The organism is Halanaerobium salsuginis (assembly GCF_900114545.1).
GTDB lineage: Bacteria > Bacillota > Halanaerobiia > Halanaerobiales > Halanaerobiaceae > Halanaerobium > Halanaerobium salsuginis.
In genome coordinates, this window is sequence record NZ_FOTI01000005.1 from 1 (window position 1) to 57671 (window position 57671).

53 protein-coding genes, 1 tRNA gene, 1 riboswitch and 1 other annotated feature are annotated in these 57671 nt (G+C 33.3%); of the genes, 53 read left to right on the top strand and 1 reads right to left on the bottom strand.

The window, feature by feature from the left end:
• The 22 genes from BMZ74_RS02975 to holA all read left to right on the top strand — a co-directional run.
• On the top strand, positions 1–540 hold a 540-nt coding region (locus tag BMZ74_RS02975; protein ID WP_143070139.1), incomplete at its 5' end, for a transposase.
• 288 nt (positions 541–828) lie between these two features.
• A riboswitch (SAM riboswitch) is annotated at positions 829–933 on the top strand.
• 88 nt (positions 934–1021) lie between these two features.
• Positions 1022–1942: a methylenetetrahydrofolate reductase [NAD(P)H] gene (metF, locus tag BMZ74_RS02980; RefSeq protein ID WP_089859483.1), complete on the top strand. Its 921-nt coding sequence runs from the start codon at positions 1022–1024 to the stop codon at positions 1940–1942.
• Between the two features lies 1 nt (position 1943).
• Positions 1944–2705 carry a Vitamin B12 dependent methionine synthase activation subunit gene (locus BMZ74_RS02985; RefSeq protein WP_089859486.1) on the top strand — a complete coding sequence of 254 codons (762 nt, stop codon included), beginning with the start codon at positions 1944–1946 and terminating at the stop codon, positions 2703–2705.
• A complete protein-coding gene (locus BMZ74_RS02990) occupies positions 2689–5085 on the top strand; it encodes a homocysteine S-methyltransferase family protein (RefSeq protein WP_089859489.1) in 2397 nt (798 codons plus the stop codon). Before BMZ74_RS02985 ends, BMZ74_RS02990 begins: the two co-directional genes overlap by 17 nt.
• Before the next feature lie 85 nt (positions 5086–5170).
• Positions 5171–5773, top strand: a complete 603-nt coding sequence (gene nadD / locus BMZ74_RS02995) for a nicotinate-nucleotide adenylyltransferase (protein ID WP_089859492.1) — start codon at positions 5171–5173, stop codon at positions 5771–5773.
• An 83-nt stretch (positions 5774–5856) separates the two neighbouring features.
• A complete protein-coding gene (gene yqeK / locus BMZ74_RS03000) occupies positions 5857–6444 on the top strand; it encodes a bis(5'-nucleosyl)-tetraphosphatase (symmetrical) YqeK (RefSeq protein WP_245750798.1) in 588 nt (195 codons plus the stop codon).
• Positions 6445–6451: 7 nt separating this feature from the next.
• Positions 6452–7612, top strand: coding sequence for an LCP family protein (locus BMZ74_RS03005; protein WP_089859494.1), 1161 nt, complete (start codon positions 6452–6454; stop codon positions 7610–7612).
• Positions 7613–7636: 24 nt separating this feature from the next.
• On the top strand, positions 7637–8002 hold the full coding sequence (rsfS, locus tag BMZ74_RS03010) for a ribosome silencing factor (protein ID WP_089859497.1): 366 nt from the start codon (positions 7637–7639) through the stop codon (positions 8000–8002).
• Between the two features lie 44 nt (positions 8003–8046).
• A complete protein-coding gene (gene leuS, locus BMZ74_RS03015; RefSeq protein ID WP_089859500.1) occupies positions 8047–10542 on the top strand; it encodes a leucine--tRNA ligase in 2496 nt (831 codons plus the stop codon).
• Between the two features lie 173 nt (positions 10543–10715).
• Positions 10716–10946: a FeoA family protein gene (locus BMZ74_RS03020; protein ID WP_089859503.1), complete on the top strand. Its 231-nt coding sequence runs from the start codon at positions 10716–10718 to the stop codon at positions 10944–10946.
• Entirely contained in the window at positions 10943–12808 is a 1866-nt protein-coding gene (gene feoB / locus BMZ74_RS03025) for a ferrous iron transport protein B (protein ID WP_089859505.1), read from the top strand. Before BMZ74_RS03020 ends, feoB begins: the two co-directional genes overlap by 4 nt.
• Positions 12809–12836: 28 nt before the next feature.
• On the top strand, positions 12837–12995 hold the full coding sequence (locus BMZ74_RS14460; protein WP_177181348.1) for a hypothetical protein: 159 nt from the start codon (positions 12837–12839) through the stop codon (positions 12993–12995).
• 111 nt (positions 12996–13106) lie between these two features.
• Positions 13107–13562, top strand: a complete 456-nt coding sequence (locus BMZ74_RS03030; RefSeq protein ID WP_089859508.1) for a SoxR reducing system RseC family protein — start codon at positions 13107–13109, stop codon at positions 13560–13562.
• Between the two features lie 39 nt (positions 13563–13601).
• Positions 13602–14963, top strand: coding sequence for an MATE family efflux transporter (locus BMZ74_RS03035; RefSeq protein ID WP_089859511.1), 1362 nt, complete (start codon positions 13602–13604; stop codon positions 14961–14963).
• 78 nt (positions 14964–15041) lie between these two features.
• Positions 15042–15271: a binding site (T-box leader), on the top strand.
• 194 nt (positions 15272–15465) lie between these two features.
• Positions 15466–16455, top strand: a complete 990-nt coding sequence (gene argF / locus BMZ74_RS03040; RefSeq protein ID WP_089859514.1) for an ornithine carbamoyltransferase — start codon at positions 15466–15468, stop codon at positions 16453–16455.
• Positions 16456–16472: 17 nt separating this feature from the next.
• Positions 16473–16970, top strand: coding sequence for a GNAT family N-acetyltransferase (locus tag BMZ74_RS03045; RefSeq protein WP_245750799.1), 498 nt, complete (start codon positions 16473–16475; stop codon positions 16968–16970).
• A gap of 404 nt (positions 16971–17374) precedes the next feature.
• A complete protein-coding gene (locus BMZ74_RS03050; protein WP_089859519.1) occupies positions 17375–18598 on the top strand; it encodes a patatin-like phospholipase family protein in 1224 nt (407 codons plus the stop codon).
• On the top strand, positions 18591–18806 hold the full coding sequence (locus tag BMZ74_RS03055) for a hypothetical protein (protein WP_089859522.1): 216 nt from the start codon (positions 18591–18593) through the stop codon (positions 18804–18806). The genes BMZ74_RS03050 and BMZ74_RS03055 overlap by 8 nt, the downstream gene beginning before the upstream one ends.
• A gap of 29 nt (positions 18807–18835) precedes the next feature.
• Positions 18836–19447 carry a uridine kinase gene (gene udk / locus BMZ74_RS03060; RefSeq protein WP_089859525.1) on the top strand — a complete coding sequence of 204 codons (612 nt, stop codon included), beginning with the start codon at positions 18836–18838 and terminating at the stop codon, positions 19445–19447.
• Positions 19448–19573: 126 nt separating this feature from the next.
• Complete coding sequence (locus BMZ74_RS03065) at positions 19574–20200, top strand: helix-hairpin-helix domain-containing protein (protein WP_177181349.1); 627 nt, start codon at positions 19574–19576, stop codon at positions 20198–20200.
• 207 nt (positions 20201–20407) lie between these two features.
• The gene (locus tag BMZ74_RS03070; RefSeq protein WP_177181350.1) at positions 20408–22693 is read left to right on the top strand and encodes a DNA internalization-related competence protein ComEC/Rec2; all 2286 of its coding nucleotides are present in this window, start codon (positions 20408–20410) and stop codon (positions 22691–22693) included.
• Between the two features lie 89 nt (positions 22694–22782).
• Positions 22783–23790 carry a DNA polymerase III subunit delta gene (gene holA / locus BMZ74_RS03075; RefSeq protein WP_089859534.1) on the top strand — a complete coding sequence of 336 codons (1008 nt, stop codon included), beginning with the start codon at positions 22783–22785 and terminating at the stop codon, positions 23788–23790.
• A 111-nt stretch (positions 23791–23901) separates the two neighbouring features.
• On the opposite strand, the gene rpsT is transcribed toward holA, so the two are convergent.
• Positions 23902–24162, bottom strand: a complete 261-nt coding sequence (gene rpsT / locus BMZ74_RS03080; RefSeq protein ID WP_089859538.1) for a 30S ribosomal protein S20 — start codon at positions 24160–24162, stop codon at positions 23902–23904.
• A 240-nt stretch (positions 24163–24402) separates the two neighbouring features.
• Here rpsT and lepA point away from each other — a divergent pair, with 240 nt between their 5' ends.
• The 31 genes from lepA to BMZ74_RS03235 all read left to right on the top strand — a co-directional run bounded on the left by lepA (position 24403) and on the right by BMZ74_RS03235 (position 57622).
• The gene (gene lepA, locus BMZ74_RS03085) at positions 24403–26190 is read left to right on the top strand and encodes a translation elongation factor 4 (protein ID WP_089859541.1); all 1788 of its coding nucleotides are present in this window, start codon (positions 24403–24405) and stop codon (positions 26188–26190) included.
• Positions 26183–27391 carry a radical SAM family heme chaperone HemW gene (gene hemW, locus BMZ74_RS03090; RefSeq protein ID WP_089859545.1) on the top strand — a complete coding sequence of 403 codons (1209 nt, stop codon included), beginning with the start codon at positions 26183–26185 and terminating at the stop codon, positions 27389–27391. The genes lepA and hemW overlap by 8 nt, the downstream gene beginning before the upstream one ends.
• 73 nt (positions 27392–27464) lie before the next feature.
• Complete coding sequence (hrcA, locus tag BMZ74_RS03095; protein WP_245750801.1) at positions 27465–28538, top strand: heat-inducible transcriptional repressor HrcA; 1074 nt, start codon at positions 27465–27467, stop codon at positions 28536–28538.
• Positions 28539–28543: 5 nt separating this feature from the next.
• Positions 28544–29167, top strand: coding sequence for a nucleotide exchange factor GrpE (grpE, locus tag BMZ74_RS03100; protein ID WP_089859552.1), 624 nt, complete (start codon positions 28544–28546; stop codon positions 29165–29167).
• A gap of 94 nt (positions 29168–29261) precedes the next feature.
• Positions 29262–31133, top strand: coding sequence for a molecular chaperone DnaK (dnaK, locus tag BMZ74_RS03105; protein ID WP_089859555.1), 1872 nt, complete (start codon positions 29262–29264; stop codon positions 31131–31133).
• An 86-nt stretch (positions 31134–31219) separates the two neighbouring features.
• Positions 31220–32341: a molecular chaperone DnaJ gene (gene dnaJ / locus BMZ74_RS03110; RefSeq protein WP_089859558.1), complete on the top strand. Its 1122-nt coding sequence runs from the start codon at positions 31220–31222 to the stop codon at positions 32339–32341.
• A gap of 26 nt (positions 32342–32367) precedes the next feature.
• On the top strand, positions 32368–33129 hold the full coding sequence (locus tag BMZ74_RS03115; RefSeq protein WP_089859560.1) for a 16S rRNA (uracil(1498)-N(3))-methyltransferase: 762 nt from the start codon (positions 32368–32370) through the stop codon (positions 33127–33129).
• Complete coding sequence (gene mtaB / locus BMZ74_RS03120) at positions 33122–34429, top strand: tRNA (N(6)-L-threonylcarbamoyladenosine(37)-C(2))-methylthiotransferase MtaB (protein ID WP_089859563.1); 1308 nt, start codon at positions 33122–33124, stop codon at positions 34427–34429. The genes BMZ74_RS03115 and mtaB overlap by 8 nt, the downstream gene beginning before the upstream one ends.
• A 61-nt stretch (positions 34430–34490) precedes the next feature.
• Positions 34491–34835 (top strand): histidine triad nucleotide-binding protein, encoded by a 345-nt coding sequence (locus BMZ74_RS03125; protein ID WP_089859566.1) that lies wholly within the window; start codon positions 34491–34493, stop codon positions 34833–34835.
• A 104-nt stretch (positions 34836–34939) separates the two neighbouring features.
• Positions 34940–35389: a GatB/YqeY domain-containing protein gene (locus BMZ74_RS03130; protein ID WP_089859569.1), complete on the top strand. Its 450-nt coding sequence runs from the start codon at positions 34940–34942 to the stop codon at positions 35387–35389.
• Positions 35390–35454: 65 nt separating this feature from the next.
• Positions 35455–36741: an NfeD family protein gene (locus tag BMZ74_RS03135; protein WP_089859572.1), complete on the top strand. Its 1287-nt coding sequence runs from the start codon at positions 35455–35457 to the stop codon at positions 36739–36741.
• A gap of 4 nt (positions 36742–36745) precedes the next feature.
• On the top strand, positions 36746–37732 hold the full coding sequence (gene floA / locus BMZ74_RS03140; RefSeq protein ID WP_089859574.1) for a flotillin-like protein FloA: 987 nt from the start codon (positions 36746–36748) through the stop codon (positions 37730–37732).
• Positions 37733–37759: 27 nt separating this feature from the next.
• Positions 37760–38368 (top strand): hypothetical protein, encoded by a 609-nt coding sequence (locus tag BMZ74_RS03145; protein ID WP_089859577.1) that lies wholly within the window; start codon positions 37760–37762, stop codon positions 38366–38368.
• A gap of 152 nt (positions 38369–38520) precedes the next feature.
• Entirely contained in the window at positions 38521–39462 is a 942-nt protein-coding gene (locus tag BMZ74_RS03150) for a PhoH family protein (RefSeq protein ID WP_089859704.1), read from the top strand.
• Positions 39463–39464: 2 nt separating this feature from the next.
• Complete coding sequence (locus tag BMZ74_RS03155) at positions 39465–41708, top strand: HD family phosphohydrolase (RefSeq protein ID WP_089859581.1); 2244 nt, start codon at positions 39465–39467, stop codon at positions 41706–41708.
• Positions 41709–41710: 2 nt separating this feature from the next.
• Complete coding sequence (gene ybeY / locus BMZ74_RS03160) at positions 41711–42139, top strand: rRNA maturation RNase YbeY (RefSeq protein WP_177181351.1); 429 nt, start codon at positions 41711–41713, stop codon at positions 42137–42139.
• Positions 42140–42145: 6 nt separating this feature from the next.
• Positions 42146–42850 carry a diacylglycerol kinase gene (locus BMZ74_RS03165; protein WP_089859583.1) on the top strand — a complete coding sequence of 235 codons (705 nt, stop codon included), beginning with the start codon at positions 42146–42148 and terminating at the stop codon, positions 42848–42850.
• A 30-nt stretch (positions 42851–42880) separates the two neighbouring features.
• On the top strand, positions 42881–44131 hold the full coding sequence (locus BMZ74_RS03170) for a hemolysin family protein (protein WP_089859586.1): 1251 nt from the start codon (positions 42881–42883) through the stop codon (positions 44129–44131).
• Between the two features lie 14 nt (positions 44132–44145).
• Positions 44146–45246 carry a DUF3048 domain-containing protein gene (locus tag BMZ74_RS03175; protein ID WP_089859589.1) on the top strand — a complete coding sequence of 367 codons (1101 nt, stop codon included), beginning with the start codon at positions 44146–44148 and terminating at the stop codon, positions 45244–45246.
• 32 nt (positions 45247–45278) lie between these two features.
• Positions 45279–45719, top strand: coding sequence for a cytidine deaminase (locus tag BMZ74_RS03180; RefSeq protein ID WP_281244069.1), 441 nt, complete (start codon positions 45279–45281; stop codon positions 45717–45719).
• Positions 45709–46590: a GTPase Era gene (era, locus tag BMZ74_RS03185; RefSeq protein WP_089859594.1), complete on the top strand. Its 882-nt coding sequence runs from the start codon at positions 45709–45711 to the stop codon at positions 46588–46590. Before BMZ74_RS03180 ends, era begins: the two co-directional genes overlap by 11 nt.
• Before the next feature lie 140 nt (positions 46591–46730).
• Positions 46731–47414, top strand: a complete 684-nt coding sequence (gene deoC, locus BMZ74_RS03190) for a deoxyribose-phosphate aldolase (protein WP_089859597.1) — start codon at positions 46731–46733, stop codon at positions 47412–47414.
• A 17-nt stretch (positions 47415–47431) separates the two neighbouring features.
• Positions 47432–48214, top strand: coding sequence for a DNA repair protein RecO (recO, locus tag BMZ74_RS03195; protein WP_089859600.1), 783 nt, complete (start codon positions 47432–47434; stop codon positions 48212–48214).
• Between the two features lie 86 nt (positions 48215–48300).
• Positions 48301–49149, top strand: coding sequence for a glycine--tRNA ligase subunit alpha (locus tag BMZ74_RS03200; protein ID WP_089859603.1), 849 nt, complete (start codon positions 48301–48303; stop codon positions 49147–49149).
• Between the two features lie 5 nt (positions 49150–49154).
• Positions 49155–51218: a glycine--tRNA ligase subunit beta gene (gene glyS, locus BMZ74_RS03205; RefSeq protein ID WP_089859606.1), complete on the top strand. Its 2064-nt coding sequence runs from the start codon at positions 49155–49157 to the stop codon at positions 51216–51218.
• A gap of 24 nt (positions 51219–51242) precedes the next feature.
• Positions 51243–52049: a pyruvate, water dikinase regulatory protein gene (locus tag BMZ74_RS03210; RefSeq protein ID WP_089859609.1), complete on the top strand. Its 807-nt coding sequence runs from the start codon at positions 51243–51245 to the stop codon at positions 52047–52049.
• Between the two features lie 11 nt (positions 52050–52060).
• On the top strand, positions 52061–53074 hold the full coding sequence (locus BMZ74_RS03215; protein ID WP_089859612.1) for a deoxyguanosinetriphosphate triphosphohydrolase: 1014 nt from the start codon (positions 52061–52063) through the stop codon (positions 53072–53074).
• A gap of 208 nt (positions 53075–53282) precedes the next feature.
• On the top strand, positions 53283–55076 hold the full coding sequence (dnaG, locus tag BMZ74_RS03220; protein ID WP_089859615.1) for a DNA primase: 1794 nt from the start codon (positions 53283–53285) through the stop codon (positions 55074–55076).
• A gap of 1 nt (position 55077) precedes the next feature.
• Positions 55078–56172, top strand: coding sequence for an RNA polymerase sigma factor RpoD (gene rpoD, locus BMZ74_RS03225; RefSeq protein ID WP_089859617.1), 1095 nt, complete (start codon positions 55078–55080; stop codon positions 56170–56172).
• Positions 56173–56320: 148 nt separating this feature from the next.
• A tRNA-Ile gene (locus tag BMZ74_RS03230) sits at positions 56321–56397 on the top strand.
• Positions 56398–56500: 103 nt separating this feature from the next.
• A complete protein-coding gene (locus BMZ74_RS03235; RefSeq protein WP_089859620.1) occupies positions 56501–57622 on the top strand; it encodes a Nif3-like dinuclear metal center hexameric protein in 1122 nt (373 codons plus the stop codon).
• The last annotated feature ends 49 nt before the right edge of the window (positions 57623–57671 follow it).

Here is a 57671-nt window from a genome sequence, read left to right on the forward strand (position 1 = left end):
TACCGTTATAGAAATCAGAACAACAAAGAGCGAAAGCTAAAATTCAGCTATGCTCCAATTAAATTACCTGCTTTAAAAGATACTGAATTAACTATGGTAATTGTCAGAGGACATGGTATTAATCCAACTATGATTATAACAAACTTAAATCCTAATTCTAAGCGACTTACTCTGGCAGTTTTAAAAGCGTATATTAAAAGATGGAGAATTGAAGAATATTTTAGGTTTAAAAAACAAAAATTTGACTTTGAAAACTTTAGAGTTAGATCATTAAAGAAAATCAGAAATTTAGATTTAATTTTATCAATAGCCATAGGATTTTTAGCTCTTTTTTCCAATCAGAAAAAGACTAAGCTTAGAGTGTTTGTTAAGAAAGTTTCAGAAAGAATATTTAATATACCAGACTTTGAATACTATGCTTTGGCTGATGGAATCAGAGAAATACTGGCTAAATCTTATACTGGAATAGCTTCTTTTTTAAAGAGTTATTACAAAAAACGACGATCACAAAAGAGATTAAGGCTCTCTTTACCATTATGACGGTAAGGCTAGTTTTTGCTATTTTAAAAAATGGGGAAACTCATTTCAATAAGTAAAAGAAAATTAATTATTTAATTGTTAACTGATGATTTGATAGTTATTAATTTAAGTTAATTAAAATTTTTTCTGTAAATTGTTTTCAAGCAGATAAAGAATTGAAAATGCCTGATATTAAGCTAAGAACCTTGACAGCTGGGGATTAATATGGTAAAGTTATTAAAAATACAAATTACATTAAATTTAATAGATTAGACTAGCTATTTAAATCTAATTCAATAATTTAAATATTTCTTATCAAGAGTGGTGGAGGGATCTGGCCCTGTGAAACCCAGCAACCAGCAGTTTTGCTGCCCGGTGCTAAATCCAGCAGGATTATAACCTGAGAGATAAGTAGTCGTGCTGACCACTTCTACTTAGAAGTGGTTTTTTTAATTTAAACCTATTATTTAGGCAGAGAACTTGAGTAGATAAGGAGGATGTAATGCGAATTAAAGATATTTTTGAGACTAAGCAAGTTGTTTTTTCGCTCGAGGTGTTTCCACCGAGTCCTGAGGTAGCAATAGAAAATATTTATCAGACTTTAGCAGAACTAAAAGATATTGATCCAGATTATATTAGTGTTACTTATGGTGCAGGAGGGGCAATTAAAAAAAATAGGACAGTTGAGTTATCTACTTTATTAAAAGAAAAGTATGATATAGAAGCTCTGGCTCATTTAACATGTATTAACTCATCACCCCAGAATATAGATCGGATTATGACAGAACTAAAGAATAATAAAATTGAAAATATTTTAGCTTTAAGAGGTGACAAACCTATTTCAGGGGAAATTCAGGGAGATTATACTCATGCCTGGCAGCTAATAGAACAAATTAAGCAAAGTAATGACTTTGGAGTTGCTGCTGCTTGTTATCCAGAAGGACATCTAGAAGCCCAGAATATGCAGGAAGATCTTAATCATCTCAAATATAAAGTTGAAGCTGGGGTTGATTACTTAATAACTCAAATGTTTTTTGACAACTCTCTTTTTTATAGGTTTAGAGAGCAAGCAAACAATTATGGGATTAAGATTCCTATAGAAGCAGGAATAATGCCAGTTATAAATAAAAAACAGGTTGGGAAAATAATAGAACTTTCTGGTGCTTATTTTCCAGAAAAGTTCAAAAGAATTATGCTGAAATACCAAGATAATCCAGTAGCACTGCAAGATGCCGGTATTGCCTATGCAATTGAACAAATTGTTGATCTTATTTCTAGTGAAGTTGATGGTATTCATTTATATACGATGAATAATCCTTATGTAGCTAAAAGAATTAAGTCAGCAGTTGGCTCACTAATTTCTCACATTAACGGGTTGAAAAATAGGCAGAAAAATTCGCCCTCTCTAGATAAGGAGCACTAAGATGGAAATTCAATTTAAAAGATCAGATATTTTACATTATCTGCAGGCAGATGAAAAGTTAAAAGATGCCAATATTGAACGTTTGATTTTAGAATCTATTACAGAAATTAAAGAGCTGATTAGATTTAGATATTTATATCAAAAATTTCCTCTGGTTTTAAAAGATAATAAACTCAAAGTGCTTGGGACAACTCTTATTTTAAAAGGAAATAGTATTTTAAAGCATTTAGCAGGAGCAGCGGAAGTTTATTTGATGGCAGCTACTCTGGGGCCATTAATTGATAAAAAAATAGCCTATTATGAAAAAATTTCAGTTACTAAATCACTTGTTTTTGATGCCTGTGCGACTACTGCAATCGAATATGGTTGTGATCAAATAGAAAAAGAAATTAAACAGAATTTGAGCTCCAATTCAGATCAAAAAGAGGAAAAGCAATTAACTTTTCGCTATAGTCCTGGTTATGGAGATCTTGATATTTCTATTCAGTCAGAATTTTTACAAGTTTTAAAAGCTCCCAAAAAAATAGGTTTAACTGCTTCCAAGTATAATATATTATTACCAGCTAAATCAGTTACAGCGATAATAGGAGTTGTTTCTACTGAGCAAAGTTCTAAAACGGTTAATAATAATCAATCTAAACGAAAATTTGATTCAAAAAAAATAGCGCTTCAGCAATTTGAAGCACAAAATTGCCAACATTGTCTTTTAGCAGGAGAGTGTGATTTAAGGAAGAGAGGTATTTATTGTGGACTTAAAAGCTAAACTTGGTCAGCAGATAATTATTTTTGATGGAGCAATGGGAACTGTTTTACAACAGCGTGGTTTAAAAGCAGGTGATATTCCTGAAAAATTAAATCTAGAAGAAAAAAATGAAATTATTGATATTCATAAAAGTTATTTAAAAGCTGGAGCAGAAATTATAACAGCTAATACTTTTGGAGCAAACTCTTTAAAATTAGCTGATACTGGATATACCGCAGCAGAATTGATTACAGCTGGAATTAAGAATGCTCAGCAGGCGAGAGAAGAAATAAATCGCGATGCTTTAGTTGCTCTGGATTTAGGCCCTCTGGGAGAACTTCTTGAACCAATGGGGAGTCTTAAGTTTGATGAAGCTTATCAGCTTTATAAAGAACAGCTTATAGCTGGTAAAAAGGCTGGGGCTGATCTAGTTATAATTGAAACAATTGCTGATCTTTATGAGGCAAGAGCTGCAGTTTTAGCAGTTAAAGAAAACTCAGATCTACCTATTTTTTGCACTCTAACCTTTGAAGAAGATGGCCGTACATTTACAGGAGGCAGTATTGAAGCCATGGTTGCTGTTCTAGAAGGGTTGGGAGTAGATGCCCTGGGGTTAAATTGCTCACTTGGACCGACTAAATTAGAACCACTTGTCACTAAAATCCTTCGTCAAACAGAACTGCCAGTTATTTTACAGGCCAATGCTGGTCTGCCTGTTGTAGAAGCAGGCCAGACAGTTTTTAAAATAACTCCAACTGAATATTTACAGCCTTTGCTGAGGCTTTATCAGCAGGGACTTGCTGTTATAGGTGGCTGTTGTGGTACTACTCCCGAATTTATTAAATTAATTGCAGCAGAGATGAAACAACAAAAAGTTAAAACAAGACAAATTACAAGCAGAAGTATTGTTTGTTCACCTTCACAAGTAGTTAATCTGGCTGGAGTTAATGTAGTGGGGGAAAGAATTAATCCAACAGGTAAAGAACAATTTAAACAGGAATTAAGAAATGGCAGCTTTGATTATTTGCTCACTACTGCAGCAGTACAGGTTGAAGCTGGAGCAGCAATTCTTGATCTTAATCTTGGCCTGCCTGATATTGATGAAAAAGCAGTGATGCTTAAAAGCATTCTGGAACTGCAGTCAATACTTGATGTTCCATTGCAGATTGATTCTAGTCAGCCAGAAGTTATTGCAGCTGCTCTTCGTTATTATAATGGAATAGCAATTGTTAATTCAGTTAATGGAGAAGCAGAAGTAATGCAAGCTGTTTTGCCAGCAGTCAAAAAATATGGTGCAGCTGTTATTGGTCTGACAATGGATGAAAATGGTATCCCAGCTACAGCTGAAGGAAGATTTGCAATTGCCAAAAGAATTATAGAAACAGCCGCTGAATATGGAATTAAAAGAGAAAAAATTATTATTGATTGTTTAACGCTAACCGCTTCTGCTCAGCAGGCAGGAGTTAAAGAGACACTTAAAGCCTTAAAAATGGTTAAAAATGATTTAGGTGTAAAAACTACTCTGGGAGTTTCAAATGTTTCTTTCGGTTTACCAGAAAGATCACTTTTAAATAGAAATTTTTTAACAATGGCGCTTTTTCAAGGTCTTAATTTACCAATTATTGATCCTAATGATCAAGAAATGATGCTTAATATTAAAGCAGCTGCTGTGCTTAATAATCAGGATCAGGGTGCGAGTAAATATATAGAATTTATGACTGCTCAACAAAATAAACAAGCTAATTCAAATCAGCAGCCAGCAAAACTAGAAATTGAACAGCAGAATTTAAAAACAGCAATTATTAAAGGACTTAAACAGCAGTCGGCTAATTTAACTGGAGATTTACTCAAGCAGTATGATGCACTTACAATAGTTAATCAATATTTAATTCCAGCCCTGGATATTGTTGGTGAACGCTATGACCAGGGAAAAATATTTTTGCCTCAGCTTGTTCAATCTGCTGAGACAGTTAAAGCGGCTTTTACTGTTTTGAAAACCCAACTGGCAAAACAGGGAACAGCTGATATTTCAAAAGGAAAAATTGTTATGGCAACTGTTAAAGGTGATGTTCATGATATTGGTAAAAATATTGTCAAAACCGTCCTGGAAAATTATGGCTATCAAGTTATAGATTTAGGACGCAATGTTGGCAGCACAGAAATTGTTAAAGCTGTTCTGGAATCAAAAGTTAAACTGCTTGGTTTGAGTGCTTTAATGACAACTACAGTAAAAAATATGGAACAGGCCATTGCTGCAGTCAAACAGGCAGCACCAGAATGCAAAATAATGGTTGGGGGAGCAGTCTTGACTGCTGACTATGCTGAACTAATAGCAGCTGATTTTTATGCAAGAGATGCTCGAGCAGCTGTAGAAATTGCTAGACAAGTCTTACCTGACTAGCAAAATTGTTTAATTCCAGCTTTAACTTGCAAGCTGTCAATAAATAATTTATAATTAAAGATGTATGAAATTAGAGGTGAATGAGATGAAAAATAAACGGGTGGCTATTTTTGGAGGTACTTTTGATCCTCCTCATTTAGGTCATTTTATTCTAGCAGAACAGATTAAAAATAAATTTAATTTAGAAAAAATAATTTTTATGCCTGCTGGTAGGCCCCCACATAAAAAAAGTAGCCCAATTTCATCAGCTTTGCATCGGTTTAAAATGTTAGAACTGGAGATTGTCACTAATGATAACTTTGAACTTTCTGATTGGGAATTAAAACAGCCGGGTTATTCTTATACAGCTTTAACTCTTAAAAAATTTGTTCCTCAACTTGCAGCAGAGGAAGTTTTTTTTATTATTGGAGCTGATTCGCTGGCTGATATATTTAAGTGGAAAAAAACTGAATATCTTTTAACTAATGGTAAATTTATTGTTTTTAATCGCCCAGGTTATTCTCTGCAGGATATTTTACAGGATAAACGTTATCAACCTTTTTTGGCTAATATTTTGCTTCATCAGGGAATTAATGTTGAGATTTCTTCTTCTTTTATTCGGCAGGAATTAGCAGCTCAACGTTCTATTCGTTATTTAACACCAGCCAAAATATACAGGTATATAATTAGTAATTCTTTATATAGATAATTAGGCTTATAAATAAGCAAAAGTATCGATAAAGTTAATTGTTAGTTAGTAAAATGCTTGATTATTTTAAGAAGGTGAGGATTGTGGAAAATAAGGAAATAAATTTAGAAATGATTCCTTTTAGTATTGAAGATTTAAAAAATGAACTGGGTGAAGAAAGATTTCGTCATACCCAGGCAGTTTTAGAGGCTGCGATTTCTTTATCAGAACAATTAAGTATAGATCTTAAAAAAGCTAAAGCGGCTGCTTTGCTACATGATATTGCTAAAAATAAAACAGCTGCAGAAATGAAGGCTTTAATTGCTGATTCAGACTGGCAGGTTGATCAGCTTGAGTTAAGTATATTGCCAGTTTTACATGCTCCAGCAGGAGCAGTGATTGCTGAAAAAAAGTATAAGATTAAAGATAGAGAAATCCTGGAAGCAATTCGCTTTCATACCCTTGGTCATCCACAAATGGGTAAATTGGCCCAGCTGATTTATACAGCTGACTTTATTGCTGAAGGACGTGATTTTGAGGGGATAGATCAGCTGCGAGAAGCTGTAAAACTTGATTTTAAAAGGGGATTATATTTAATTGTAAGTCGAGTTATTGAATATCAGCTTAAGCAGGATAATTTTATTCACCCATATTCAAACAATCTCCGCAATAAATTAATAAAAGAGAAGTGATTTGTAGATGCTAGAAAAATTAACTGACTGGAAATATATAGCTTTAATTATTTTTCTGGTCATAATTGGTATTTCAATACCCTTTGTTTTAAATGATGATTTAAGTAAAATTTCTAAAGGTCCTTTTACTGATAATAAAATTAATATTTTAGCGGTTGGTTATGATTCGAGTGTTAATGGTAGTCCCCGGGCTGATACTATGATTTTGATTAGTCTTGATGTGGACAGAAATAAAGCGGGAATTGTGTTTTTGCCGCGAGATACATATGTCGATTTACCTGATAAAAAATTTACTAAACTTAATTCTTCTCATGTTTATGGTGGTATTAAGCTTACCCAGGCAACTGTTGAGGAATTATTAGATATCAAAGTAGATTATTTTGTGGAAACAAATTTTAGAGGTTTTGAAAAAATAATTGATCGCCTGGGTGGAATTGAGCTTGATATAGCTCATGATCTTCATTATGTAGATAAGGCCGGTGGTCTTTATATTAATCTGCAGCAGGGCAAACAGACCCTAAATGGGAAACAGGCTCTTCAATATGTGCGTTATCGTGACTTGAGTGGTGATATTGGTCGGATAAAACGGCAGCAGAAATTTATTGATGCTGTCATGGCTAAAGCACTTTCTCCAACAATAATTCCTAAAATTCCTGGGATTTTAAAAGAAGTAAAAGAAGCAGTAAATACCAATGTTCCACTGACTGATATTACTCCTTTTCTGAATACAGCAAAAGATATTAACATGTCCGATGTGGAGATTAAAATGCTGCCAGGTGAACCTAAATATATTAATGGAATTAGTTATTGGGTACCTGATAAAAGATCAACTCGAATTATGGTAGATAATTTGATTAGAAATAAATCATATCTAAATAACGAAAATTATAATTTAATAGTTTTAAATGGTGCTGGCCAGGCAGGAGTTGCTGGTAATACAGCCAGTTTATTGAGCAAATATGGCTTTTCAATTGCTGAAGTTGGCAATGCTGCTGAATTTGACTATCAACAATCAGTAGTTACTTATTACCACCATGAAGATAAAGAAACAGCTGCTAAACTGAGCGAATTATTAAAAGGAAAATTGGTTTTTCTTGATAACCCAGCTCAACAATCTAGTGGAACAATTAAGGTTATTGTAGGAAAGAATTATAGTGAAATTGAGTAAGTTGCTAAAGGAGGTTAATTATTAATGGCAAATTTAACAATTAAAGAAACTGCTTTGCTTGCTGCTGAAGCAGCTGATGATAAAAAAGCATTTGAGATAGAAGTACTTGATGTGCAGGGGTTAACTGTAATTGCTGATTATTTTGTTATTTGTAGCGCTAATTCTGATAAACAAGTAAGAGCTGTGGCTCATGCTATTGAAGATAAATTGTCAGAAGCAGGCATTGAGCCGCGTCGGGTAGCTGGCATGAATGAGGCCCGCTGGGTACTGCTTGACTATGCTGATATTATAGTCCATGTTTTTCAAAAAAGAGAACGAGAATATTATGATCTAGAACGTCTCTGGGCAGATGCAGAAAGTATTTTGGCCCGGGAAGAAGAAAGTAATTAAGTTCAAGTAGATTAAATTTTAATAAATGAGGAGAGTGAAGATCTTTGCAAGACTATTATCCATTTCAAGAAGTAGAAAAAAAATGGCTTGCAGAATGGGAGGATTCAAATTTACATAAAACAGGGGTTGATCCTGAGAAAGAAAATTATTATGTACTGGAAATGTTTCCTTATCCATCTGGTAATCTGCATATGGGTCATGTTAGAGTATATTCAATTGGTGATGTAATAGCTCGTTATAAAAGAATGAAGGGTTATAATGTGCTTCATCCGATGGGCTGGGATTCATTTGGTCTACCAGCTGAAAATGCAGCGATTAAAAATGGAAATATTCATCCCAAGGAATGGACCTGGGATAATATTGCTAATATGAAAAAGCAGATGCAGGCTCTTGGGCTGAGTTATGACTGGGATAGGGAGGTTACAACTGCAGCAGAAGATTATTATAAATGGACTCAATGGTTTTTTGTTCAGATGTTTAAAAATAAACTCGCTTATAAAAAAGAATCAACAGTTAATTGGTGTCCCAGTTGCGAGACAGTTCTGGCTAATGAACAGGTAGTTAATGGTGCCTGTGAACGTTGTGGAACTGAAGTTGACCAGCGAGACTTAGAGCAATGGTTCTTTAAAATTACTGATTATGCAGAAAGATTATTAGATGATCATCAGCTGCTGGAAAATTGGCCTGAAAAAGTTAAAATAATGCAGAAAAATTGGATCGGGCGTAGTGAAGGAGCCCGGGTAACTTTTCAAGTTCCAGATCTAGAAAAAGAGTTAGAAGTATTTACTACTAGACCAGATACTCTTTTTGGAGCAACTTATATGGTTCTGGCACCAGAACATCCTTATGTAGCGGAATTAACTGCTGGAACAGAAAAAGAAGCCGAAGTAGCTGAATTTGTTAAAAAAGCTCGTAAACAAAAAGAGATGGAAAGAACCTCTGCTGATTCGGAAAAATTAGGTTTGTTTACAGGTGCTTATGCTGTTAATCCAGTCAATGGAGAAAAGATTCCTATTTATATCGCTAATTATGTTTTAATGAGCTATGGAACTGGAGCAATTATGGCTGTTCCGGCTCATGATCAGCGTGATTTTGATTTTGCACGTAAATATGGCATAGAAATTAAAGCTGTTATTCAGCCAGAAGATCAGGAGCAAGAACTGCAGGGAGCAGAAATGGAAACTGCTTATAGCGGTTCAGGTAAGTTGATTAATTCTGGAAAATATAATGGTTTGAATGTTAAAGAGGCTTTTCAGGCTATGACAGCTGATTTCTCTGAAGCCGGCTTTGTCAAAGTAGAAACAAATTATCGACTGCGTGATTGGTTAATTTCTCGGCAGCGTTATTGGGGAGCTCCAATTCCAATTGTTTATTGTAAAAAGTGTGGTACTGTTGCTGTTCCGGAAGAAGAATTACCGGTTGAATTACCTCATGATGTAGAATTTTCGCCAACTGGAGAATCACCACTAAAAAAAGTGGAGAGTTTTGTTAATACAACCTGTCCTCATTGCGGTGGCCCAGCGACTAGAGAAACTGATACTATGGATACATTTGTTGATTCTTCCTGGTATTTTATGCGTTATGCTGATGCAAATAATGAAAGTTCACCTTTTGCTAAAGATAAAGTAGATAACTGGTTTCCAGTTGATCAATATATAGGTGGAATTGAACATGCCATTTTACATTTACTATATGCTCGCTTTTTTACTAAGGTTGTGCATGATATGGGAATGACAGACGCAATTGAACCATTTACTAACTGGCTGGCTCAGGGCATGGTTTTAAAAGATGGGGCTAAAATGTCTAAATCGAAAGGGAATGTAGTTGATCCTAAAGAAATTCTGGCTCAATATGGTGCTGATACAGCTCGACTATTTATTCTGTTTGCAGCTCCCCCAGAGAAAGATTTAGAGTGGAGTGATCAGGGAGTAGAAGGAGCAGAACGTTTCTTGAATAGGGTCTGGCGTTTTGTAACTGAGAATCTAGAAATAATTAAAACAGCTCCTGCTGAGTTAAATCAAGCTGAATTTGATCAACCTGCCCAAAAATTATATCGCACTTTACATGCTAGTATCAAAAAAGTAACTGAAGATATTAGTGAAAGACTTAATTTTAATACAGCAATTAGTGCGATTATGGAGTTGACAAATGAGGTTTATTCTTATCTAAACCAGCGTAGTAAAGCTGATACTAACCAGGCTTTAATTAAAGAGGTAGCCGAAAAGATGATTTTATTATTATCACCTTTTGCCCCTTTTATAACAGAGGAGCTCTGGCATATTTTAGCTTACCAAAACAGTATTCATACTCAACAGTGGCCTGATTTTGATCCCCAGGCACTGCAAAAAGATGAATTAACTATTGTAATTCAGATTAATGGTAAGGTAAGAGATAAAATTACTGTGCCAGCAGATATCAGTGAAGAGGAAGTAAAAGCTAAAGTAATGGCAGCAGAAAAAATAAAATCTTATTTAGCTGAAGGCAAACTGGTAAAAACAATTTATATTCCTGGTAAGTTAGTTAATTTAGTAGTAAAATAGCTAAAAAAAGGTGGCTTCATTTGAGGCCGCCTTCTATATTTATTTTTTTAAAATCTTACTAGTGTTTTTAAACTAATATTTTTGAAAAATAAAGATTGACTTTGAATATCGTTTTCAATATAATTAGTTTAGTAAAAACAAGTATAAATCCAATTAGCAGGAGGCATGAAGAAATGACTCTAGTTGATATAAAGGCCGGCACTAAATTTATCATTGCTAAAATAGAAAATAAAAAGGTGCGCTTGCAGGCTCTTCGCTTCGGTATTAGTGAAGGAGCAGAAATTGAATGTGCAGGTTTGATTCCTGGCGGTCCTGTTATTTTAAAGAAAAATTTACAGGAAATTGCAATTGGAAGAAGAACAGCAGAAAAAATTATAGTAAAAGAAAAAGGAATGGTTCAATGAGTCACTGCGGTCAAGTAGAAATAGATGTTGAACTGCAGACAAAGCAAAAGATTGTCTTAGCTGGTAATCCTAATGTAGGTAAGTCAATCTTTTTTAATTATTTAACCGGAATTTATGTTAGTGTTTCAAATTATCCCGGTACTACTCTCGATATTAGCAGTGGTAAAATGGATGAAGCTGCTGTATTTGATACTCCTGGAGTCTATGGAGTTGGTTCTTTAAATGATGAGGAAAGAGTAGCCAGGGATTTTATTATGTCTGCAGATTTGATTATTAATGTTGTTGATGCTAGTCATCTGGAGCGAGATCTTTTTTTAACCCAACAATTAATTGATCTAGATAAAAAAATGATTATTGCTCTTAATATGATGGATGAAGTTGCTAAAAATAAAATTGAAATTGATTTAGATCTTTTAGAAGAAGAACTTGGAGTACCAGTTATACCTACAACAGCTGCTGAAAGAACTGGTTTAGCAGCTGTTAAGTCATCTTTAAATAAGGCTGCTAAAGGGAAAAAGACTTTTGCGTTTAATTCAAAACTGGCTGCTGAGTTAATTAAAGTTGATGATTTTTGCCAAAATACAGCTGATGCAGTAATGATTTTAGAAGAAGATGAAAATATTCGCTGTCAATATAAAACTGCTGCAGCTAAGTTTAAAGATTTACGGGAAGAAATTTATACTGCGCGTCGGCAGCGGGTTGATCAGATAGTTGATTCTGTACTTACTTACCAGACAAATTCTAGTCAAATAGCTCGTCAAGTTGGTTATTATCTTTTAAAACCACTAACAGCAATACCTGCTCTTATAATTTTATTATATTTTATTTATCAATTTATCGGTGTTTTTGTAGCTCAGACAGTAGTTAATTTTACAGAAGGTTATTTGTTTAGTGGGATATATGAGCCTTTTATGCAGCAGCTAATAGTTAATACAATTGGGTTAAATAATTTTATTGGCGAACTTTTGGCGGGAGAATTTGGAATTTTAACTATGGCAGTGACTTATATTTTTGGACTTTTGTTACCATTAGTGGCAGCATTCTATTTCTTACTTTCTTTACTGGAGGATTCTGGATATTTACCCAGGATAGCAGTATTAACTGATCGACTTCTGCAAAAGATTGGACTTAATGGGCGGGCAATTATTCCAATGCTGCTTGGTTTTGGCTGTGTTACAATGGCCACTATTACTACGCGTTTACTTGGTACTAAGCGTGAGAGAATAATTTCTATTTTTTTACTTGGGCTGGCGATTCCCTGTTCAGCTCAGTTGGGAGTAATTGCTGGTTTGATTGCTCAGCTTGAACCTTTTTATATAATAGTTTATTTAATGACAATCTTTGTTGTCTATGTATTAGCTGGTACCTTTTTAAATAAAGTTTTACCAGGTGAATCTAGTGATTTAATTATTGATCTACCACCAATGAGAGTACCAGAGTTAAAAAATGTATTTAGCAAAACATATCAGCAAACAATAGCTTTTATAAAAGAAGCTGGTCCTATTTTTGTTTTAGGGGCTGCTTTAATAACTATTTTAAAAAAGAGTGGATTATTAGATTTTATCACTAAACTTGCAGCTCCAGTAACAGTTAATTTGTTGGGACTGCCTGCTCAAACAGCAACTGCTTTTGTGATGGGAGTTATTAGACGAGATTTTGGTGCAGCTGGTTTAACTGCTATTACTCTGTCTCCTGCTCAAGTTACTGTTTCTTTAATTACTTTAACTTTATTTGTTCCCTGTATTGCAGCAATGATGATTATGGTCAAAGAAAGAAATTTAAAAGAGGCTATTTATATTTGGTTTGGCAGTTGGCTGATTGCTTTTATAGCTGGTGGAATAGTTAATTTCTTAATTTTTTAATTAATTTAAACAGAAAAGAGGTCTGACCGTGGAAAATTGTAATTTAACTGAAACTATTTTTTCTAAAAAAATAGTTTGTACTGTATGTGGTTATGAAATGCAAAAAATTATTTCATTTAAATGCCCTCGCTGTCAGAGCTTTTTATTTAATAAATGCAGCAGTTGTAATAAATGTGCTTTATTTTAAATAATTTTTTTGTTAAAATATATATTGTTAAATGGTTTAATTATAAATTAAATTCAAGTAATTATTAACTACTCAAATTTATAAAATTATTTTAAGCGAGGAAGTGTTAATGTGAGAGAAAGAGCCAGAGTAGTAAAAAAAGAATCTGGTCAGAGTTTGGTTAAGGTTATTAAAACTTCAGCTTGTAGTCATTGTGATAAAAAGTGTATGTTGGCTCAAGATTCTCATGAAGTTGAGGAAATGGAAGTTTTAGTTAATGATCCAATTGGAGCAGAGGTTGGCAGTTTAGTTGAACTTGAAATGGGTTCTAAACCAGTCTTATTTTCTGCTTTTGTAGTTTATCTACTACCTTTAATAGCTATTATAGCTGGTTATTTTGCCGGCAATATTTTATTTAATTCTGTAGTTGCAAATTCTGAGGTTGCAGGTATAATTGGTTCAGCAATTGCCTTTCTTTTATCTTTTCTGATGTTAAGATTTTTTGATCATCAGGCAGGAGCAAGAAGTTATTTTCATCCTGAAATAACTCGAGTTGTGAGCAACAATGGTTTCTATTATGAAGATTAAAATCTAGCTTATTATTTTTTTAGGGTTGAAGGTGATGAAGTGACCATAGATAATAATGTTTTATTAGATGAAAATAGTTCTACTAAAAAAATAATCTTAAAACTTGCCTGGCCAGTAATCGCAGAACAATCTCTGGCTACTATCACTCAAATTGTTGATCTGATGATGGTTGGCAGGTTAGGAGCTTCCGCCGTGGCTGCAATTGGTTTGACAATGCAGCCAGTCTTTTTTTCTACAGCTTTAGCATCTGCTTTAGGAGTAGGAACTACAGCATTAGTTTCCCGTTTTACAGGAGCAAAAGAAAATAAAAAGGCAGCAGCAGTTTTACAGCAATCTTTATTGCTTTCTTTTTTATTTTCTTTAAGTTTTGCTGCTTTATTCTATATTTTTGCACCATCACTTTTGCGCTTAATGGGAGGTAGTGGAGAAGTAATTAAACTAGGAACCTCCTATTTAAGGATTATTACACCAGGTTTTGTCCTGATGGTAGTTGGTTTTATTGTTACAGCAGCTTTGAGAGGTGCTGGAGAAACAAAAACTCCTCTCAAAGTGAATTTACTAGTTAATTTGCTTAATTTAGTTGGAAATTATATTTTTATATTTGGTAACTTTGGTTTTCCAGCTCTTGGAGTTAGTGGTGCAGCTTTATCAACAACTCTGGCTCGCTCGATTGGAGGATTAATCTTATTTTTAATTACTTTTTCTAATTATAGTGTCTTGAAGATGAAAATCACTGGATTTTTTCATCCAGAAATTAGTTTGATTAAAAGAATTTTGAAAATCGGTCTGCCAACTGCTTTAGAAGAATCGGTCAGGAGATTGGCCCAACTGCTTTTTGTCAGAGTAATTGCTGCTTTAGGAACCACTGCTTTTGCAGCACATCAAATATCTTTAAATGCAGAATCAATTTCTTATATGCCTGGATTTGGAATTGCTGTTGCTGCTACTACAATTGTTGGACAAAATTTGGGAGCAAATAATTCAGCTGGTTCAGAAAGAGGAACTTTTGAAGCCTGGAAAATTGGTTTAACAATTATGGGATTTATGGCAGCAATATTTTTAGTTTTTCCGGAACAATTAATTCGACTTTATACTTCTGATCCGGCAATAGTAAGTAAAGCAGCTTTAAATTTAAGAATAATTGCTTTTTCTCAGCTGCCAATGGGGACTCATTTTATTTTTGCTGGTGCCTTACGGGGGGCTGGTGACACAAAAGCAGTTTTTTATTCTACAGCTATATCAACCTGGATTTTCAGATTGTTATTAGGTTATTTGTTAGTACATCCTCTGGGACTTGGCCTGGTAGGAGCCTGGATTGCAATGGTTGTTGATTGGTCAGTAAGGGGCAGCTATGTTTTATATAGATTTAAACAGGGAAAATGGAAATTGATTAACGTTTAAGTTTATTCAGAATATTTTTACTTTTTAATAATGCTTGCATTATAGTTAAAGGCAGGGTATAATAATAAAAAATAAATTTTAAATTCTACGAGCAGGAGATTAAGTATATATTTTCTTTAGAGCAAACTGGAACAGCTGTGAGTCCAGTAAGAAAAATATACTGAAGCGCACCTGGGAGAAGGACTTCTGAAATTAGTAAGAAGTTTCGTTAAACGCGTTAAGTTTTCGAGCGGCTATTAATAATATCTTTTAAGTGAGTTTTTAATGGCAACTAGAGTGGCAACACGGGTAGAATCCTCGTCTCTTTTTTGAAGAGAACGAGGTTTTTTTGCTTTCTGGGGTTAAGTTAGTTTAAATTAGTTAAAAAACTTTACTTTGTTTACTTAAAATTTTATTAATAGTAATATTTTTAACCCTATAATTTATTGATTTAAATTGATAAAGTAATAAAACATAATTGAGTTATATTTAAGTAGGCTGGAGAATTTAAGGAGGAAGTAGAATGGGCCAAAATTTAAAAGGGAGAAGCTTTTTAGCGCTTAAAGATTTTACTAAGTTAGAAATTGATTATCTTCTACAATTAGCAGATAATTTAAAGGCTAAAAAACGAGCTGGAATTCGAGGAGAATTGTTGGTTGGCAAAAATATTGCGCTTATCTTTGAAAAAACATCGACTAGAACAAGATGTGCTTTTACTGTAGCTGCTAATGATGAAGGTGGTTTTCCAGAATTTTTAGGTAAAAATGATATTCAACTTGGCAAAAAAGAGTCAGTTGCTGATACAGCACGTGTTTTAGGCAGAATGTTTGATGGAATTCAATTCCGAGGTTTTAGCCACAAGACAGTAGAAGTTCTGGCTAAATATGCAGGTGTACCTGTCTGGAATGGTCTAACAGACTTATATCATCCTACACAAATTCTGGCTGATTTCTTAACTTTACAAGAAAATTTTGGATGCTTAACTGGTTTAAAACTAGTTTATGTAGGTGATGGCCGTAATAATATGGCTAATTCATTAATGATTGGATCCGCTATTATGGGAATTAATCTTACTATAGCTGCTCCAGAACAACTCTGGCCAGCCAGAGAAATAAAAAAACTAGCTCAAAAAAAAGCAGTAGAATCTGGAGCAAAAATTACAATAACAGCTGATCCAGCAGCAGGGGTCCAAAATGCTGATGCAATTTATACTGATGTCTGGGTGTCGATGGGAGAAGAAGCTCAATTTGCAGAAAGAATAAAGTTATTAAAACCCTATCAGGTAAATAAAAAACTGGTTGAACAGGCAAACAATCCAGAACTTATTTTTCTCCATTGTCTACCAGCTTATCATAACTTAGAAACTAAAACTTCTAAAATGATTGCTGAAAAATATGGATTAACTGCAATGGAAGTAACAGATGAAGTATTTGAGAGTGATTATTCAAAAGTATTTGAACAGGCTGAAAACAGAATGCATACAATTAAAGCTGTAATGACAGCTACTTTATAATAGGAGTGATCTAAGTGATGGCAGCAGTTAGTAGTGAGAAGAAGTATCCATGTAGATCAGGATCCCGGGCAGATGCAGCAGCAATTAAAAATCTAATGCAGCAGGCATTTGCTAATTATGGTAAAATAGATAGTCAGAATAAAAAAATTGTTAATTCAGCTTTAGCAGAAGACTTGACTGATATTATTAATGATCTTGCAAATAATATAGTACTTGTTTTATTAGCTGATGAAAAAATAGTTGCTTCTTTAAGGCTAGAAGAAATAAGTCAGCAAAGATTTTTATTAAAGCGTTTTGCTGTTCATCCTGATTATCAAAATCAGGGTCTGGGTACAATGTTATTTACCAAAGCAATAGCAAGATTAAAATCAGAGAATGCTCATTATTTGCAACTTTATTCTTCACTTGAAAATAAAAAATTAATTAATTTTTATCGGGGGCTTGGCTTTAACTGTCTGGAAGTTGATTCTAAAAAAGGTTATAAAAGAGGTCTCTGGGTAAAAACAATTAAATAAATTTTGTCGAAATTCCCTCGACATATATTCTAGATAAATTAGTCTAGAATAGAAAAGGCCTCCTATTTAGGAGGTCTTTTTTTCTATAAATTTTATCTTAAATTTAATTTTGCAAAATAATATTATAACAGCTTTGTTTTAAAAACTAAACTTTAGCTCTGGCTTGAATCTCTAAATAATTAGTGATAAAATTATTTTATGTAAATGAAAAACAGAATAATTAGTAAAATATAGCTATTTTTATTATATTTTGATTGTAAAATTAAGGTTATTTTCAGGAATTACTGCAGTTATTAAAGCTGTGGTTATTTTTTTCTAATTTTGAGATCTTTTGTTTTAAAACTATTTATTATAATAACTAACTATGGTATAATAAGAAAGCTTTAATCTGGGAGGTAATGCTTTTGTATGGATTAGTACTCGAAGGGGGAGGAGCCAAAGGAGCTTATCATATAGGAGCCTTAAAAGCTTTAACAGAGCTTAAAATAAAAGTGTCTGCTGTGGCAGGTACTTCTATTGGGGCGATGAATGGGGCAATGTACGTACAGGGTAAATTAGATTTAGCTTACGAATACTGGAATAATATCTCTACTGAAAAAGTACTTAATATTGATGATCAACAATTAACAGACTTATTTAATCTAAGTGTTAACCAGAATAATCTTTTTTATTTTATTAATAAAGTTAAACAGGTATTTAAAAATAAAGGGCTTGATAATTCATTTTTTCAGGAAATATTACTTGATAATATTGATGAAGATTTATTAAGAGCTTCTTCACTTGATTTTGCAATCATAACATTATCTTTGAGTGAATTGAAACCATTAGAACTTTTTTTAGATGATATTCCAGCTGGTAAAGTAAGAGACTATATAATGGCAAGCGCCTATCTGCCTGCTTTTAAATTACAGCGTATAGATGGTCAGCTTTTAATTGATGGTGGTTTTTATGAGAACTTGCCAATTAAGACACTTTTAAAACGAGGTTATAATAAAATAATTGCAATTAGAACTTATGGCCTGGGTAAAATAGAGAAAAAAGTTGATTCAGAAAAAGAAATTATTTTTATAAATCCTTCTGAAAATTTAGGGAGGATGCTTAATTTTAGTCAGGCAAATGCGCGTAAGAATATAAAGATGGGCTACTATGATACTTTAAAATATTTTAAGCATTTACAGGGAAATAAATATTATCTAAAGTTAAATCAAAATGAAGATTATTTTCTTGATTTTTTACTAAAAATTAATCCAGATATAAAAATTAATTTATTAAAAAAGTTTTCTTATCCAGAAGCTCCTCTGCAGAGATCATTTCTGGAAAACTTGATTCCTAAACTAGCAGAAATATTAGACTTTGATTATCCAGCATCTTATAGTGAAATAGTAATTGCTTTGCTGGAAAAGCTTGCTGCTGCGGAAAAAATTGATCGTTTTCAAATTTATACTTTTGCCGAATTATTGGATTTAGTCTGTCAAAAGAATAAACCAGCTGAGAGTATTCTTTATAATAAATTACCTTCATTTATAAAAACCAGTAATTTTTTGCCAAAGCAGCTGCAAGATGATTTATTGCTTGATATCGCAGAAAAGATATTTATTAAAACAGGGGGAAGAAATGCTGATGAGTGATAAAAATATTGATTCTGGAAGTGAAAAGTTAAATGCAGAATTAGCAATGATTAGAGAGCTTAAAGAAAGAATTTATGGAAAACAAGATTTAACAGATTCTGAACTTGATAGTGTTAAAAAATGTGCTTTTTGTGATGGTACTAAAGAATTAATTCTATATAAAAATAATTATATTTGTCAAGAATGTCTGACAGATATAAGATCTTGAATTTAAAAATTAATGAAGGGGATAAATAAATGAGTTCACTTTTGATAGGAGTAGCAGGTGGAACTGCTTCTGGTAAGACAACTCTTGCTAGAATTTTAAAAGAATCTTTTCAAGATAATGTAACTATCTTGAAACATGACTATTATTATCATGATCGCAGTCATTTTAAAGTTGCAGATCATAAAATAAATTTTGATCATCCCGACTCTTTTGAGACAGAGCTATTAGTTAAACATTTAGAGGAATTAAAGAACGGCAGAAGTATAAAACGGCCACTTTATTCTTATAAGACTAACGAAAGATTAAAACAAACTAAGTTAGTTAAACCAGCTCCAATTGTTATTGTAGAAGGGATACTTATTTTTCATTATCAAAGTTTAAAAGACTTGCTTGATTTAAAAATATATGTTGATACAGATGCTGATATTAGGCTTTTAAGGAGAATTAGCCGTGATATTAAAGAAAGAGATCGTACTTTTGAATCGGTTAAAGCCCAATATTTAAGAACAGTTAAGCCAATGCATCAAAAATTTGTTGAACCAACTAAGTATCAGGCAGATATCATTATTCCACATGGTGGATTAAATGAGATAGCAAATGACTTGATAATAAAGAAAATTAAAGATCATTTAGATCAATAATTTATAAATTTATAATTTTTTATGAAGCCAGTTTATTACAACTGGCTATATTTTTTGTAATAAATGTAAAAAAATAGCAGGAATTTATAAAAATATCCATAATATATTTATTAGGAGGTGGATATTTTGTTAAAAAATAATTACAAAAAAGTTATTCTAATAATTTTACTATTGTTGGGAGTAGCTTATCAAAACAATTGGCTGCATGAGACAGCTACATCAGAAATTAATTTAAATGAAAGTGAAAATCAACAGCTGCAATTAATTTCTCCGTCTCATAAGTCAGCAAAAAAGGCTAAAAAACCAATAATTGTTCATTTAGCAGGAGCAGTAAACAAACCAGGAGTGTATAGTCTGCCGGCTGAGGCCAGATTAGTTGATTTAATTGAGTTAGCAGGTGGTATGACAGCTCAGGCAGATTTAGCACAGGTTAATTTGGCACAAGATTTAAGAGATAGTGAAAAAGTAATTATCCCTGTTTTACCTCAGTTGGATCTTGATACAGGTAGAAAAGAGGTTGCTTTAATTGCTGCCAATCCAGATCAAACTAGCACTAACCAACCTCTAATTAATATTAACCAGGCTTCACAAGCTGAACTAGAAAAACTAAGTGGCATTGGGCCCAGTAAAGCAGCAGCTATCTTAAAATATAGAAAGCAACAGGGAAAATTTTCAGATAAAAATGATCTCCTAAATATTAGTGGAATTGGTGAAAAGACCCTGGCAAATATTATTGATGAGATCTGTCTCTAATGAAAATCAAATTATGGCAGCAATGGCGTTATAAACCAGCTCTTTATATTTTGTTTTTTCTAATTAGTGGAATTCTATTTAGTAAGTTTTTGTTAGCTATAAATCAATTTGGTTTGCCCCCAAAAAGACTAAATAAATTTCATTAATAACCAAATAATAACAATAAGTTTTTCTTTTATCAACAGCTGAAAATTACTTAATTTAATTTTGACTGTTCAGTTATTAGCAGTTCTGATTTATTTTTTGTTTTATTTAAAAATAAGTCGAAATTCTGTGTTTATCTTCTTGCTCTTACTGGCATTTTTTCTAGGCAGTTTTTCTTTTGTCGCAGATAACTATCGTTATTATGCACCTCAATCAATTAGCAATTTTCAATCTCAAGCTAAAGTTCTAGTCAAGGCCAGATTAGAGATTGATCCAGGAGATTTAAGTGGAAGTAATTACTATCTTAAGGTAAAGGAACTTAACAAACATAATTTTCGTTACGGTAAAATAATTGTTTCAAAACGTTGTTTTGATAATTATCATAGTGGTGATCTGCTCAGCTTATATCTTAAGCTTAGCCTGCCTCAGAAGCAATTAAATCCTGGTGGATTTTCTTATCGTAATTTCTTAAAACAAAAGCAAATTTATTTGCAGGGTTGGCAGCCTACCAATATTAAATTTTTAGCTGCTAGTTTTGATTATAGAAAATTAATTATAAAACTGAAATCAAAGTTTCTAGATAAAGTTGATTTGCTTTTTCAAGATAAAAACCAGGCTTTAATTAAAGCTGTCGTTTTTGGAGAAAGATCTGCTCTAGCCAAAAAAGAAAAATCTCTGCTTAGAGGGGCAGGTGCTAGCCATTTATTGGCAATTTCTGGTCTTCATATTGGAATTTTAGTTTTTGCTTTACAACAATTTATTTTAAAGTTTTTTAAACAGAGTAAAAAGACACTTTTTTCTTTAAGCTTATGTCTAGTTATCTATATTTTAATGATAGGAGCTTCAGCAGCTGTTATTAGGGCGGCATCTTTAGCATTATTATATTTATGGTCAGTAGAGTTAAAGCGTGATACTGATTTTCTTAATTTACTTGCTGTAACTTTAATTATTAATCTGATTTTTGATCCAGCAGCTATCTTTAAAGTATCATTACAATTATCTTATTTGCTTGTACTGGGACTTTACCTATTAACACCATTTTTAAATAAGTTTTTACCAGCACTGCTTGCAGTTTCAGCAGCAGCTCAATTAGCAGCTTTTGCAATTACAATTTATTATTTTAACCAATATAACTATATAGCTTTTTTAACTAATATTTGGTTAATTCCTCTTTTTTCATTTTTACTTCCATTTTTATTTATAATAATTTTAATTTCTTTTTTAAATATAACTCTGGCTTCTTTAGGAGCTATTTTCGCTGCTAAATTACTTAATATTACATTTGCTCTGTTAACTTTAATGGTTAAGCTGCAGGGAAAGCCGCTGCTTTTTAAAACCCCACCTTTATTTTTAGTAGTTATTTATTATTGTCTGTTGTTTTATTTACCTTTGACTTTTCGTCATTATCAGATAAATTTTTCTTTAAAAACCCAGCAGCTAAAGCAGATTACAGTATTAACTGCTTTTATTATTAGTTTATTAATCTTTAGTTATCAAAATAATTCACAGTTACTTAAAGTAACTTATCTGGCTGTAGGTCAGGGTGATGGTATATATGTTGAATTTCCTAATGGAGAAAAAATGATAATTGATACAGGTCCACCTGGTAAGGATAATATGGGAATTGCTTATACAATTATTCCTTATCTTGACCATTTTGGTATAAAAAATATTGATTATTTAGTAATTAGTCATTTTGATGCAGACCATGTCGGAGGGATGCCCTATTTATTAAAAAACAAACAGATAAACAATATTTTTATTCCACCTTTTAAAAAACCAGCTAAGTATCATGTCTGGCTTAATAATTATCTGAGCACTCATCAGCAGCCAAAACTTTATAAATTAACAGCAGGCCAGCAGTTGCAAGTTGGCCAGTGCCAGCTGAGTATTTTGAATCCGCTGATTAATAAAATTAGTTCTGATAGAAATGCTAATTCTATTGTGATTTTAGTTAATTATAAAAATAATAGCTTTTTATTTACTGGTGATTTACCAGCAAGTCAGGAAAAGAGGATTATTAGGGAATATAAGTTAAAAAAAATTAATATTTTAAAGGCAGGCCATCATGGCAGCAATACTTCCAGCTGTGCTGAATTATTAAAAAATCTTAGACCAGATTTAACAGTTATTTCAGTCGGAAGAAATAATTTTGGTCATCCAGCTCCAGAAGTATTATCCCGGCTTAATAAATATAACTTGAAATATTTGAGAACTGATCAAAATGGAGCAATAACTGTATTAAGTAATGGCAGCCAGCTTAAAATTAAAACTTTTTTAAGAGAAGAAAAAAAATCTAAGCTGATTGGTCAGGCCTTACCTGAACTGCTGAAAGCTTTCGTTTTTTAGCTTTAAACAAAAGCGTTTCTATTTATGTTAGCTCTGATTTATGTTAAACTATTATTATAATATTTTAGAAATAAATTGGAGGTAAAATGATGGAGATTAGTGAATTTATGGCCCGGGAAAAAGAAGTGAAAAATCTTTATTTTATTGCAGCTGAGAATAGCTATCTAAGAGCTGAATTTAAAGAAAGATTTCTGGAAAAATTTGTACCTGTTGCCAGCAGAGACTTTAATCTCAGCCTGGTTAAACCTGGTGATAATTATCTAAAAAGACTTAAATCTGCTATTAATACACCTCCTATGGGAGCTGCAAGCAGATTCATTATAAGTGAAATAAATTTAACAGATGAACTTAATAAAAATGAATTAGCAGACTTGACTGAGTTAATTAGTAAAATAGCATCTGATTCTATTTTAGTTTTTATTAGTGAAACTACTCCGGATAAGAGAAGAAAATTTTATCAGCTTATTAAAAAGTCAGGCTGTTATCAAGAATTTAAAACTCCGCGTTATCGATATTTAGATCAGTGGATAAAAAAGCAATTCAATCAGGCTGGCAAGAAACTTGATCAGCAATCGCTTAAAGTTTTAGAAAATATGTTTAGTAATAGACTTGAAATTTTAGCGAGTGAAATAGAAAAAATAATAACCTGCTATCCAGAAAAAGATTTTTTGAATTATCAAGATTTAAAAAAGATAATCAGCCGGGAAAAGTTTATTGAAGATGAAGAAATCTTTACGTTTTTAGATTTGATTGGTGAGAAGAAGACAGATAAGGCTTTACTCAGTTTAAAAGAAATGTTAGGTAAGGGAGTTTATCCACTTTATCTGCTAACAATGTTGAAAAATCAGGTTGAATTATTAATGCAAGTTAAATATTACAGTAATTTTACTCATGATAATAAAAAAATAGCTCAGGAATTAAACAAACATCCATATCCAGTTAAAAAAGCTCTACAGCGCAGCAGAAATTTTACTCAATTTGAATTAGAGAAATTACTTGCTGAAATATTAAAGGCTAATTATAATTTTTTAACTGGTTATTATCCCGAACAGAATATGGCACTGGAAATGATAATTCTCAAAGCAATTAGTTATTAAAAATTAAGCTTAAAAAAACTCATCCATGGCTGGATGAGTTTTGGAATTTAAAAGATAGCTATCTTTTAGATATTTTAATGTCCATTGGACATTTTGTGTTTAGTTTAATTATTACATATTATTGTACATTTTTGTGAGGCGGGATTTTTTGCGGGCTGCGTTGTTCTTATGAATAATATTTCTTGTTACAGCCTTATCGATGACCTTTTTAGTCTCTTTTAACTGTTCTGCAGCAGCTTCTTTATCCCCAGCTTGAACTGCATCTTCCATAGCACGGATTGCATTTTTTAAACGATCTTTTCTTTCCCGATTAAGAGCAGTCTTTTTCTCTGTGATTTTAACTCTCTTTTTAGCAGATTTAATAATAGGCATCTAACGTCTTCACCCCCTCTTAATAATAGATATATATGCTGTCAGACTTAATTTGCAACATTTCAATTTTAACATGTAGTTCTTGAAAATGCAAGCAGTAATTTTAATTTTACCTGCTTAGTTTATAAATGTCAATTGAATAATAAGATTAAATATAATATAATTAAATTACTATGGGATAATAAATTATTTAGATTTAAGAGTTTCAAGTAGTAATTAAGATTTAAAGGAGGAAACTTTTTGCAGACTGAAGAGATAAGAAACTTTTGTATAATAGCACATATTGATCACGGAAAGTCAACTCTGGCTGACCGGATGTTAGAATATACAGATACAATAACTGACCGTAAAATGCAGAAACAGGTTTTAGATAAAATGGATTTAGAAAGAGAACGAGGCATTACAATTAAAGCCCAGGCAGTAACTATTAACTATCGTGATTATGAGTTGAATTTAATTGATACCCCTGGCCATGTTGATTTTGCTTATGAAGTATCCAGAAGTTTAGCTGCCTGTGAGGGAGCAATACTTGTTATTGATGCTGCTCAGGGAGTAGAAGCACAAACTATGGCTAATATTTATCTAGCTTTAGAACATGATTTAGAGGTAATTCCAGTAATTAATAAGATAGATTTACCAGCTGCAAATCCAGATCGAGTTAAAGAACAGCTGCTTGAAATTGGAATTGATCCCGATGAAGCCATCCTGGCAAGTGCTAAAAATGGAACTAATATTGATAAAATTTTAGATGCTGTAATTGAACGAATACCTGCTCCACAGGCAGGAGCAGATCAGCCTCTTAAAGCACTAGTTTTTGATTCTTTTTATGATTCCTATCAAGGGGTAATTGCTTATGTTAGAATTATGGAGGGCTCAGTTAAAAAAGATGATAATATACTATTAATGTCAAATCAAAAGAGTTATCAGGTTGATGAAGTTGGTTATTTTGGCCCAGATATGACTCCTAAAAAAGAATTAACTGCTGGTGAAGTTGGTTATATTATTTCCGGAATTAAAGATGTACGTAACTGCCGGGTTGGTGATACAATTACCAAAAAAGAGAGACCAGCTGCAGCTGCTTTACCTGGTTATCAGAAAGTTAAGCCAATGGTTTTTAGTGGTTTATATCCTACTGATAATTCTGATTATGAAGTGTTAAAAGAAGCTTTAGAAAAATTGCAGTTAAATGATGCTTCCTTTACCTTTGAACCTGAAACTTCTGAAGCACTTGGTTTTGGATTTCGCTGTGGTTTTTTAGGGCTGCTTCATATGGAAGTTATTCAGGAAAGGCTGGAACGTGAATATGATCTTGATTTAGTTATTACAGCCCCCAGTGTAGAATACAATATTGTTAAAAAGAATGGTGATGTACTAAAAATTGAAAATCCAGCTCTTTTTCCAGACCCAGCTGAGATAGCTGAAATAAAAGAGCCTTTTGTAAATGCTGAAATACATCTACCTGAAGAGTATGTCGGCCAGGCAATGGAACTTTGTCAGGACAATAGGGGCGAATTTGCTGATATGCAATATATTGACCAAGATCGGGTTACTTTAAGCTACAAGATGCCTTTAAGTGAGATTATTACTGATTTTTTTAATCAGCTTAAATCAAGAACTCGTGGTTATGCAACTTTAGACTATGAACTTAAAGGATATGAAAAATCTAATCTGGTTAAATTAGATATTCTGGTTAATGGCGAATTAGTTGATGCCTTATCTACTATTGTGCATGATGATAACTCCTATCAGGAAGGTAATTATTTAACTAGACGGCTAAAAGAAGTTATTCCCCGTCATATGTTTAAAGTTCCTATTCAGGCTGCTATAGGAGGTAAGATAATTGCCCGGGCCAACATTCCTGCTATGCGCAAGAATGTTCTGCAAAAATGTTATGGTGGAGATATCACTCGAAAACGTAAATTGTTAGAGAAACAAAAAGAAGGTAAAAAACGAATGAAACAAGTAGGTAGTGTAGAAATACCACAAGAAGCATTTATGGCAATTTTGGAAAGAGAAGAAAATGCTTAACTTTCCCAAAGCTAATTCAATTTATATTCATATCCCATTTTGTAGCAGCAAATGTGCTTATTGTGATTTTTATTCAGTTAAATATACTAAAAAAAGGGTGGACCAGTATTGGGACGCCCTTTTTCTGGAATTAGCAGAACTTGCTGCAATAACTGATCAAAAATTATTACAATCTATTTATATTGGTGGTGGAACGCCTTCGCTTATTAAAGCTGAAAAATATTTTTCGTTATTAAATAAGATAAGACAGTATTTTAAACTTGTGCCTGATGCCGAAATAACAATTGAAGTGAATCCTGCTTCAATTACTGCTGAAAAATTAATTATTTATCGTAGAGCAGGAATTAATCGACTTAGTGTTGGTATTCAGAGTTTAAATGATAAATACTTATCTCTTTTAGGTAGAAAAAGCAATCGTCAGCATAATTTGGAGAAACTGACACTGATAAATAGATTTTTTAATAATTATAGCACAGATTTAATTTTTGCAATCCCTGGTCAGACTCTGGCTGAATTTAAAAAAGATCTAAATGATTTATTAAAATTTGAGCCTCCGCATATTTCACTTTATAATCTTGAGCTCCATCCTGGTACAAAACTTTATCAACAATATCAGGCAGATAAATTAGAAATGCCTACGGAAGAGCTTGATGCAGAAATGTATGATTTAGCAGCAGCAGAATTAAAAAAGGCAGCTTACAATCATTATGAAATTTCTAATTATGCCAGACAAGGCTATCGAGCGCGACATAATTTTATTTATTGGCTTTATCAGCCCTACTTGGCCGCTGGCCCGGGAGCAGTTTCTTTTAATGGAAATTATCGCTTTCAAAATAAAGCTGATCTTAAAAACTATCTGCTTTATTATGGGACTGCTAATTCAGAAAATATTTTAGAGCAGTCTATTCAAACAAAAAAGCCAACTAGAAACTCAGCATCTGAATTTCAGGTTCGTCAGTTAGAAAAATTAACCGCAAAAGAAAAACAGGCCGAATTTGCTTTTTTAGCTTTAAGAACTGAGCGAGGTATATTATTAAATGAATTCCAAAAAAGATTTAAACAGGACTTTAAAAAAGTTTATCAGGCAGAAATTAACAGCTTGAAAGCTAATCAGCTGATAAAAGAAGCAAATAATAGGATTTATCTAACTAATCGTGGTAAAAAGCTAGCAAATGAGGTATTTATTAAATTTTTACCTTAAATAATTAGCAGTAATATTTGACAAAAAAAAGGCAATGTGTTATTTTATTATTAGCTGTTAGCACTCTCGTTAATTGAGTGCTAAAAGAGAGGTGAAAATGATGGTTGAAGAATTAGATCCCAGAAAAAAAAGAATATTGCGGGCCATCATTCAGGAACACATAATTTCCGCATCTCCTATTGGTTCAAGGACACTTGCGAAAAAATATAATCTGGATGTTAGTCCTGCAACAATCAGAAATGAAATGGCTGATCTCGAAGATCTAGGGTACTTAGAACAACCACATACTTCTGCCGGTAGAATACCTTCTGATAAAGGGTATCGTTACTATGTTGATGAACTTATCAGAGATAATAGTAGGAAAGCTCCCGGTATGCTAAACAATATTGAAGATTTGTATCAAGATCTTCAGGATGTTCAGGATATAATTTCTGGTATGGCAAAGATGCTGTCCAATATGACTCATTATACAGCGATGGTTAGTGAACCCAAAAGTCAGGTTAGTCGACTCAGTAAAGTTGAAATTATGCAGTTAGCTGATAATTCTTTGCTTTTAGTATTGGTCACAGACGCTGGCATGGTTAACAATAAGATTATTAATCTTGATCAAAAGCTATCAGCTCGTAAACTTTCTTATATTAATAGGTTTTTAAGCGAAAAATTAGAAAGTAGGCTGTTGGCTGAGCTTAATCATGCTTATCTAAATGAATTAGAAAAAGAACTGTTGACCAGACTTGATCTATCTTTTGAACTGTTTAAACAGTTTTATAATGAGTTTGAAGGAGCATTTGAACCAGGTGGAGTAAAAGTTTATCTTGGTGGAACATCATATATTCTTGAACAACCTGAATTTAATGATCTGGCAAGACTGAAAAAAATGTTAAAATTACTTGACCAGGAAGAAATGTTAAACAAGATTATTAATAGTATTTCTGGTTCTGATCTGGCCATTAAAATTGGTCAGGAAAACGAAGTAGAGGATATTCGAAACTGCTCACTTGTAGTCGCAACTTATTATATTTCAAATCGGGCAGTAGGTAAGATTGGGGTTATTGGCCCTACCCGAATGGAATACCCCAGGGTTATTTCTTCGGTTAATGTTATTTCTGATATTTTAAGTAAGTTAATTTCAAAAGCTAGTGGGTGATAATAATGGATAACAAAGATAAGTCTGCTGAAGAACTTACTAAAGAAGAAGCTCAGAATATTGCAGAGCAATCTTCTGAAGCTGAATCAGAAGCAGTAGATACAGATGAATTTACAGCTGAGACTGATGCAGAAGGGGTTAAGGTTGAACTTTCCCGGGAAGAGTTAATAACTGAGTTAGCTGTTCAACAGGAAAAAGTAGCTGAGCTAGATGCAGAAGTCGATGATTTATTGGGACGTTTGCAGAGACTGCAAGCTGACTTTGTTAATTATCGTAAAAGAAGTCAAAAAGAAAAAGCAGAAATGGTTACTAAAGGTAAAATTGATCTATGTTTTGAAATGTTACCAGTAATTGATAATTTTGAAAGAGCGCTAAATTCAGAAGAAGTAGAAACTGAATTTGCTAAAGGTGTTCAGATGATTTACAATCAGCTTCTAAAAGTATTTGCTGATCAAGGAATTGAAGAAATAGAAGCTGCAGGAAAAGAATTTGATCCTGAATTCCATGAAGCAATTATGAGAGTAGAAGCTGAAGCTGAAGAATCTGGTACAGTAGTTGAAGTACTACAAAAAGGATTTATACTTGCAGATCGAGTTATTCGACCAGCTCGCGTTAAAGTTGCAGTTTAAACAGCTAAATTTACTAATTTTAGTTTAATTTAATTAATTTTATGTTTAATTTTAAATAAATATTTGCTAACAATTTTATAAGGAGGAATATAAAATGGGTAAAGTAATCGGTATTGATTTAGGTACTACTAATTCCTGTGTGGCAGTAATGGAAGGTGGAGAACCTACTGTAATTCCAAATAAAGAAGGAGGTAGAACTACTCCCTCTGTTGTAGCATATTCCAAAAAAGGAGAACGAATTGTCGGTGAACATGCTAAACGTCAGGCAATTACTAATCCTGATCAGACAATTAGTTCTATTAAAAGACATATGGGTTCAGATTATACAGTAAAACTTAATGGTGAAGATTATAATCCACAACAAGTTTCAGCTATGATTTTACAAAAGCTGAAAAGTGATGCAGAAGATTACTTAGGAGAAGAAGTAACAGAAGCAGTTATTACAGTTCCAGCTTATTTCACTGATAGTCAGCGTCAGGCAACTAAAGATGCTGGTAAAATAGCTGGCTTAAAAGTAGAAAGAATAATTAATGAGCCTACTGCAGCAGCACTGGCTTATGGACTTGATGATAAGGGTGAAGAAACTATTTTAGTTTATGACCTTGGTGGGGGTACTTTTGATGTTTCCATTCTTGATATTGGTGATGGAGTTTTTGAAGTAATTGCAACTAGCGGTAATAACCATCTTGGTGGAGATGACTTTGATCAGAGAATAATTGATTATTTAGCTGAAGAATTTGAAAATCGGACTGGAATTGATCTTAAAAAAGATAAAATGGCTTTACAGCGTCTTAAAGATGCAGCAGAAAAAGCTAAAATAGAGTTATCTAGTGTAAAGCAAACAAATATTAATCTACCATTTATTACTCAAACAGAGTCTGGGCCAGAACATCTAGATATAGACTTAACAAGAGCCAAATTTGAAAGTCTAGCTGCTGATCTAGTGGAAAAAACAATGGAACCTGCCCGGAAAGCACTTAATGATGCTGGAATGGACAACTCAGATATTGATGAAGTGATTTTAGTTGGAGGATCAACTAGAATTCCAGCAGTACAGGAAGCTGTTAAGAAATTAATTGGTAAAGATCCTAATAAAGGTATTAACCCTGATGAAGTTGTTGCAGTTGGAGCTGCTGTTCAGGGTGGTATTTTAGCTGGTGAAGTAGATGATATTGTATTATTAGATGTTACCCCACTTTCACTTGGTATTGAAACTTTAGGTGGTGTTTTCACTAAATTAATTGACCGTAATACAACTATCCCTACTTCCAAGAGTAAAGTGTTCTCAACTGCAACTGATAATCAAACAAGTGTTGATATTCATGTTTTGCAGGGAGAAAGAAAAATGGCTAAAGATAACAAAACACTCGGCCGCTTCCAATTAACAGATATTCCACCTGCACCAAGAGGAGTACCACAAATTGAAGTAGAATTCGATATTGATAAAAATGGTATTGTTCATGTAGCAGCTAAAGATAAAGGAACTGGCAATGAACAAAAAATTACTATTAAATCAACTAGTGGCTTATCCGATGAAGAAATTGATGAAATGGTAAAAGATGCTGAAGCTCATGCTGAAGAAGACAAAAAACGGGTAGAAAAAATTGAAACCAGAAATGAAGCTGATTCTTTAGTTCATCAAACAGAAAAAACACTTAAAGATGCTGGTGACAAAGTTGATTCAGCTATTAAAGATAAAGTAGAAGCAGCTAAAGAAGAATTAAAAGAAGTCTTGGCTGACGATGATGCTGAATTAGAAGCAATTAAAAATAAAATGGAAGCTCTTACTGATGAATTAACAGAATTAAGTTCAGAATTATATGCTCAAGCAGAAGAGGCACAGGCAGGAGCTAATCCTGGTGCAGAAGCAGCTGGTCAGGCTGGTGCTCAGACAGATGCAGGTGCAGATGCTGACGATAATACTGTTGATGTAGATTTTGAAGAAGTAGATGATGAAGACAAGTAATTTCTGGAAAGAATTGCAGTATTTAGGGGGAGCAGTGCTCTCCCTAAAAGTGTTTTTTCTTTCTTTAGTAGAGAGGTGATTTTAAGATGGCTAAAAAAGATTATTATGAATTATTAGGAGTAGATCGGAGTGCTGATCAGAAAGAAATTAAGAAGGCATACCGCAAGCTTGCTAAAAAATATCATCCTGATATGAATCAGGACAAAGATACAACTGATAAATTCAAAGAGATTTCTGAGGCCTATGAAATTTTAAGTGATCCTGATAAAAGGGCTCGTTATGATCAATATGGGCACTCTGGAATTAATGATCAAGACTTTAATTTTGATGACTTTGCTCAAGGTGGATTTGGTGGACTTGATGACTTATTTAATATGTTTGGATTTGGTGGTATGGGAGGACGTCGACAAAATGGACCTCGTCGAGGGGCGGATCTCCAATATCGTCTCCAGATATCATTTGAAGAAGCTGCCTTCGGTGGAAAAAAAGAAATTAAAATTCCGCGTGATGAAGAGTGTGATCACTGTCATGGTAGTGGAGCAGAACCAGGTTCTGATGTAAAAACATGTCCAGAATGTAATGGACAGGGCCAGGTTAGATCAACTAAACAGACACCTTTTGGACAATTCACTCAGAGTAGTGTCTGCCCTCGTTGTGGTGGTGATGGTAAAATTGTTTCTGATCCCTGCCATAAATGTAATGGTTCTGGAAAAGTACGTAAGCAGCGTAAATTAACTGTTAATATTCCAGCTGGAGTAGATACTGGAACCAGATTAAGAATGTCTGGTGAAGGTCAGGCAGGCGAAAAAGGTGGACCTGCTGGTGATTTATATATAGTAATTGATGTCCAGTCACATAAGATCTTTGATCGTAAGGGTGATGATCTTTATTGTGAAGTCCCAATTAGTTTTGTTCAGGCAACATTGGGTGATAAGATAAAAGTTCCAACTCTGGAAGGCAAGGTTCAGTTTGATATTCCAGAAGGTACTCAGCCAGGAACTACTTTTAGACTTAAAAATAAAGGGATTGCTCATCTTAATGGCTATGGACGTGGTGATCAATACATTAATGTTAAGGTCATGATTCCGAAAAACTTAGGTGATAAGCAAAAAGAATTATTGCTTGAATTCGCTGATATCAGCGGCGAAGAGATTAATCCAGAGCATAAAGGATTTTTAAAAAAAATAAAGGATGCTCTTAATGTCTGAACCACTAATTTATGGAGTGAATAAAAATGCCTAGATTTTTTATTGAACAAAGCCCTAAACCAGGAGAAAAAATTATTATTTCTGGTAATGATTATAACCATCTTAAAAATTCCCTGCGCCTAAATTTAGGTGACAGGGTTATTCTTTCTGATGGAACTGGTTTTGATTTTGAGGCTGAACTTAGTGATTATTTAGATTCAGCAGTTGAATTAGAAATTATAAAAAAAGAAAAATCTGCAGTCGAAGCAAAACTACAGGTCTGGTTGGCGCAGGGGTTACCTAAAAAAAGCAAATTAGATCTAGTAGTAGAAAAAGCAACTGAGATTGGTTTTTCTGGTTTAATTCCTCTTGAAGCAGAGCGCAGTATTGTTAAATATGATAACAGAAAGAAAGCAAAGAAGAGACAACGCTGGCAGAGAGTAGCAGAAGCAGCTGCTAAACAAGCAGGCAGAGCTATTATTCCAGAGATAAAAGAAGTTATGAGCCCGGTACAACTGAAAAACTTAAAAAATGAATTTGACTATATATTACTTTTGTGGGAAGATGAGAATCAGTTCTCTTTAAAAAAATTTTTCCAAAATTATTCTGTAACTCAAACTGCCAAAATTTTATTATTAGTTGGTCCAGAAGGTGGTTTTTCAGCAGCTGAGGTTGAGCAGTATAAAAAAGAATTGGGGGCACTGGTTATTACACTTGGTCCCCGTATTTTACGAACTGAGACCGCTGGAATAACTGCTCTAACAGCAGTTTTATATGAGAAAGGTGAACTTGGTGATTTAAATGACTAAAAAAGCAGCATTCTATACCTTAGGCTGTAAAGTAAATCAATATGAAACAGAAGCTGTAATTGATCTTTTTATTGACAAAGATTATCAAATAGTTGACTTTTCTGAAAAAGCAGATGTCTATATAGTAAATAGCTGTACAGTAACCAATGAAGCTGCTCGTAAGACTAGACAAATAGCTCGTCGTGCTAAAAGAAATAATGCTCAAAGTATTGTCGCTATTGTTGGCTGTTATACTCAAGCTTTTCCTGATGAAGTTAGAGATATAGCAGAAATTGATTTTGTAATGGGCAGTAACAATAAGTCGTTAATTTTAGATAAAGTTGAAGCATTACTGGCTGGTAAGCAGGTAAATTCAGAGGTAAATAATTATCAGAGTTTGGCTGATTACGAAGAACTTAAATTAAAAAGACTTACTAATACAACCAGAGCTAATGTTAAGATTGAAGATGGCTGCAATCAATTTTGCAGTTATTGTATAATTCCTTATGCTAGAGGACCTGTCAGGAGTAGAAAAAAAGCAGATGTTATTTTAGAAATAAAAAATTTAGTTAACCAGGGCGTCAAAGAAATTATTTTAACTGGAACTCATCTTGGAGCTTATGGCAGTGAAAATAATGATCCTGAAGCTTTAACAAAATTGCTGCATGATTTAACCGATATTGCTGGTTTGAAAAGAGTTCGTTTAAGCTCAATTGAGGGAACTGAAATAGATAGTGGATTAATTGATCTCCTGGCTGAATCAGATATTTTTTGTCCACATCTGCATTTGCCTCTTCAGAGTGGCAGTAATCAAATATTAAAGGCTATGAAAAGACCATATACTATAGCTGAATTTAAAACTACTCTTGCTGAAATTAGAGCCAAAATACCACAAATTGCAATTACAACTGATGTAATAGTTGGTTTTCCGGGTGAAACAGCCTCGACTTTTGCTGAAACTATGACTGTTGTAGAGGAACTTAATTTTGCTAGAGTTCATGTTTTCCCATATTCTGCTCGATCTGGAACTCCAGCGGCAGCTATGGAACAAGTCAATGGCAAGCTGATTAAAAAGTATAGCCAGCAGTTAAGATCATTAAACAAAAAATTAATGCTTAGTTATCAGCAGCAATTTATTGGAACAGAGCAGGAAGTTATGGTTGAAGAAGCAAGAGATCAGCAGACAAATTTATTGACCGGTTATACGCCGAATTATTTAAAAATACTTCTGACTGGATCTGATAATTTGCAGAATAAATTAGTAAAAGTTAAATTACTGGAATCTAGAGATGCTTATCATTTACAGGGAAAATTAGTTTAAGAGCAGGAAATTTCTTTTTTTAAGAGAATATAATTATAAATATCAGCTAGGAGTGATAACAGTGGAGGATTGTTTATTTTGTAAAATAGCAGCAGGTGAGTTAGCAACTGAATTTATTTACAGTGATGATCAGGTTGTTGTTTTTAAAGATATAAACCCTCAGGCCCCTGTCCATTTATTAATAGTTCCTCGCCGTCATATTAAAGATTTAAATAATATTGTTGAAACAGATGCTGAATTAATTGGTCATATTTATCAGATCGCCGCAAAGCTGGCAGCTGAGTATGATATTGCAGATTCTGGTTATCGTCTAGTTAGCAATTGTGGAGCTGATGGCGGACAGAGTGTATTTCATATTCATTTTCATCTTTTAGGTGGAAGAGAACTTCAGTGGCCTCCTGGTTAAACTTTTATTCTAGTTTAAATTTTTATCGATTTAATCTTAACTTTTAATAATTTGTATTAAAGCAAACATTCTCAAAAATTTTAATTATGATTGGAGCTGTGAAAATGAGTGATTTAAAAGCAAAATTGCTAGAAGATATGAAAAAAGCAATGAAAGCTAAAGATAAAGAACGCTTGTCAGTAATCAGGATGACTCGTTCTGAAATCAAAAATAAAGAAATAGATTCTGGAGAAGCGCTTGATGATCAGGGAATTATTGCAGTTATTGCTAAGCAGGTAAAGCAGGTTAAAGATTCTCTAGCTGATTTTGAAAAAGCTGGTAAACAAGAGGTAATGGATAAATTATACCGTGAAATAGAAATTTTAGAAGAATATTTACCAGAACAAATGTCTGAAGAAGAAATAGATAAACTAGTTGATCAGACAATTGACCAGGTTAATGCAGCCAATATGTCAGATATGGGCAAAGTTATGGGAGCTATTATGCCTAAAATAAAAGGTAAGGCTGATGGCAGTCTGGTTAGTGCTAAAGTTAAAGCCAAGTTGAGCAATTAAAGTTTTAACTGTTTTGTTAAATTAAGTTCCTGAGTTAAATCTTTTTACTGACAGGAGGTTTGCTAATGATCAAAAAAGTTTTGTTTTTCTGTTTATTAATTTTAGTTTTCATTGCTTTTTTACCTGCTGGTAGTAAAGCTGCTTCGGTTTATCAGGTTGATTTAGCAGGAACAATTAATAATGCAGAATTTGCTTTCCTTGATTCTGCTCTAACAGAAGCTGAAGCTGCTGGAGCTGAGCTTATTATTTTAAAGATTAACAGTCTGGGGGGATATGTTGATCCTGCTCTAAAAATTAGAGACCGCATTTTTAAATTAGATGTACCAATAGTTACCTTTGTATCTGGAAGAGCCTGGTCAGCGGCAGCATTAATTGCTTTAGCTGGGGAGAGAATGTATGTAGCACCTGGTTCTAGTATTGGAGCTGCAGAAACAAGACCTCAGGAGGAAAAATATATTTCTGCTTTACGAAAGGAGTTCTCTGCTACTGCTGAAAAAAGAGGTAAAAATAAGATGATTGCAGAGGCGATGGTTGATGCTGATTTAAGCATTCCAGATTTGATTGCAGCAGATAAATTGTTAACTTTAACTGCTGCAGAGGCACTGCGAACTGGTATTGCTGATGCTGAAGCTGTTGATTTACAAAATGTTATTAATCAGGAATCTTTAGCAGAAATGGAATTAATTACGATAAAGAAAAGTAATTGGGAAAAAATAATTGCAATCTTAAGCACACCTTATTTAAGTGGTTTAATTTTAATTATTGCTTTTTCAGCTTTAATTTTTGAAGTATTAACACCAGGCTTTGCAGTTGGAGGCACAATTGGTTCATTGGCCTTATTATTATTTTTTGCTATCCATATTGCTACAGGTTCAATTAGTGTTGGAATAATAGCTTTATTTGTTTTAGGAATACTGCTTATCATGGCTGAAGTATTTATTATTCCTGGGTTTGGTGTAGCTGGAATTAGTGGAATTGTTGCAATTGCACTTTCTTTATTTTATATTTTCCCTAATCCTACTATTGCACTTAATGTAATGGCAGTTGTTGCTGTGTTTACAATTGTGTTCGCAGTTGTTATTTTCAAAAAATTTGGCAGCAGCAGACTCTGGGGTAATATTGCGCTCCAGACTGATTCAAGCAGCTATTTTTCCAGTTCAAATAAAAAAGAACTGTTGCATAGAAAGGGACATGCAATTACAGATCTTCGTCCAGCCGGAATTATTGAAGTTGATCAAGAAAAAGTTGATGTAATAAGTGAAGGCGGTTTTATTGAAAAAGGGCAGCTGGTTAAAATAATAGCTGTCAATGGTAGTAAAATTAAAGTAAGAAAAATTGAAGAGGAGGAGTAGATAAATGGAAATATTTTCAGTTTTAATTATAATATTTGCAGTAATTTTCATCTCATTGTTTTTTTATTTCATTCCAATTGGGCTCTGGATTTCAGCAACTGCCGCTGGAGTTAAAGTAAGCTTTTTTAATTTAATTGGAATGAGGTTAAGGAGGGTTGTACCATCTTCGATAGTGGGCCCAATGATAAAATCTTATAAGGCTGGTCTTTCCTTAACTAGTGACCAGTTAGAAGCACACTATCTGGCAGGTGGTAATGTTGATCGAGTAGTAGATGCTTTAATTGCAGCTCATCGTGCTGAAATAGAGTTAACTTTTGAAAGAGCAGCAGCAATTGATCTGGCAGGTCGTGATGTTTTAGAAGCTGTAAAAATGAGTGTTAATCCAAAGGTTATTCAGACTCCGATTGTTACTGCAGTAGCTATGGATGGAATCCAGGTAATGGCAACTGCACGAGTTACAGTAAGAGCTAATATTGAACGTCTTGTTGGTGGAGCTGGTGAAGAAACTGTGCTGGCCCGGGTTGGCGAAGGTATTGTTACTACTGTTGGTTCAGCTGAGTCACATAAGAAGGTTTTAGAAAATCCAGATTCTATTTCAATGACTGTATTGGATAAAGGTTTAGATTCAGGTACTGCTTTTGAGATATTATCAATTGATATCGCAGATGTTGATGTAGGTAAAAATATTGGTGCTCAACTGCAGACTGATCAAGCGGAAGCTGATAAAGAAATTGCTCAGGCTAAGGCTGAAGAAAGAAGAGCAATGGCAGTTGCAGAAGAACAAGAAATGAAGGCTAGAGTTCAGGAAATGCGTGCTAAAGTTGTTGAAGCAGAAGCAGAAGTACCACTTGCTATGGCAGAAGCACTTAAAAATGGTAAACTTGGTGTTATGGATTATATGAATTTAAAAAACATTGAATCAGATACCAAAATGAGGTCAAGTATTTCTGAGTCATCTGAACGTGAACACGAAGATAACGAAAATAATTAATTTTTTTAGTCGAGAGAGGATGGTCTTATGGAATTATTACTTGCCTATCTACCGACATTAATTATTCTGTTTGTTATTTTCAGGAATATATATTTATTAATCAAAAAGCTGAGCGGCTTTGCCGGTAAAGCAGATAATAATGAAATCGAAATTCCTGCTGATGATAGCCAGAAAGTTGGCAGAAAGGATATTGAAGCTGAACAAAGATTAGAAAAATTTGATCAGCAGGCTGATGTGGAAGCTGACTGGTTTGCTGAAACAGAACTCGAACTTGAAAATTTAATTGATGCAGAAGATAAATTTTTTGTTTCTGATAATAATAGTTTTTCTAATAGTGATTCTGATGCAAATTCAGCTGAGACACTTAGCCAGCAAAAAGATTCTCTGGCAGTTCGGTTTGAGAAAAGTCAGCGGGAGAAGAAAGCTAAATATGAATTTAAACCTGCTGGATCCAGACGTGAATCGAAAGCAGCTAAATTTGATCATAATATGAAACAAAATAAGCTAAGAAATGACAGTAAATCTGTCCGGGGAGGGAATAAACTTTTTGCTCAATTTGATAGCTATAGTGAGGCAGAAAAAGCTATCATTTATTCAGAAATAATTTCAAAACCAGTAGCTAAAAGAAAAGCTTAGCTTTAAGTAGCGAATTTCATTTAAAACTGCGGCCCCCCTCCGGCTGCAGTTTTTTCGCTCCAATTTGTTTAAATTGATAAATATGATATAATAATTAGGTGAAGTATTTAGCCTGAGGAGGAATAATTATATTGACTAAAAAAGAAGATGTTATGGAGATAAATGATTATAATTTAGCTCAGAATTTTTTTGGGCACAATGATCGTAATCTAAAGGCATTAGAAGAAATTCTTGCAGTAAAGTTAAGTGGACGTGGAACTCAGCTCAGAATTGAAGCAGAAAGTGAGCAGCTATCAGAAAAAATAAAGCTTTTACAAAAGTTATTTTCTCTGACAAATACTAAAGAAGAACTATCAACTAGAAAATTGCGTTATGCTGCAGAGATGTTAAAGCGAAATCCTGAGCTTAATTTAAATAAAATTTATGATGAAGTTATTTTAGAAAATTATAAAGGAAGAAAAATAAAAGCTAAAACCCTGGGTCAAAAATTATATTTAGAAGCTATTAAAAATCGTGATATAGTTTTTTCAATTGGACCAGCTGGTACAGGTAAGACTTATCTGGCAATGGTTATGGCTGTTAAAAGACTTTTAAATAATGAAGTTAATCGAATAGTTTTAACCAGACCAGCTATTGAAGCTGGTGAAAGCTTGGGGTTTTTACCGGGAGATATGCAGGATAAGGTAGATCCATATTTGAGACCACTTTATGATGCTGTTTATGATATTCTCGGTCCAGAAAAAGCAAAATTATATCAAGAAAAAGATATAATTGAAGTGGCTCCGTTGGCTTATATGAGAGGTAGAACACTTGATGACTCTTTTGTAATTCTTGATGAAGCCCAAAATACTACTTTAGAACAGATGAAGATGTTTTTAACAAGAATTGGTTTTAATTCAAAGGCTGTTATTACAGGTGATATTACTCAAATTGATTTACCAAGTAAAGGAAGATCAGGTTTAGCTACTGTTCAGAAAATACTTAAGAATATTAAAGGAATAGACTTTGTTTATTTGAATCGCAGTGATGTTGTGCGACACGATCTGGTTAAGGAAATTATTAAAGCCTATGAAAGTTATGAAAGTAGGAAATAATTATGAAATTTATGAAAAAAGTGAGGGTTAAATTACGTCAGTGGCGTAAGCATTACCTTGATTTTTCCCCGAATACCTATAAGTTTATCTGGGCACTGCTATTTTTTATCTTAATTAGTTTAAGTCTTAACCTAGATTTAATACCTAATCAAATAGATCTTCAGGCTGGTGAAGTTAGCAGTCGTGATTTAACTGCCCCGAAAACTATAACTTTTATTGATGAAAGCAGCACTGCCAGGCTAAAACAGCAGGCAGCTAATACTGCTCCTCGAGTCTATGAAGAAGATAGCACAGTTGATCAAGAAATACAAAATAAGCTTAATTCTTTATTTGCTTCAGTTATTAAGCAGCGCCAGCTTTATCTAATTGATAAACTAGAATTATCAGGTTCTGAGCAAAATAGTCAGTCTGCAGAAGAATTAATGGCTGAGAATAGATCATCTTTTACACCTGAATTTTTTAGAACAGAGCTGACAAAACTATCTGCTTCAGATCGAATGGCAATTGCAAATTCAGTTAGAAATGAAATAAAATTTGAACTTGGTCGCCAGACTATCTTGAATTTAATTCCCCGACCAGAACAGGATTTGCTCGATTTTAAAAATGAAATCAGTTTATTGCTGGAAAATGAATTAACAAATCGTATTTTACCATCAGAACTAGATGGAGTTAAAACTAAACTTAATAATTCTATTTTAGAATTAGATCTTTCAAATCAGCAAAAAGAGACTGCAGCTCAAATAACAGATAGTTTAATTGCTGCTAATATGTTTCTAAATATTGAAGAAACAGAAAAAAGGCGCAAAGAGGCTATTGCTGATATAGAGCCAGTCGAAAAAACTGTCCGGCAGGGAGAAATAATTGTTCGTAAAGGTGATGTAGTAACAGAGCAGGAAATTAATATATTAGAACGGCTGGGTTTGCAGAAAACAGGTATTGATTATTATAATATTTTAGGTCGTCTGATTATTGAATTTATATTAATTGTCTTACTTGGCTTTTATTTTTATAAATATCAGTCACGAATCTGGCATGATAATTCAAAATTATTATTGATTGAATTGTTAATTTTTATTGTTATTTTATTAGCTAAAATCTTCACTCTTTTTCAGAATTCCTTAGTTGATTACATGGTACCAACAGCAATAGCTTCTATTTTATTGACTGTTTTAATTGGTAGTGATACGGCTTTAATTACTACTTTATTTCTCAGTTTATTATTAGCCCCAATTTATGATCTTAATTTTAGCATAGTTTTAACTTCTATTTTGGCTGGCCTGGTAGGGATCTTTAGTGTTAGTAAAGTTAAAGAACGAGGCGATATTATTCGAGCTGGACTAAATGTTAGCCTGGCTTTATTTTTCTTAATTGGCGGCCTTTATTTATTACAGGATAATAGAGAATTGAGTTATCTGGCCTGGACTATTAGTGGTGGTATTATTAATGGTATTCTAGTTGCTGTACTGGCTAATGGCCTGCTGCCTTATCTAGAAGATCTGTTTAATATGACAAGTTCAGTTAAATTGCTCGAACTATCTAATCCCAGCCAGCCTGTTTTAAAACGACTTCTGGTTGAAGCTCCGGGGACTTATCATCATAGTATTATTGTGGGCAATTTAGCAGAAACTGCAGCTGAAGATATAGGGGCGAATTCACTATTAGCCAGAGCTGCTGCTTATTATCATGATATAGGGAAACTGAAAAGACCTTATTTTTTTTCTGATAATCAATTTGGAGGAGAAAACCCACACGATAAAACTTCTCCTAATTTAAGTGCTTTAATAATCAAATCACATGTTAAAGATGGAGTTGAAATGGCAAGAGAAGTTGGTTTACCCCAGGAGATAATTGCTATTATTCAGCAGCATCATGGAACAAATTTAATTTCTTATTTTTATCAGCAGGCTCTACAGTCAAATAGGCATGATGATATTGAGAAAAAAGATTTTAGCTATGATGGGCCTGAACCACAGAGTAGAGAAGCTGCTATAATTATGTTAGCAGATATTACAGAAGCTGCTGTCAGATCAAAAAAATTTAATAAAAATAATCATGATCGGATAGAGGGGTTTGTAAGAGGATTAATTAAGGATAAGTTAATTGAAAATCAGCTTGATAAATCAGAATTAACTTTAAGCGATCTAGATACAATTGCCAAAAGTTTTGTTAAAGTCTTAACAGGTATTTATCATCAAAGAATTGAGTATCCAGAACATCTGCTTAAAGAAGTGAAAGGTGGTAATTAAGAGTGATTAATGTCGATTTTAATAATCAACAAGACTTAGAAATTAATCAGGAAATAATTGAACTACTCCGAAAAGTTGTAGTTACAGCAGCTGATTTTGAAGGCTATAGTGGTGGAGAAGTCAGCATTGCTTTTGTAAAAAATAAACAGATTAAAGAACTAAACTCTAAATATCGTGCTAAAAATGCAGTTACTGATGTACTTTCTTTTCCCATTGATGAAGAAGTCCTGGGAGATATAATTATTGCTACTAAAAGAGCAAAAGAACAGGCGGCAGACTATGGTCATTCTTTTAAAAGAGAACTTGCTTATTTGACTGTTCATGGAATGCTGCATCTTTTTGGTTATGATCATCAAAATGAAAAAGAGAAAAAAGAAATGCGTCAGAAAGAAGAAAGAGTCTTAACTCAACTTGGCATTGAAAGGGTTTAAATTAAAATGCAGCTTCTACGTATCATTACAAGTTTTAATTATGCAATTGCTGGTTTAATCCATGCTATTAGAACTCAGCGTAATATGCAGCTGCATTTAGCCGCTGCAATCACTGTTTTAGCTTTGAGTTTGTTTTTTGATTTAAATAGATTAGAACTGGGCTTAATCATTGTTGCTATTGCTTTTGTTATTTTTGCTGAATTAATTAATACTGCTGTTGAAATTATAATTGATATAATTAGTAAAGAATATAATTTCAAAGCAAGAATTGCCAAAAATATAAGCGCAGCAGCAGTTGTTATTGCTTCAATTAATGCTATCTTTATTGCTTATTTAGTTTTTTTTGATAAGGCCCAACAGCTTTCATTAGCTCTTATTTTTACAATTAGGCATGAGCCACTCCATTTGATTTTTATTAATCTTGGTTTAATCTTTATTTTAGTAATAACTTTAAAATCAATTTTTAGCAGTGGGACACCCCTCAAAGGAGGAATAATAAGTGGTCATACTGCTTTAGCAGCTGCAGCTGTTTTAATGATCTGGTTTTTAACCAGTAACTTTATCGCTTTTAGTCTGGCTTCAGTTCTTGCCTTTTTAACAATTCAAAGTCGTCTGGAAGCCGGTACTCATTCAATTAAAGAAGTTTTTAGAGGCGCTTTACTTGGGATTATAATTACCTTTATTATTTTTTATTTTTTTAGAATCAACTAGGAAATATAGCTAGGCTCTGGAGGAGATCTTATGTATTTTCATTTATTAGGCTTATTTTTTTTAATAGTTTTATCGGCTTTCTTTTCTGGCTCTGAAACTGCTTTTATGGCTGTTAATAGAATTAAAATTAAAGAGAGAGTTCAGCAGGGGGATGAAAATGCTACCAAAGTAGATAAACTGCTGCAAGATCAAACTAAGTTATTAACTACAATTCTAATTGGTAATAATCTAGTTAATATTGCTGCATCTTCGATTGCAACTGCAATTTCTATAGAAATATTTGGCAGTAAAGGAGTTGGCATTGCTACTGGTATAGTCACTCTTTTAATTCTTGTTTTTGGTGAAATAACACCTAAAGCTTTAGGTAATAATCAGTCAATTGCTTATGCAAAATTTGCTTCTGTTCCTTTATATTATTTAGAAAAAATACTTTTACCATTTATTTTCCTCTTCACAAGATTAGTTAATATATTTGTGAAAGATAAAAGTTTAATCTCTTCTGCTTTTCTAAGTGAAGAAGAAATTAGGCGCTTTGTTGAAGTTAGCCAGAAAGAAGGAGTAATTAAAGAAACAGAGCAGGAAATGATTCAGAGTGTATTTGATTTTGATGATACTTTAGTAAAAGAAATTATGATTCCCAGAATTGATATGATATGCATAGAAAAAGATTCTTCGCTTGCTGAATTGATTAAATTGGGCGTCGAGAAAGGGCATTCTCGAATTCCTGTTTATGAGAATTCAATTGATAATATAGTTGGTCTTGTTTATATAAAAGATCTACTAGAATTACTAATAGACTCCCAATCAGAAATGGTAATAGCTGATTTTGTTAAACCAATTTATTTTATTCCAGAAGGAAAACCAATTAATCAACTTTTAGCTGAGATGAAGGAAAGAAAAGAACATATGGCTGTTGTTGTAGACGAATATGGTGGTACATCCGGTTTAATTACAATTGAAGATCTGTTAGAAGAAATCGTTGGTGATATTCAAGATGAATTTGATCTTGAAAAAAGTTATATAGAAGTTGTTTCTAATCAGCAGCTGTTGCTTGATGGTAGAGTAGAGATTGAAGAATTAAATAAGTATTTAGCAGAACCACTAGCTGAAAGTGATGATTATGAAACAATAAGTGGTTTAATTTTGCATCATTTGAATCGGGTTCCTGTTAAAGGAGATAAATTAGAGTTGGAAGGCTTAACTTTTATAGTAGAAAATATAATCGACAATCGGATTCGTAAAATAAAATTAATTAGTGAAACAGAATTAATAATTAGCTAAATTGAGGTGAAAAGATGAAGTTTAAATGTAAAATTATGGCAGTTATTATTTTGCTGCTGCTTGTTTTATTAACAGGATGTACTAAAAAAGATGATTCACCAGCAGCTATACCGGTTGAAAAATCAATTGATAAAAATAATACTTCTGATTCTCAGCAGGTAGATAAACAGTTAGATCAGTCAGAAGAAGTACCAGACGAAATAAGCGAAGACTCTGAGCTTGAGCAAGATAGTTACTCTTATAAAGCTAAGTCACCATTTACCGGGCTTCCTCTGCAAAAAAATTATTATCAAAGAGCATTGGCGGTATCGATAGAAAATTCTCCTGCTGCCAGACCACAGACTGGTCTTGCTCAGGCAGATATTGTTTATGAATTTATGCTGGAAGGTGGTATTACACGATTTTTAGCTATTTATTGGCCTGATATCCCGGCTAAAATTGGTCCAATCAGGAGTGCCAGGCCGGCTTTAATTGAAACAGCAACAGACTATGATGCGCTTTTCTTACATGCTGGAGCCAGTCCAGATGGATTTGCAATGTTGAGTCAGGGAAATGTTTTACATCTTGATCAAATTTATCAGAGTAATTATTTCTGGCGAAGTAGTAAAAGGAAAGCGCCTCATAACCTATACTCAGGCAAACCAGTTTTACAGGATTATTTAGCTTCTTTACAGGCCAAAGAATATCCCGAACAATTTAATTTTTCAACTGTATCTTTGCTAGAAGATTTTACTAAAGCAGAAAATATAACAGTTGATTACTGGGGAAGTTATTCTGTTTTATATAAATATGATGCTTTACATAATATTTATTTTCGCTACCTAAATGATGTTTCTAACCCACATTTAAATGAGGCTGGTGATCAGCTAACAGCTAAAAATATTATTATTCAATATGTAAATATGAAAACCAAAGATTCTGCTGGCAGGCAGGATATTGATCTTAATTCAGGCGGTAAAATTGAACTTTTTCGGGATGGAACTGTTATTGAAGGTAATTGGATTCGTAAAAATGGTCGGATTAACTATTTAAATAAATCAGGTAAAGAAATAGAATTAAATCCTGGTCAAACCTGGATTGAAGTAATTAATACTGGAGCTGAAATTATTTATTAAACTTATTATTTGGTTTCAAATTTTTGAAAGAGGTGTCTTTTATGGAAAAAAAATTAAAAGATAAAATGTTTAAACTTGCTCTAACAGCGCAAAAAAATGCCTATGTTCCATATTCTAAATTTCCTCTGGGAGCTGCTGTTTTAACTGAAGATGGGTCTATTTATACAGGTGTAAATATTGAAAATGCAGCTTTTGGCTTAACTAATTGTGCAGAACGTTCAGCTATTTTTACAGCTGTTTCTGCTGGTAAACAAAAAATTGAGGCTTTAGTATTAGTAAGTTCTACTGAACATCCAATTACTCCTTGTGGTTCTTGCCGTCAGGTTATCAAAGAATTTGCTGATCAAGAAATTGAAATAGTAATGATGACTGAATCTGGTCAAGAATTAACAATGACCAGTACTGAATTACTGCCGGGAGCTTTTACAGATGATTCTATGGAAAAAACAAGGGAGCAAATTGATGAGTTATAAATCAGGTTTTGTGACGATTATTGGTCGACCAAATGTTGGAAAGTCAACTTTAATTAATCAATTGATTGGAGAAAAAATTAATATTATTTCTCCCCGACCGCAGACAACTAGAAACAGTATTAAAGCTATTTATACAGCTGAAAATGGTCAGGTTATTTTTATTGACACACCAGGTATTCATCAACCTAGAAATGAACTGGATAATTATATGCTTGAAGCAGCTTATAATAGTCTAGAAGGAATTGATTTAATTATATTTATTCTTGATGGAAGTACTTATTGGGGTAAAAATGATCAGCTGATTTACGATCAGATTAAAAATAATAGTAATAAAATAATTTTTGTGATGAATAAAATAGATAAACTGTCTGCTCAGGATTTAGTCAAAAAGCAGCAGCAGTATAGTCAGAAAGTTGGTCAGGAAGTTATTCCAATTTCTGCTTTAAATAAGAAAAATATTGACACTCTGCTAATGGAAGTTTTTGACTTTTTGCCAGAAGGACCTCAATATTATCCAGCTGATATGATTACAGATCAGATAGAGCGTTTTGTTTTTGCAGAAATGATTAGAGAAAAAATATTTTACTTAACTAGAGATGAAGTTCCTTATGGGGTAGCTGTTATTGTAGAAGAAGTTAAAGAAAGACAAAATGATGATTATTATATTAGGGCTAATATTTATGTAGAGAAAAAATCGCATAAAGGAATTATTATTGGTAAAAATGGTAAAATGCTAAAAAAAATAGGCCAGCAGGCCAGGAAAGAAATAGAGAATCTCTTGCAAACCAAGGTATATCTTGACCTCTGGGTTAAAATTTTGAAAGATTGGCGAGAAAAAGATAATCTGCTCAAAAGAATGGGTTATAAGTAAAAACTTGCTTTTCAGATTGCCTATTTGCTGTCCTGCTAAATTTAAGAGAAAAATTAATCAAATTGCAGGACTATGCAGAACTTTGTAGAATATAATTACTGACAAAGTAAAAATATAAGAATATAAGGAGTGGTTTTTAAATGGCGATCAAACCTCGTGATATGGCTAAAATGATTGACCATACTAATTTAAATCCTACAGCTACTGTTGAGGATATTAAGCATTTATGTGAGGAAGCAAATGAACATGAATTTGCTTCTGTTTGTGTAAATCCAATATATGTACCTTTAGCAGCTAAACTTCTCGAAGAAAGCTCTGTTAAAGTTTGTACTGTGGTTGGCTTCCCTCTGGGAGCAAATACCACAGAGGTCAAAGCTTTTGAAACCAGGAATGCGATTAAAAATGGAGCCCAGGAAATTGATATGGTGATGAATATAGGGGCTTTTAAATCAAATGCCTATGAAATTTTTAGATCAGATATTAAAGCTGTTGTTGATGCTACTAAAAGTGCAGGAGTTAGTTCGGATATTATAGTTAAGGTTATTTTAGAAACTTGCTATTTAAATGAAGAAGAAATAGTTAAAGCTTGTGAAATTGCTAAAGAAGCCGGAGTTGATTTTGTTAAAACATCGACCGGTTTTGGGGATTATGGAGCCCGGGTTGAGGATGTTAGCATTATGCGCAAAACAGTTGGCCGTGATGTTGGAGTGAAAGCTTCTGGCGGGATTAAAAACTTTGAACAGGCACTTGAAATGTTAGATGCAGGTGCTAATAGATTAGGAGCTAGCTCAGGAGTTGAGATTGTAACTGCTGATGAAGAATAAGCGGGAGATGAATAATTTTGGCTGCTTTAGAAACAGAAGCTGTGGTGTTAAAGCAATTTGATTTAGGAGAGTCAGATCGTTTAATTACACTATATACAAAGGAAAAAGGGAAAATTAAGGCTGTAGCCAGGGGAGCCCGTAAAGGAAAAAAGTCACGTTCCGGGCTTGTACTTCCGTTTAGTTATCATAAATTTACTCTTTACCAGGGAAGATCTCTGGCCAGGATTAATTATGTTGATTCACTGGCTATGCATAAACAACTTAGGGAAGACTTAGACTATATGGCTTATGCTAGTACAGTTTGCGAATATATTGAACGAGCTGGATTAGAGGAAGAAGCTGATCAGGCTCTTTTTTCGCTTTTAGTTGTGATCCTGGAAAAACTAAATGATTGCTCTAAAAATGAGCTTCTTTTTTATTTTACAGTATTTAAAGCGAAACTATTGCTTCTTTTAGGTGTTAAACCTGAAATTGAAAACTGTACTATTTGTGGTTCTAAAATGAATTTAAAAGGCAGAACTGCCTTTAGTGTAGAACAGGGTGGTTCGATTTGCAAAAAATGTCTGGCCGAAAATGATAATCAATTATCACGCTCAGCTTTTTCTTTTTTTGAGTTAAATGAACTGCGTGCACTTTATAAAATAATCTTTGCTGAAATATCATTGTTAAAGCCAGATCAATTTAATTTAAATTTATTAGAAAAACTGACTGATTTGACAGAAAAATTTTTGATTTATCACCTTGATTTACAGCCGAAATCCCTGGATTTTCTTTATACACTCAGGAATTTAAATAGTTAATTTTAACCTTGTCCTACAGGATAAGGTTTTATTTTGATAAATATTAGAGTAAAGATATTTAAAAGAGTAGGAAAGGAAGTGGATTTATGGAGTTCCAGGAAATTATATTTACACTGGATAAATTTTGGGGTGACAGAGGTTGTGTAATAGAACAGCCTTATGACACTGAGGTTGGAGCAGGTACAATGAGCCCTTCAACTTTTTTAAGATCGCTAGGTGAAAAACCATGGAATACTGCTTATGTACAGCCATGTAGGAGGCCAACAGATGGTCGTTATGGTGATAATCCATATCGTCTTCAGCGCTATTTTCAATATCAGGTAATCATGAAACCTTCCCCTGATAATATTCAGGAGGTTTATTTAGATAGCTTACGTGCTCTGGGAATAGATGTGGAAAAACATGATGTTCGTTTTGTAGAAGATAATTGGGAATCACCTACTCTGGGAGCCTGGGGGTTGGGCTGGGAAGTCTGGCTTGATGGTATGGAAATAACACAGTTTACTTATTTTCAGCAGGTAGGTGGTTTTAAAGCAGATCCAGTTACAGTAGAAATAACTTATGGCTTAGAAAGAATAGCTATGTATTTGCAGGAAGTAGAGGATGTTTATGAATTAAATTGGGTGGGAGATGTAAAGTACCGTGATATTTACCATCGCAATGAAGTTGAACAATCAAAATATAATTTTGAAGTTGCTAATATTGATCATTTATTTAATCTTTTTGATATTTATGAAGCAGAAGCTGAAACTGCTCTGGCAGCTGAAATTACTCTAGCAGCTTATGATTATACACTAAAATGTTCTCATACTTTTAATCTGCTTGATGCTAGAGGAGCAATTAGTGTAACTGAAAGAACAAGATTTATTAAACGGGTAAGAAAACTGGCTCATGCCTGTGCTGCCAGTTATTTGAATTCTGGAAACCAGGAGTGATAATAATGGCTAAAAATTTGATTTTTGAAATTGGAACTGAAGAAATGCCTGCTGCTTCAATGGCAGGGTTTAGAGATGATTATTTAGCAACTGCAGTTGAACTTTTTGAAAATAATAATTTAGAATTTAAAAAAATTAAAGTTTATTCTACTCCTCGCCGGCTAGTTTTAAATGTTTTAGAGCTAGCAGAAAAACAGGCAGATAATAAAGAAATAGTTCGAGGACCAGCTGTAAATATTGCTTTTGATGATGATGGTCAGCCAACTAGAGCAGCTACTGGGTTTGCTGGTGGTCAGGGACTTAAAGTAGCTGATTTAAGCAAAAAAGATGGATATTTATATGCTGAAAAAATTGAAAAAGGAGTAGCTACTAATAAAATTTTACCAGAAATATTGCTTAAGTTAGTCAAAAAAACTCCTCTGCCTAAAGCAATGCGCTGGGGCAATGTAGAAATGGAATTTATTCGGCCTATTAAATGGTTATTAGTTTTATTTGGTAGTGAAAATTTAGCTTTAGAAATTGCTGGAATAAAAAGCAGCAATTACAGTATGGGCCATCGTTTTTTAAGTGAGGGTAAGGTCAAGATTGACAATGCTGAATCATATTTTGCGGCTCTAAAAGAAGCTTCTATTATTGTGAAGGAAGAAGAACGCAGGCAGCTGATAAATGATCAAATTGCGCAGCTGAATTTAAGTGGTCAGCCTTTAATAAGATCAGAGCTTTTAACAGAGGTTGTGGATCTAGTAGAATATCCAACAGTATTTAAAGGAGAATTTGCAGAAAAATATTTAGAATTACCAGCAGAAGTATTAATTACAGCTATGGAAAAACATCAGCGTTATTTTCCGGTTCAGAAAAAAGAAGGAGATTTAACTGCTGAGTTTATTGGAGTTCGTGATGGCGGAAATTATTATCTAGCCAATGTTATTGCTGGTAATGAAATGGTACTGCGCGGCAGACTTGATGATGCCCAATTTTTCTTTGCTGAAGATCAGAAATATGGATTTTTAAATCGCAGTCAAGATATTAAAGAGATAGTTTTTCAGCAGAAATTAGGAAGTGTTTATGACAAGGTACAAAAGCTTAAACTAATAACTGCTAATCTAGCTGATCTATTTAACTTATCTCCTGCAGAAAAACAAGCTGCTGTGCGCGCAGCTGAATTATCTAAAAATGATCTAGCAACAGAAATGGTAAATGAATTTGCTAATCTGCAGGGAATAATGGGACAGGAGTATGCACTTTTAGCTGGAGAAAATACTGCTACAGCTCAAGCAATTTTTGAGCACTATCTCCCGAGATTTGCTGATGATAAACTTCCTACCAGCAATAGTGGGATAATTTTAGCTCTTGCAGAAAAATTATTCAATTTAAGCAGCCATTTTTTATTAGGCAATATCCCTAGTGGCTCTCAAGATCCTTTTGCTCTCAGGAGACAGGCAACTGGATTTTTAAGAATAGTTTTAGATAATAAATTATCATTTAATCTAGAAAAATTACTTACCAGAACAATGAAGATCATTGATATTGTTGATGCTGATTTAAAAAATAGTATTATTGAATTAAAGAATTTTATTAAACAAAGATTGGATAATATCTTAACTGAACAAGGAGTTCGTTATGATATAATTAAAGCAGTAATAAATGTTAATGATAATAATTTACTTGATCTTAAACAGCGTGCCCAGCAGTTAATGGAGTTTCGATCTGAAGACCCAGAACTTTTTGTTGATTTCATTAGAGCATTAGTTAGAGTTAAAAATATCAGTGATAAATTGACTGATAAAATTGAAATTAATGCAGGATTATTAGAAGCAAATGAAGAACAAGAGTTATATAAAGCATTTAAAGACAATCAACAGGAGATTGAGGCTAAGTTTGCAGCTGGTGAATATCTGGCGGCTTTTTATTTATTGGTTAGCTTAAAAGATCAAATTGACAAGTTCCTGGATAATGTAATGGTGATGGTTGAACAGGAAGAAATTAAACAAAACAGATTGGCTTTATTAGCTGGTATTGCTAATTTAACAGATCCAATTCTTGATCTCGAAGAAATAGCTCTTGACTAATAACTAAAATCGAGGTGGATAAAGATGGGTAATCAGCAAACTATTATTTATGTTATTTCTGATTCAACAGGTGATACTGCCAAAAAATTGATGGAATCAGCAGCTGGTCAGTTCAAACAGCAAGATTTTACCATTAATCGTTTTCCTCATATTCAGTCACGAAAAAAATTAACAGATATAATTAAACAGGCGAAGTCAGATAATGCGGTTATTGCTTTTACCTTTGTTAAAAAAGCAATGCGGACTTTAACTAGAGAATTAGCAGCAGAAAATGAACTTGAGTATCTTGATTTGATGAGCAAACCACTTACAATTATAGCTAACCGCCTTAAGCAAGAACCGTCAGAAGAAATTGCTTTAAAATACAAATTGGATCAAGCTTATTTCAAAAGAATTGAAGCGATGGAATTTACTCTTAAATTTGATGATTTGAATGAAAAAAGAGGGATTGAAGAAGCTGACATAGTTCTGGTTGGTATTTCAAGAACTTCAAAAACTCCATTATCTATTTATTTATCTTATCTGGGCTATAAAACTGCCAATGTTCCCCTAGTCCCCGAGGTAGAAGTTCATCCCGCTGTAATGGCTAATCAGGATAATAAAGTCATTGGTTTAACTATTGACCCCTTATTATTAAATGATATTAGAATTGAACGATTAAAAAAAATGGGATTAGGTGATGATGCAACTTATGCTGCTGACAGCAGAATCAAGCAGGAACTTAATTATGCTGATTCTTTAATGGCAGAGATGGGTTGTCCGATTATTGATGTAACTGATAAAACAATTGAAGAAACAGCTGTTGAAGTACTGGCCTATTTTAATAAATAGGAGTTGATAATATGTTTTCTTGTCAGGATCAAATGGAGTGGGAGAAAGAAAAGTTATCCAGTCGAGCCTGCTTAAGCTCTGCTAGTAAAGGAAGAGCTAAAACTGAATCTGATTGTGATATTCGAACTATTTTTCAACATGATCGAGATCGAATAATTCATTCAAAAGCTTTTCGACGCTTAAAACATAAAACTCAAGTATTTATTGCACCAGAAGGTGATCATTATCGCACTCGCTTAACTCATACTCTCGAAGTAGCACAAATAGCTAGAACAGTGGCTAGGGCACTTCAGTTAAATGAAGATTTAGTAGAAGCAATTGCATTAGGCCATGATTTAGGCCATACACCTTTTGGTCATGCCGGGGAAGCTGCTTTAACTGAAATTACTGGTCAGGAATTTCATCATAATCAGCAGAGTTTGCGTGTTGTAGATCTACTTGAGAAAAGGAGTGCTGGGCAAAGAGGGCTTAATTTAAGTCAAGAAGTAAGAGATGGTATCTTAAACCATACTGGACCTAATAAACCAGCAACCTTAGAGGGGCAGATAGTACGGCTAGCAGATCGAGTAGCTTATATTAATCATGATATAGATGATGCTTTACGAGCAGGTTTAATTACTAATTCTGATCTGCCAGAAGAAGCTATTCAAGTATTGGGAGAAACTCATTCAACTAGAATTGATATTATGGTTAGAGATTTAATTAACAGCAGTTATCAGACAGCTGAAATTAGGCGCTCAGATAAAATAAAAGCAGCTACTGCTCAGCTGAGAAAATTTTTATTTGATAATGTATATATTGGCTCAGCAGGTAAGAGTGAAGAAAGTAAAGCCAAAAGGTTGCTTAAATTATTATACGAGTTATTTCTGAATAATATCGAATTAATTCCGGATGAGTATCTTGAGTTTGAAAAAAATTACCAGCAGGCAGTAATTGATTATATAGCAGGCATGACTGATCGTTATGCAATTAATTTAGGGCGGGAATATTTTCTGCCGACGCCATGGTTCGACAAAAAAATATAACTTTTTTGCAGGAATTAGTAATTAGTTAGTGAATATTATTAAATACTTGCAGTTGTAAATTTAAAATTTTAGTGTTATAGTTTTTGATCCTGGTTTGGAAACTTAAATTTTAATTAGCAAAAATTATCATTTATTAAGGCAGGACTAAAGAATTTTTTCAAGAAATATGAGACAATGGACCCACAAAATTAAGGTCAAGGTGGATAAAATGGCCAGATATACAGATACTTTTATTGAAGAATTAAAAAATAATGTAGACCTTGTTGATTTAGTAGGAGATTATCTAGAACTAAAAAAATCTGGTAATCGTTATAAAGGTCTTTGCCCTTTTCATAACGAAAAGACGCCATCATTTTTTGTTAACCCAGATAATAATTTTTATCACTGTTTTGGCTGTGGAGCTGGTGGTGATTCAATAAATTTTGTCATGGAAATAGAAAACTTAACTTTTGTTGAGTCAGTAAAATTATTATCAGAAAGAGTGGGTTTGCAATTACCTAATTTAAGTAATGAGCAACGTCACGTCTATCAGGAAAGAGAACAGATTTTTAGTTTAAACAAGCTTGCAGCCCAACTATATAATTACTTTTTAACAGAAAAAGAAATGGGCAAAAAAGCACTAGACTATCTTAAAGCAAGGGGTTTTGATTTAAAGGATATAGAAAAATTCAAGCTTGGATATGCACCTGATGAATGGCAGATTTTACTTGCATTTTTGCATAAAAGAGGTTTTAGTCTTGATTTAATAGAAAAGGCAGGTCTAGTTAATCAGGGAAAAAACAACTCGTATTATGATAAGTTTAGAAATAGAGTTATTTTTCCTATCTTTAATAACCGGGGAGAAGTTATTGCTTTTGGAGGTCGTCGTTTAGCAAAAGATGATTTTGGTCCTAAATATCTTAATTCCCCTGAGACGACTATTTTTAGTAAAAAGAAAAATCTTTATGGAATGCATTTAGCTAAAGAAAGTATTCGTAAAGAAAATACTTGTATTATTATGGAAGGTTATACAGATGTGATTCAGGCTCATAAGAATGGTTTTACAAACGCAATTGCTTCCTTAGGAACTGCTTTTACTGAAGAACAGGCTAAACTAATTAAGCGTTATGCCGAAAATGCTTATATAGCTTATGATGCTGATACAGCAGGTAATAAGGCTACTTTGCGTGGGCTTGATATTTTGAGTGCAGCTGGGGTTAATGTTAAAGTTGTTAATTTAAGTGAAGGTAGTGACCCTGATCAGCTTTTAAAAGAAAAAGGGAGAAATGCTTTCGAAAATTATTTAGCTCAAGCTTCGAGTCTGGTTGACTTTAAGATTGAAATGATAATTAAAGATAAGGATCTTGCTGATCCTGGAATCAGGTTGAGTGTTTTAAGAGAAATAATAAATTTGATTGCTGAGATTGATAATGAATTAAAAAGGGAAATTTATCTTGAACGGGCAGCTGCCAGAACTGATTTCAAACCAGATGTATTAGCAGCAGAGATAAAAAAAGAATTAAAAAATAAAAGCAGGAATTTAAAAACTAACAGAGAAAAAAAGAATAGCCGCCAGAAAAATAAAGTTGATTTAAGTAGGCAAATTTCTCAATACCAGAGAATAGAGGAAGAAATATTAGCATACTATATTAATAGAGTTGATTTGCGAGAAAAACTAGCTAATCGCCTTTCTCCAGCTGATTTTAGTGGCCGAGCAGCTCAACTGGCCAAATATTTATTTAAAGGTCAGATAATTAGCGGATCTATTTCACAAGATAAAGTAAAGAGCAAACTTAATCAGGAATTGTTATCTTACTGGTCGGAAATTTTAGTAAAACAAGAAAGTTCTTTAAGTGATAGGAGGATTTTAGAGTTAGCTGATTATTTAGGAGCTCAAAAAATAACAGCTACTAAAAATAAAATGTGTAATATTTTAGCTAGTGGAAACTTTAATTTAGATAAATTGAATAGGTTGTTAATGACTTTTTATAAATTGAACTATAATACTGAAAGGAGGGACTAAAATGGCTGATAAAAATATAAGTCCTGCTAAGATAGATGAAGTTAAGGCTCTGGTAAGCCGGGGTAAAGAAGAAGGCGAATTAACTTATGAAGATATTATGGATGCTCTAGAAGATATTGATCTTGATTCAGAAGATATTGAAAAGATCTATGATATTTTCAATGAGATGAATATTGATATTGTTAATGATAAACTTGAAGAAGATGATGATAATGATGATGATGATGACGATGATAGCGGCCTTGACTTAAGTGTGCCTAAAGGTGTAGGAATTGATGATCCTGTTAGAATGTATTTAAAAGAGATTGGTAAAGTTGACTTACTAACTGCCGAAGAAGAAGTTGAGCTTGCTAAAAGAATGGAACAGGGTGATGAATGGGCTAAACAGCAGCTTGTTGAAGCTAATTTACGTTTGGTAGTAAGTATTGCTAAAAAATATGTCGGCCGGGGAATGCTTTTCCTGGATTTAATTCAAGAAGGCAATATGGGATTAATGAAGGCAGTAGAAAAATTTGATTATACTAAAGGGTATAAGTTTAGTACTTATGCCACCTGGTGGATAAGACAAGCAATAACTCGTTCGATTGCTGATCAAGCTCGAACAATTAGAGTGCCTGTTCATATGGTAGAAACTATTAATAAACTTATTCGTGTTTCCCGTCAGCTTTTACAGGAAAAGGGACGTGAACCAAAGGCTGAAGAAATAGGGGAAGAAATGGATATTTCGGCTGAAAAAGTAAGAGAAATAATGAAAATTGCTCAAGAACCTGTATCTTTAGAGACACCTATTGGCGAGGAAGAAGACAGTCATCTTGGTGATTTTATAGAAGACGAGGATTCGCCAGCCCCTGCATCAGCAGCTTCTTATATTCTATTAAAAGAACAGCTGGATGGTGTACTTGATACTTTGACTGAACGAGAAAAAAGAGTTCTTGAGTTAAGGTTTGGCATTGAAGATGGCCGCCCTCGAACTCTAGAAGAAGTCGGTAAAGAGTTTGGAGTTACCAGGGAGAGAATAAGGCAGATAGAAGCTAAAGCACTTCGCAAATTGAGACATCCGAGTCGAAGTAAAAAATTAAAGGATTATCTAGAATAAACAAGTAAAACTGAGTAATTAATAGTAAGTTCAAGATCTTATAAATATATTAATAATATAAGCTAAAATAAATTCAAAAAAACTCTTGACCTGAAGCTATTTCTGTCATATAATTATTCTTGTCGTCACAAATATTAGATTTAGTGAAGGGCCCATAGCTCAGTTGGTCAGAGCCACCGGCTCATAACCGGTCGGTCCCAGGTTCGAATCCTGGTGGGCCCACCAGCAATTACACCCTGTTCAGGTCTTGGACAGGGTTTTTTTATTTATGTTAAAATTTTTAGTATAAATTAGTTATTATTTAAGCTGTCAGTTAGGAGGAGTAAAGATGGCTAAAGTTGCTGAAGTGATTCAATTAATGGGAGAGTTTGCACCAACTTCTTTAGCGGAAGATTGGGATAACGTAGGCTTGCAGGTTGGTGATCAAAATACTGAAGTTAAAAATGTATTACTTGCACTTGATTTAAGAGAAGGTCTCGTCCAGGAAGCAATTGCTAAAGATTGCAATCTAATTATTACTCATCATCCATTGATTTTTAAAGGTATTAAGACAGTAACAGAATCAAGTTATACTGGTCGATTAATTCGAGACTTAATTAAAAATGAAATAGCTGTATTTTCTGCTCATACTAATCTTGATATTAGTTCAAATGGGTTAAATGATTTTTTGATTAAAAAACTACCGGTTAAGAATATAGAGGTTTTAAGTTCAACTAAAAGTAAAAACTATTATAAACTGGTTACTTTTATTCCTGAATCAGAACTAAAAACTGTTAAAAATGCTCTTTATGAAGCTGGCGCAGGGAAATATAACAATTATAGTCATAGTGGCTTTTTTCAGGCGGGAAAGGGTAATTTTAAACCTCTTGCTGAGTCTGAACCATATATGGGTATTAAAAATAAAATAAACGAAGTTGCTGAAGTAAGATTTGAAACAATAGTTGCGTCTAATAAGTTAGCTCAGGTTAAGAAAGCTTTATTAAAAAATCATCCTTATGAAGAACCAGCCTGGGATTTATTTGAACTTAAAAATTTATCAATTATAGAAGGCTTGGGAAGAATTGCTGTTTTAACAGAAGAATATAAGTTTTCAGAATTGCTGCCTCTTATCAAAGAATCTTTTCAGCTGCCTGTACTTAAATATAGTGGCCAGCTTGAACAAAAAATAAAAAAAATAGCTCTTTGTAGTGGCAGTGGAGCAGATTTTATTCAAACTGCTGCTTATCAAGGAGCAGATCTTTATTTAACAGGAGATGTTAAGTTTCATCAGGCTCAATTGGCAGAAGAACTTAATTTAAACTTAATTGATTTTGGCCATTATGATAGTGAAAAACATGTTGCTGATTTATTGGCCAGAGAACTATCTAGACGAGCAACTAGAAGCAGTTTTGCTTCAGTCAAATTTTATAAATCTGAACTTAATACTAATCCCTGGTCCTATCAGGTTTAAGGATTAACTTGAGTAGATTGCTTGACATATTTAAAAACTGATGTTATAC

Coding starts and splice junctions, on each gene's coding strand:
- BMZ74_RS03130 (WP_089859569.1), top strand. CDS start 34,940: ATGAGTGATTTAAAAGCAAAATTGCTAGAAGATATGAAAAAAGCAATG.
- BMZ74_RS03135 (WP_089859572.1), top strand. CDS start 35,455: ATGATCAAAAAAGTTTTGTTTTTCTGTTTATTAATTTTAGTTTTCATT.
- grpE (WP_089859552.1), top strand. CDS start 28,544: ATGGATAACAAAGATAAGTCTGCTGAAGAACTTACTAAAGAAGAAGCT.
- metF (WP_089859483.1), top strand. CDS start 1,022: ATGCGAATTAAAGATATTTTTGAGACTAAGCAAGTTGTTTTTTCGCTC.
- floA (WP_089859574.1), top strand. CDS start 36,746: ATGGAAATATTTTCAGTTTTAATTATAATATTTGCAGTAATTTTCATC.
- BMZ74_RS03155 (WP_089859581.1), top strand. CDS start 39,465: ATGAAATTTATGAAAAAAGTGAGGGTTAAATTACGTCAGTGGCGTAAG.
- mtaB (WP_089859563.1), top strand. CDS start 33,122: ATGACTAAAAAAGCAGCATTCTATACCTTAGGCTGTAAAGTAAATCAA.
- BMZ74_RS03215 (WP_089859612.1), top strand. CDS start 52,061: ATGTTTTCTTGTCAGGATCAAATGGAGTGGGAGAAAGAAAAGTTATCC.
- BMZ74_RS03115 (WP_089859560.1), top strand. CDS start 32,368: ATGCCTAGATTTTTTATTGAACAAAGCCCTAAACCAGGAGAAAAAATT.
- BMZ74_RS03045 (WP_245750799.1), top strand. CDS start 16,473: ATGGCAGCAGTTAGTAGTGAGAAGAAGTATCCATGTAGATCAGGATCC.
- BMZ74_RS03055 (WP_089859522.1), top strand. CDS start 18,591: ATGAGTGATAAAAATATTGATTCTGGAAGTGAAAAGTTAAATGCAGAA.
- udk (WP_089859525.1), top strand. CDS start 18,836: ATGAGTTCACTTTTGATAGGAGTAGCAGGTGGAACTGCTTCTGGTAAG.
- BMZ74_RS02985 (WP_089859486.1), top strand. CDS start 1,944: ATGGAAATTCAATTTAAAAGATCAGATATTTTACATTATCTGCAGGCA.
- deoC (WP_089859597.1), top strand. CDS start 46,731: ATGGCGATCAAACCTCGTGATATGGCTAAAATGATTGACCATACTAAT.
- dnaK (WP_089859555.1), top strand. CDS start 29,262: ATGGGTAAAGTAATCGGTATTGATTTAGGTACTACTAATTCCTGTGTG.
- BMZ74_RS03005 (WP_089859494.1), top strand. CDS start 6,452: ATGCTAGAAAAATTAACTGACTGGAAATATATAGCTTTAATTATTTTT.
- holA (WP_089859534.1), top strand. CDS start 22,783: ATGGAGATTAGTGAATTTATGGCCCGGGAAAAAGAAGTGAAAAATCTT.
- BMZ74_RS03175 (WP_089859589.1), top strand. CDS start 44,146: ATGAAGTTTAAATGTAAAATTATGGCAGTTATTATTTTGCTGCTGCTT.
- BMZ74_RS03210 (WP_089859609.1), top strand. CDS start 51,243: ATGGGTAATCAGCAAACTATTATTTATGTTATTTCTGATTCAACAGGT.
- rpoD (WP_089859617.1), top strand. CDS start 55,078: ATGGCTGATAAAAATATAAGTCCTGCTAAGATAGATGAAGTTAAGGCT.
- era (WP_089859594.1), top strand. CDS start 45,709: ATGAGTTATAAATCAGGTTTTGTGACGATTATTGGTCGACCAAATGTT.
- BMZ74_RS03150 (WP_089859704.1), top strand. CDS start 38,521: ATGGAGATAAATGATTATAATTTAGCTCAGAATTTTTTTGGGCACAAT.
- nadD (WP_089859492.1), top strand. CDS start 5,171: ATGAAAAATAAACGGGTGGCTATTTTTGGAGGTACTTTTGATCCTCCT.
- dnaJ (WP_089859558.1), top strand. CDS start 31,220: ATGGCTAAAAAAGATTATTATGAATTATTAGGAGTAGATCGGAGTGCT.
- hemW (WP_089859545.1), top strand. CDS start 26,183: ATGCTTAACTTTCCCAAAGCTAATTCAATTTATATTCATATCCCATTT.
- rpsT (WP_089859538.1), bottom strand. CDS start 24,162: ATGCCTATTATTAAATCTGCTAAAAAGAGAGTTAAAATCACAGAGAAA.
- BMZ74_RS03235 (WP_089859620.1), top strand. CDS start 56,501: ATGGCTAAAGTTGCTGAAGTGATTCAATTAATGGGAGAGTTTGCACCA.
- BMZ74_RS03020 (WP_089859503.1), top strand. CDS start 10,716: ATGACTCTAGTTGATATAAAGGCCGGCACTAAATTTATCATTGCTAAA.
- BMZ74_RS03170 (WP_089859586.1), top strand. CDS start 42,881: ATGTATTTTCATTTATTAGGCTTATTTTTTTTAATAGTTTTATCGGCT.
- BMZ74_RS03145 (WP_089859577.1), top strand. CDS start 37,760: ATGGAATTATTACTTGCCTATCTACCGACATTAATTATTCTGTTTGTT.
- BMZ74_RS03165 (WP_089859583.1), top strand. CDS start 42,146: ATGCAGCTTCTACGTATCATTACAAGTTTTAATTATGCAATTGCTGGT.
- glyS (WP_089859606.1), top strand. CDS start 49,155: ATGGCTAAAAATTTGATTTTTGAAATTGGAACTGAAGAAATGCCTGCT.
- BMZ74_RS03200 (WP_089859603.1), top strand. CDS start 48,301: ATGGAGTTCCAGGAAATTATATTTACACTGGATAAATTTTGGGGTGAC.
- feoB (WP_089859505.1), top strand. CDS start 10,943: ATGAGTCACTGCGGTCAAGTAGAAATAGATGTTGAACTGCAGACAAAG.
- rsfS (WP_089859497.1), top strand. CDS start 7,637: ATGGCAAATTTAACAATTAAAGAAACTGCTTTGCTTGCTGCTGAAGCA.
- dnaG (WP_089859615.1), top strand. CDS start 53,283: ATGGCCAGATATACAGATACTTTTATTGAAGAATTAAAAAATAATGTA.
- argF (WP_089859514.1), top strand. CDS start 15,466: ATGGGCCAAAATTTAAAAGGGAGAAGCTTTTTAGCGCTTAAAGATTTT.